Origin of the sequence: Streptosporangium carneum (assembly GCF_027922005.1) — a bacterium.
GTDB lineage: Bacteria > Actinomycetota > Actinomycetes > Streptosporangiales > Streptosporangiaceae > Streptosporangium > Streptosporangium carneum.
In genome coordinates this window covers 1-57,243 of the sequence record NZ_BSEV01000041.1, presented here as the reverse complement: position 1 = coordinate 57,243, position 57,243 = coordinate 1, and the positions used below count along the sequence as shown (strand labels likewise).

At 70.2% G+C, this 57,243-nt stretch carries 49 protein-coding genes (1 of these 49 only partly in view); 25 read left to right on the top strand and 24 right to left on the bottom strand.

The features are described 5' to 3' along the window. Positions 1-83: the 3' end of a sensor histidine kinase gene (locus PKF00_RS41645; RefSeq protein WP_271223297.1), read on the top strand. 1,261 nt of this gene lie to the left of the window's left edge; only the last 83 of its 1,344 coding nucleotides appear in the window; the start codon falls outside the window, past its left edge; the stop codon is at positions 81-83. 9 nt (positions 84-92) lie between these two features. After that, positions 93-695: a TetR/AcrR family transcriptional regulator gene (locus tag PKF00_RS41640; RefSeq protein WP_271223296.1), complete on the top strand. Its 603-nt coding sequence runs from the start codon at positions 93-95 to the stop codon at positions 693-695. Here PKF00_RS41640 and PKF00_RS41635 read toward each other — a convergent pair. Further along, the gene (locus PKF00_RS41635; RefSeq protein WP_271223295.1) at positions 652-1,536 is read right to left on the bottom strand and encodes a DMT family transporter; all 885 of its coding nucleotides are present in this window, start codon (positions 1,534-1,536) and stop codon (positions 652-654) included. The two genes, PKF00_RS41640 and PKF00_RS41635, sit on opposite strands and share 44 nt — an antisense overlap. Positions 1,537-1,789: 253 nt before the next feature. Here PKF00_RS41635 and PKF00_RS41630 point away from each other — a divergent pair, with 253 nt between their 5' ends. From PKF00_RS41630 to PKF00_RS41615, 4 genes are all read left to right on the top strand, one after another. Then, positions 1,790-2,644, top strand: a complete 855-nt coding sequence (locus PKF00_RS41630) for an SDR family NAD(P)-dependent oxidoreductase (protein ID WP_271223294.1) — start codon at positions 1,790-1,792, stop codon at positions 2,642-2,644. 598 nt (positions 2,645-3,242) lie between these two features. Beyond that, positions 3,243-5,858, top strand: a complete 2,616-nt coding sequence (locus tag PKF00_RS41625; RefSeq protein WP_271223293.1) for a chitinase C-terminal domain-containing protein — start codon at positions 3,243-3,245, stop codon at positions 5,856-5,858. Positions 5,859-6,099: 241 nt separating this feature from the next. Beyond that, entirely contained in the window at positions 6,100-6,669 is a 570-nt protein-coding gene (locus PKF00_RS41620) for a copper resistance CopC family protein (RefSeq protein WP_271223292.1), read from the top strand. After that, positions 6,666-7,709, top strand: coding sequence for a CopD family protein (locus PKF00_RS41615; protein ID WP_271223291.1), 1,044 nt, complete (start codon positions 6,666-6,668; stop codon positions 7,707-7,709). The genes PKF00_RS41620 and PKF00_RS41615 overlap by 4 nt, the downstream gene beginning before the upstream one ends. Here PKF00_RS41615 and PKF00_RS41610 read toward each other — a convergent pair. Then, on the bottom strand, positions 7,667-8,824 hold the full coding sequence (locus tag PKF00_RS41610; RefSeq protein ID WP_271223290.1) for a hypothetical protein: 1,158 nt from the start codon (positions 8,822-8,824) through the stop codon (positions 7,667-7,669). The two genes, PKF00_RS41615 and PKF00_RS41610, sit on opposite strands and share 43 nt — an antisense overlap. A 187-nt stretch (positions 8,825-9,011) precedes the next feature. On the opposite strand from PKF00_RS41610, the gene PKF00_RS41605 reads away from it, so the two are divergent. Together PKF00_RS41605 and PKF00_RS41600 are read left to right on the top strand one after the other, a co-directional pair. Continuing rightward, a complete protein-coding gene (locus tag PKF00_RS41605) occupies positions 9,012-11,717 on the top strand; it encodes an alpha/beta fold hydrolase (protein ID WP_271223289.1) in 2,706 nt (901 codons plus the stop codon). Beyond that, the gene (locus tag PKF00_RS41600) at positions 11,714-12,637 is read left to right on the top strand and encodes an ABC transporter permease (RefSeq protein WP_271223288.1); all 924 of its coding nucleotides are present in this window, start codon (positions 11,714-11,716) and stop codon (positions 12,635-12,637) included. The genes PKF00_RS41605 and PKF00_RS41600 overlap by 4 nt, the downstream gene beginning before the upstream one ends. Positions 12,638-12,684: 47 nt before the next feature. Here the strand turns inward: PKF00_RS41600 and PKF00_RS41595 are convergent, their stop codons facing one another. Further along, the gene (locus tag PKF00_RS41595; protein WP_271223300.1) at positions 12,685-12,864 is read right to left on the bottom strand and encodes a hypothetical protein; all 180 of its coding nucleotides are present in this window, start codon (positions 12,862-12,864) and stop codon (positions 12,685-12,687) included. Between the two features lie 155 nt (positions 12,865-13,019). On the opposite strand from PKF00_RS41595, the gene PKF00_RS41590 reads away from it, so the two are divergent. Then, positions 13,020-15,137: an ATP-binding protein gene (locus PKF00_RS41590; protein WP_271223287.1), complete on the top strand. Its 2,118-nt coding sequence runs from the start codon at positions 13,020-13,022 to the stop codon at positions 15,135-15,137. A 60-nt stretch (positions 15,138-15,197) separates the two neighbouring features. On the opposite strand, the gene PKF00_RS41585 is transcribed toward PKF00_RS41590, so the two are convergent. Both PKF00_RS41585 and PKF00_RS41580 read right to left on the bottom strand, forming a co-directional pair. Further along, positions 15,198-16,118: a 4-epi-cubebol synthase gene (locus tag PKF00_RS41585; RefSeq protein WP_271223286.1), complete on the bottom strand. Its 921-nt coding sequence runs from the start codon at positions 16,116-16,118 to the stop codon at positions 15,198-15,200. 143 nt (positions 16,119-16,261) lie between these two features. Next, a complete protein-coding gene (locus PKF00_RS41580) occupies positions 16,262-16,654 on the bottom strand; it encodes an ankyrin repeat domain-containing protein (RefSeq protein ID WP_271223285.1) in 393 nt (130 codons plus the stop codon). A 104-nt stretch (positions 16,655-16,758) separates the two neighbouring features. Here PKF00_RS41580 and PKF00_RS41575 point away from each other — a divergent pair, with 104 nt between their 5' ends. Beyond that, entirely contained in the window at positions 16,759-17,667 is a 909-nt protein-coding gene (locus PKF00_RS41575) for a proteasome assembly chaperone family protein (RefSeq protein ID WP_271223284.1), read from the top strand. Positions 17,668-17,719: 52 nt separating this feature from the next. Then, a complete protein-coding gene (locus PKF00_RS41570; protein ID WP_271223283.1) occupies positions 17,720-18,793 on the top strand; it encodes a Gfo/Idh/MocA family oxidoreductase in 1,074 nt (357 codons plus the stop codon). 93 nt (positions 18,794-18,886) lie between these two features. Here PKF00_RS41570 and PKF00_RS41565 read toward each other — a convergent pair whose 3' ends face one another. From PKF00_RS41565 to PKF00_RS41555, 3 genes are all read right to left on the bottom strand, one after another. Beyond that, on the bottom strand, positions 18,887-19,684 hold the full coding sequence (locus PKF00_RS41565; protein WP_271223282.1) for a tyrosine-protein phosphatase: 798 nt from the start codon (positions 19,682-19,684) through the stop codon (positions 18,887-18,889). 226 nt (positions 19,685-19,910) lie between these two features. Continuing rightward, entirely contained in the window at positions 19,911-22,493 is a 2,583-nt protein-coding gene (locus tag PKF00_RS41560) for a tetratricopeptide repeat protein (protein ID WP_271223281.1), read from the bottom strand. A 293-nt stretch (positions 22,494-22,786) separates the two neighbouring features. Continuing rightward, a complete protein-coding gene (locus PKF00_RS41555; RefSeq protein WP_271223280.1) occupies positions 22,787-24,853 on the bottom strand; it encodes a M6 family metalloprotease domain-containing protein in 2,067 nt (688 codons plus the stop codon). Positions 24,854-25,050: 197 nt separating this feature from the next. Here PKF00_RS41555 and PKF00_RS41550 point away from each other — a divergent pair, with 197 nt between their 5' ends. Next, positions 25,051-26,178 carry an amidohydrolase family protein gene (locus tag PKF00_RS41550; RefSeq protein WP_271223279.1) on the top strand — a complete coding sequence of 376 codons (1,128 nt, stop codon included), beginning with the start codon at positions 25,051-25,053 and terminating at the stop codon, positions 26,176-26,178. Between the two features lie 477 nt (positions 26,179-26,655). Here PKF00_RS41550 and PKF00_RS41545 read toward each other — a convergent pair whose 3' ends face one another. Further along, the gene (locus tag PKF00_RS41545; RefSeq protein ID WP_271223278.1) at positions 26,656-27,615 is read right to left on the bottom strand and encodes a helix-turn-helix transcriptional regulator; all 960 of its coding nucleotides are present in this window, start codon (positions 27,613-27,615) and stop codon (positions 26,656-26,658) included. A 62-nt stretch (positions 27,616-27,677) separates the two neighbouring features. Between PKF00_RS41545 and PKF00_RS41540 the strand changes: the two genes are divergently transcribed. Continuing rightward, complete coding sequence (locus tag PKF00_RS41540; RefSeq protein ID WP_271223277.1) at positions 27,678-28,916, top strand: epoxide hydrolase family protein; 1,239 nt, start codon at positions 27,678-27,680, stop codon at positions 28,914-28,916. 13 nt (positions 28,917-28,929) lie between these two features. On the opposite strand, the gene PKF00_RS41535 is transcribed toward PKF00_RS41540, so the two are convergent. Continuing rightward, positions 28,930-29,346 (bottom strand): MarR family winged helix-turn-helix transcriptional regulator, encoded by a 417-nt coding sequence (locus tag PKF00_RS41535; protein WP_271223276.1) that lies wholly within the window; start codon positions 29,344-29,346, stop codon positions 28,930-28,932. Between the two features lie 77 nt (positions 29,347-29,423). Here PKF00_RS41535 and PKF00_RS41530 point away from each other — a divergent pair, with 77 nt between their 5' ends. The 3 genes from PKF00_RS41530 to PKF00_RS41520 all read left to right on the top strand — a co-directional run bounded on the left by PKF00_RS41530 (position 29,424) and on the right by PKF00_RS41520 (position 32,394). Beyond that, positions 29,424-31,283 carry an ABC transporter ATP-binding protein gene (locus PKF00_RS41530; protein WP_271223275.1) on the top strand — a complete coding sequence of 620 codons (1,860 nt, stop codon included), beginning with the start codon at positions 29,424-29,426 and terminating at the stop codon, positions 31,281-31,283. Positions 31,284-31,494: 211 nt separating this feature from the next. Further along, a complete protein-coding gene (locus tag PKF00_RS41525; protein ID WP_271223274.1) occupies positions 31,495-31,848 on the top strand; it encodes a PRC-barrel domain containing protein in 354 nt (117 codons plus the stop codon). A 192-nt stretch (positions 31,849-32,040) separates the two neighbouring features. Next, a complete protein-coding gene (locus PKF00_RS41520) occupies positions 32,041-32,394 on the top strand; it encodes a PRC-barrel domain-containing protein (protein WP_271223273.1) in 354 nt (117 codons plus the stop codon). An 87-nt stretch (positions 32,395-32,481) separates the two neighbouring features. Here PKF00_RS41520 and PKF00_RS41515 read toward each other — a convergent pair whose 3' ends face one another. Together PKF00_RS41515 and PKF00_RS41510 are read right to left on the bottom strand one after the other, a co-directional pair. Continuing rightward, positions 32,482-32,712 (bottom strand): DUF397 domain-containing protein, encoded by a 231-nt coding sequence (locus PKF00_RS41515; protein ID WP_271223299.1) that lies wholly within the window; start codon positions 32,710-32,712, stop codon positions 32,482-32,484. Between the two features lie 5 nt (positions 32,713-32,717). Further along, a complete protein-coding gene (locus tag PKF00_RS41510; protein WP_271223272.1) occupies positions 32,718-33,572 on the bottom strand; it encodes a helix-turn-helix domain-containing protein in 855 nt (284 codons plus the stop codon). A gap of 259 nt (positions 33,573-33,831) precedes the next feature. On the opposite strand from PKF00_RS41510, the gene PKF00_RS41505 reads away from it, so the two are divergent. Continuing rightward, the gene (locus tag PKF00_RS41505; RefSeq protein WP_271223271.1) at positions 33,832-34,140 is read left to right on the top strand and encodes a hypothetical protein; all 309 of its coding nucleotides are present in this window, start codon (positions 33,832-33,834) and stop codon (positions 34,138-34,140) included. A gap of 876 nt (positions 34,141-35,016) precedes the next feature. After that, positions 35,017-35,499: an NUDIX domain-containing protein gene (locus tag PKF00_RS41500; RefSeq protein ID WP_271223270.1), complete on the top strand. Its 483-nt coding sequence runs from the start codon at positions 35,017-35,019 to the stop codon at positions 35,497-35,499. Between the two features lie 156 nt (positions 35,500-35,655). Here the strand turns inward: PKF00_RS41500 and PKF00_RS41495 are convergent, their stop codons facing one another. From PKF00_RS41495 to PKF00_RS41475, 5 genes are all read right to left on the bottom strand, one after another. Then, a complete protein-coding gene (locus tag PKF00_RS41495; RefSeq protein WP_271223269.1) occupies positions 35,656-36,396 on the bottom strand; it encodes an SMI1/KNR4 family protein in 741 nt (246 codons plus the stop codon). 105 nt (positions 36,397-36,501) lie between these two features. Then, positions 36,502-37,167: an SRPBCC family protein gene (locus tag PKF00_RS41490; RefSeq protein ID WP_271223268.1), complete on the bottom strand. Its 666-nt coding sequence runs from the start codon at positions 37,165-37,167 to the stop codon at positions 36,502-36,504. Further along, on the bottom strand, positions 37,164-37,595 hold the full coding sequence (locus tag PKF00_RS41485) for an ArsR/SmtB family transcription factor (RefSeq protein WP_271223267.1): 432 nt from the start codon (positions 37,593-37,595) through the stop codon (positions 37,164-37,166). Before PKF00_RS41485 ends, PKF00_RS41490 begins: the two co-directional genes overlap by 4 nt. A 105-nt stretch (positions 37,596-37,700) precedes the next feature. Next, positions 37,701-39,488, bottom strand: coding sequence for a PP2C family protein-serine/threonine phosphatase (locus PKF00_RS41480; protein ID WP_271223266.1), 1,788 nt, complete (start codon positions 39,486-39,488; stop codon positions 37,701-37,703). A gap of 77 nt (positions 39,489-39,565) precedes the next feature. Further along, positions 39,566-40,063, bottom strand: coding sequence for a DUF5360 family protein (locus tag PKF00_RS41475; RefSeq protein ID WP_271223265.1), 498 nt, complete (start codon positions 40,061-40,063; stop codon positions 39,566-39,568). A gap of 30 nt (positions 40,064-40,093) precedes the next feature. Here PKF00_RS41475 and PKF00_RS41470 point away from each other — a divergent pair, with 30 nt between their 5' ends. The 3 genes from PKF00_RS41470 (at position 40,094) to PKF00_RS41460 (ending at position 41,996) form a co-directional block, all read left to right on the top strand. Then, positions 40,094-40,939 carry a metalloregulator ArsR/SmtB family transcription factor gene (locus tag PKF00_RS41470; RefSeq protein ID WP_271223264.1) on the top strand — a complete coding sequence of 282 codons (846 nt, stop codon included), beginning with the start codon at positions 40,094-40,096 and terminating at the stop codon, positions 40,937-40,939. Further along, complete coding sequence (locus PKF00_RS41465; RefSeq protein ID WP_271223263.1) at positions 40,936-41,535, top strand: dihydrofolate reductase family protein; 600 nt, start codon at positions 40,936-40,938, stop codon at positions 41,533-41,535. The genes PKF00_RS41470 and PKF00_RS41465 overlap by 4 nt, the downstream gene beginning before the upstream one ends. 146 nt (positions 41,536-41,681) lie before the next feature. Then, positions 41,682-41,996, top strand: coding sequence for a DUF5709 domain-containing protein (locus tag PKF00_RS41460; protein WP_271223262.1), 315 nt, complete (start codon positions 41,682-41,684; stop codon positions 41,994-41,996). A 117-nt stretch (positions 41,997-42,113) separates the two neighbouring features. On the opposite strand, the gene PKF00_RS41455 is transcribed toward PKF00_RS41460, so the two are convergent. The 6 genes from PKF00_RS41455 to ppgK all read right to left on the bottom strand — a co-directional run bounded on the left by PKF00_RS41455 (position 42,114) and on the right by ppgK (position 51,423). Further along, positions 42,114-42,758, bottom strand: a complete 645-nt coding sequence (locus PKF00_RS41455) for an HAD family hydrolase (RefSeq protein ID WP_271223261.1) — start codon at positions 42,756-42,758, stop codon at positions 42,114-42,116. Positions 42,759-42,927: 169 nt separating this feature from the next. Continuing rightward, a complete protein-coding gene (locus PKF00_RS41450; RefSeq protein WP_271223260.1) occupies positions 42,928-44,229 on the bottom strand; it encodes an RICIN domain-containing protein in 1,302 nt (433 codons plus the stop codon). Positions 44,230-44,532: 303 nt separating this feature from the next. Next, positions 44,533-45,792 carry an RICIN domain-containing protein gene (locus tag PKF00_RS41445; RefSeq protein WP_271223259.1) on the bottom strand — a complete coding sequence of 420 codons (1,260 nt, stop codon included), beginning with the start codon at positions 45,790-45,792 and terminating at the stop codon, positions 44,533-44,535. A 177-nt stretch (positions 45,793-45,969) separates the two neighbouring features. Then, complete coding sequence (gene hrpA / locus PKF00_RS41440; RefSeq protein ID WP_271223258.1) at positions 45,970-49,863, bottom strand: ATP-dependent RNA helicase HrpA; 3,894 nt, start codon at positions 49,861-49,863, stop codon at positions 45,970-45,972. A gap of 146 nt (positions 49,864-50,009) precedes the next feature. Further along, positions 50,010-50,561, bottom strand: coding sequence for a hypothetical protein (locus PKF00_RS41435; protein ID WP_271223257.1), 552 nt, complete (start codon positions 50,559-50,561; stop codon positions 50,010-50,012). A gap of 127 nt (positions 50,562-50,688) precedes the next feature. Then, positions 50,689-51,423, bottom strand: coding sequence for a polyphosphate--glucose phosphotransferase (ppgK, locus tag PKF00_RS41430; RefSeq protein WP_271223256.1), 735 nt, complete (start codon positions 51,421-51,423; stop codon positions 50,689-50,691). Between the two features lie 127 nt (positions 51,424-51,550). Here ppgK and PKF00_RS41425 point away from each other — a divergent pair, with 127 nt between their 5' ends. Continuing rightward, on the top strand, positions 51,551-52,042 hold the full coding sequence (locus PKF00_RS41425) for a hypothetical protein (protein ID WP_271223255.1): 492 nt from the start codon (positions 51,551-51,553) through the stop codon (positions 52,040-52,042). A 48-nt stretch (positions 52,043-52,090) separates the two neighbouring features. Here PKF00_RS41425 and PKF00_RS41420 read toward each other — a convergent pair whose 3' ends face one another. Then, positions 52,091-53,728 carry an ABC-F family ATP-binding cassette domain-containing protein gene (locus tag PKF00_RS41420; protein ID WP_271223254.1) on the bottom strand — a complete coding sequence of 546 codons (1,638 nt, stop codon included), beginning with the start codon at positions 53,726-53,728 and terminating at the stop codon, positions 52,091-52,093. Between the two features lie 321 nt (positions 53,729-54,049). Here PKF00_RS41420 and PKF00_RS41415 point away from each other — a divergent pair, with 321 nt between their 5' ends. The 3 genes from PKF00_RS41415 to PKF00_RS41405 all read left to right on the top strand — a co-directional run bounded on the left by PKF00_RS41415 (position 54,050) and on the right by PKF00_RS41405 (position 57,006). Then, positions 54,050-54,793 carry a hypothetical protein gene (locus PKF00_RS41415; protein WP_271223253.1) on the top strand — a complete coding sequence of 248 codons (744 nt, stop codon included), beginning with the start codon at positions 54,050-54,052 and terminating at the stop codon, positions 54,791-54,793. 492 nt (positions 54,794-55,285) lie between these two features. Beyond that, complete coding sequence (locus PKF00_RS41410) at positions 55,286-56,092, top strand: SAM-dependent methyltransferase (RefSeq protein WP_271223252.1); 807 nt, start codon at positions 55,286-55,288, stop codon at positions 56,090-56,092. Continuing rightward, positions 56,092-57,006: a TIGR03619 family F420-dependent LLM class oxidoreductase gene (locus PKF00_RS41405; RefSeq protein WP_271223251.1), complete on the top strand. Its 915-nt coding sequence runs from the start codon at positions 56,092-56,094 to the stop codon at positions 57,004-57,006. Before PKF00_RS41410 ends, PKF00_RS41405 begins: the two co-directional genes overlap by 1 nt. The last annotated feature ends 237 nt before the right edge of the window (positions 57,007-57,243 follow it).

Here is a 57,243-nt window from a genome sequence, read left to right as displayed (position 1 = left end):
CCGAGGCGCACGACGGAACCCTGAGACTGGAGGAGAGCGCCCAAGGCGCGCGTTTCGTATTGCGCCTTCCCCTTACCCGCTAGGGTTCCCCTGTGGCACGGGGATTTGGACGACTACGTCGCGAAGATCTGCTCCGGACCGCCTGCGACGTCATAGCGGCCCAGGGCTTCGGTCACACGCGGACGGCCGACATCGCGCAGGCCGCCGGGGTCAGCCAGGCGCTGCTGTTCTACCACTTCGAGACCAAGGAGAAGCTGTTCGCCCAGGCCTTCGCCTACGCGGCCGAGCGCGACCTGGAGGCGCTCACCAAGGTGGAGAGCGCGGCGGGCTCACCGCTCGAACGGCTGCGCGCCCTGCTCAGGCTCTACTCCCCCGCCGGCAGATCCAAGTCGTGGGCACTGTGGATCGACGCGTGGGCCGAGTCGATCCGCAACGCCGAGCTGGAGGAGATGTCCAGGAGGATCGACCTGCGGTGGAAACAGGCACTGCGCGCGATCATCGACGACGGCACCGGGACAGGGGCGTTCACCTGTGCCGATCCCGACGGCTCCACCTGGCGGATCGTCTCGCTCATCGACGGGCTGTCCACCCAGGCGACCGTGCACAGACGCGTGCTGAGCCAGGCGCGCCTGGCCGAGTTCGTCCGCACGGCTACCGCGGGAGAGCTGGGCCTGTCTCCCGAGGCGCTGCGCTGAGGGTCTCCTCCGGCAGCACGACCAGGAACATGGCCAGGGCGATCAGCCCCCCGCCCAGGAGGACGGTCCAGGTGAGCTGCTCGCCGTACAGCGCGACGGCGAGGGCGGCCACCCAGAGCGGCTGGGCGGACAGGATCACCGCGGCGGCCGCGGCGGGCACGTGGAGCTGGCCGAAGGACCGCGCCAGGAACCCGAGGGCGCAGGCCACGATCGACAGGTGGGCGAGGATCGCCCAGTCGGCCGGGGCACGGGGCAGGGTGAGGCCGCCGGGCGCGGCGAGAGCGCCCGTCAGCAGCGCGATGGTGCCGAGCTGGATCACCGCGACCGCGTAGGCGTCACGCCGCGCCCCGGCGAAGTTGCCGAGCACGAGGGTGTGCCCCGCGTACAGCACCGCGGACAGCAGGGTGACGGCCAGCGCGGGCAGCGGGACCGCTCTGCCCTCCGTGCCCCTGAGGAGCGTGAAGATCGTCATGGCGGCCGTGGCCAGCGCGACCGCCAGCCACGTGCGCCCGGAGACGCCCGCGCCGAGCAGGACCAGCCCGAGGACCGGGGTGATCACCACGTAGGAGCCGACGGTGAATCCGGAGACCGAGGAGGGCAGGTCGTGCAGCGCGACCGCCTGGGCCGTCTGCCCCACGCCGAACAGCAGGCCGAGCAGGAGTCCGGTCAGCCAGGTGTCCTCCGGCAGTTCCCGCAGACAGCGCGGACGCAGGGCGAGCAGGACGAGCGTCGCCACGGCGTAGCGCTCGGTGAGCAGGTCCGCGACGGGAACGCGGACCATGAGGTCTTTCATCAGCGGGAAGGCCGACCCCCAGGCGGCGCTGACGAACAACAGAAGCACGGCTCCCAAGAGGGGGCGGGGAGCGGATACCGCTGCCATATCAGCAGGATTCCACTACGCCCAGCTACCGTGGGAGCACGAAGCGCGGGAGGAGTGGCCCGGTTACCACGCTGAGTGAAGGACGCCACACCGGCGTGAGAGAGCTCATACCCCCGTGGGGCGTTGTGCCACTGTTGGGGGCGCACATGATCACCGAACGGGCGTCCGGGGGCGCACGACCCGGCCCCGCGCGTCGAGAGGACGAGGGACGAGGATGAGGACAGCGATCGTCACAGGAGGCGCGTCCGGCATAGGGCGGGCCCTGTGCCTGAGGCTCGGCGCGCGCGGCGCGCGCGTCGTGGTCGCCGACCTGGACGGCGCGGGGGCCGAGCGGGTGGCCGGGGAGTGCGGCGGTACGGCCGTGACGCTGGACGTCACCGACGCGCGGGCCGTCCAGAACCTGGTGACGACCGTTAGGGACGACCTGGGCAGGCTGGACTTCATGTTCAACAACGCCGGGATCGCGGTCGGCGGCACAGCCGACGAGCTCACCCTCGACCACTGGAACCGCGCGATCGACGTGAACCTGCGCGGCGTGGTCCACGGGGTCCACGCCGCCTACCCCGTCATGGTCCGGCAGGGGTTCGGCCACATCGTGAACACCGCGTCCCTGGCCGGGCTGCTTCCCGCGCCGATGATGGCGCCCTACGCCGCGGCCAAACACGCGGTGGTGGGGCTGTCCCTCGCCCTGCGGGCCGAGGCGGCGGCGCACGGCGTGAAGGTGAGCGCGCTCTGCCCCGGCTTCACCGACACCCCGCTGCTCGACCACGCCAACCCCGGCCTGCCGCAGACCGCGACCGGCGCCACCGCCCGGCGCTCCGCCACCAGGATCCAGGGCGGCCTCTACCCCGTCGACGCGCTGGCCGACGACGTCATGAGGGGGCTCGCCCGAGACCGGGCGCTCATCGTGGCCCCCGCGTCCGGGCGGATCGCCTGGCGCGTGGCGCGGCTGTCGCCCGCGCTCGCCGTCCGGCTCGCCTCCCTGACCGCCCGCCGCCCCGGCAGGAGCCTGCTCGGCCTGGGTCGCGGGCGAGGCCCGGACAGGGGCCGACCTGTTACACGTTCATGACCTTCCGCTCATACTCCGCGGACATCGAGCCGCCAGAGTCGCTCCCGGGGCGCACCGGAACCGACACGGGGAGACCATCGATGATCGCCGTGCCCGCCTCGTTCGAGAGGTGACCGGTCCCGGCCGACAGGAGGGCCGGGCGAAGGCGTCTCTCCTGTGAATCCCCTCTCCCGTGTACCCCCGCGGTGCAGAGGGCGGGGTGGCCGCCCGGGGGGCGGCCACCCCCTTCCGCGTCCCTTTCCGGGGGAAGGCGAGGGGAAGGGGGAAGAAGGTGAGGCCCGCCCGGCGGCGGGGTGCCGCGCCGGGGGGCCCGCAAGGTTTTCGGGGGTGTCCCGAGAGGTGTGAAAGCGCTGCGTGCGGGCACGGGCCACCCGCCGCGGGTCACGGGATCCGGGGTCGGGGGAAGCCGTGGCAACGCGGGCCTGGGCCGCGCCCGCCGAGGTTCAGCGAGATCACCCCTAACTAACTATCAGGAAACTTTCTTAAAAGAAAGGATTGACGGACCTGGTGGGAGCGCATAGTTTCCAAAATCACAACCCGTGGGGGGCCTCGGGGTTGGGGTAACTGCTGTGTTTCCTCATTCGGAGGTAGCTCTCCCATGTCCTCACGTTTACGCGCGGGCCTGGCGGCGGCCGGCGCGTCGTTCGCCCTCATCGCCTGCGCGCTCGCGGGCACGGCCACCGCGGCGGCCGACGACTCGGCCTGCCGTCCCGACGGCCTCTACACCACACCGGGCCTCGCCGTTCCCTACTGCCAGGTCTACGACGAGTCGGGCCGGGAGAAGATGGGCGCGGACCACCCGCGCCGCATCATCGGCTACTTCACCGGATGGCGGACCGGCAAGAACGGTCAGCCGTCCTACCTCGCCAAGGACGTCCCGTGGGGCAAGGTGACCCACATCAACTACGCGTTCGCGCACGTCGGCGCGGACAACAAGATCTCGGTCGGCACCGACGGGCCGAACAACGCGGCCACCGGCATGGAATGGCCGGGGATCGACACCCTCGACCCGGCGCTGTCCTACAAGGGCCACTTCAACCTGCTGAACAAGTACAAGAAGGCCAACCCCAACGTCAAGACGCTGATCAGCGTCGGCGGCTGGGCCGAGACCGGCGGCTACTTCGACGCCTCGGGCGAGCGCAAGCCCTCCGGCGGCTTCTACACGATGACGACGAACGCCGACGGCTCGGCCAACACGGCCGGGATCAACGCCTTCGCCGACTCCTCGGTCGAGTTCGTCAGGAAGTACGGCTTCAACGGCCTGGACGTCGACTACGAGTACCCGACGTCGATGAAGGACGCGGGCCACCCGCTGGACTGGCAGATCGCCAACGCCCGCCGCTCCTCGCTGATGAAGAACTACGCGGTGCTGATGAAGACGCTGCGTGACAAGCTCAACGCCGCCGCGGCCGCCGACGGCAAGTACTACATGCTGACCGTGGCCGCGCCCTCCTCCGGCTATCTGCTGCGCGGCATGGACACCTTCCAGGTGACGCAGTACCTGGACTACATCAACATCATGTCCTACGACCTGCACGGCGCGTGGAACGAGTTCGTCGGCCCGAACGCGGCGCTCTACGACGACGGCAAGGACGCCGAGCTGGCCAAGTGGAACGTCTACAACACCGAGGCGTACGGCGGCCTCGGCTACCTCAACACCGACTGGGCTTACCACTACTTCCGCGGCGCGGTCCAGCCCGGCCGGATCAACATCGGCGTGCCGTACTACACCCGGGGCTGGCGCAACGTCACCGGCGGCACCAACGGCCTGTGGGGCACCTCCAAGAGCACCAGCGGCTGTCCGACCGGCCTGACCAGCTGCGGTGACGGCGCCCGCGGCATCGACAACCTCTGGCACGACGAGGAGAACAACACCGAGGTCAGCGGAGGCGGCAACCCACTCTGGCACGCCAAGAACCTGCAGGAGGGGCGTGTCGGCTCCTACGGTCCCGCCTACGGCCTCGACCCGGCCGACCCCGAGGACAAGCTGACCGGCACCTACACCCGCAACTACGACTCGACCCTGGTCGCCCCCTGGCTGTGGAACTCCACCAAGAAGGTCTTCCTGTCGACCGAGGACGACCAGTCCATCGGCGTCAAGGCCAACTACGTCAAGGACAAGGGCATCGGCGGCCTGATGATCTGGGAGCTCGCCGGCGACTACGCCTGGGACTCGGCCAAGAGCGAGTGGTTCATGGGCAACACGCTCACCACGCAGGTGTACGACACGTTCAAGGCCGCCGCGCCGTACAACGCGACCCGCGCCAAGGTGAGCATCCCCAACGAGAAGCTCGACGTGAGCGTGGACATCAGCGGGTTCCCCGTCGGTGACAGCAACTACCCGATCACCGGCAAGCTGAAGGTCACCAACAACTCCAAGACGACGATCCCCGGCGGCGCGGAGTTCCAGTGGGACTACGCCAGCTCGGCCCCGAAGACCGCCAAGGACCAGTCCGGCTACGGCCTCACCGTGATCAGCAGCGAGCACGGCACGGGCAACAACGTCGGCGGCCTGAAGGGCGACTTCAACCGGGTCTCCTTCAAGCTGAAGGCCAACGAGCCGCTGGCCCCCGGCGCCTCGCTGAACATGGACTACGTCTACTACCTGCCCGCTCCGGCTCCGGCGAACTTCACCGTGAGCTTCGGCGGCAAGACCTACGGCCTGACCGGCGACTACGCCCGCGGCGGCGTGGTCGTCAACCCGACGCCGACGCCGACCGGCAGCGGCGGCCCCGGCGGCGACTGCGGCGCCCCCGCCTGGTCGGCGACCGAGGTCTACAACGGCGGCGCGAAGGTCACGCACAAGGGCCACCTGTGGCAGGCCAAGTGGTGGACCCAGAACAACGAGCCGGGCACCAACGCCGTCTGGAACGACCTGGGCGTCTGCGCGACCTCCAGCCCCTCCCCGACCGTCATCCCCACCGGAAGCCCGACCCCCACGGTGAGCCCGACCGTCACCCCGACCAACACGCCGACGGCGACCCCGACGGTGAGCCCGACCGTCACCCCCACCCCGACCGTCACCCCCACGGTCACCCCGACGCCCACCGTCACCCCGACCGGGACCTACCCGGCGTGGAAGGCGGGCACGGCCTACACCACCGGCACCAGGGTCTCCTACTCGGGCGCCAACTATGAGTGCCGCCAGCCGCACACCTCGGCCACGGGCTGGGAGCCCGCGAACGTGCCCGCGCTCTGGCAGCGCCTGAACTAGCCACCTGTCCCACCGGCGCCCGGCGATCCTCCTCCTGCCATCGGATCGCCGGGCGCCCTCGTCTCCGCGGGCGTCCGTACGGGCGTCCGCGCGTCTGTCTCCCGCCGCGGGGCCCCTCCGCCGCCGCCCTCGTCGTCCTCCCCGGCGTATCCCTGACCGATTCCACGGCCGATTCCCACGCCGGAAGGCTGTGGTGGGAGCATGGCAAGGTCATGACATACCCAACGGAAGGCCACGATCGGTGAGGCGGCTACTGACTGTCCTGCTGTTCGCGTGCGCCGCGCTCATGGGCGTGGTCACTCCGGCGCAGGCCCACAACGTGCTGATCGGCAGCGACCCCGCGGAGGGCGCCAGTCTCGCCGAGGGACCACGGACGATCACCCTCACCTTCGACCAGACGGTACGGCAGGGCTTCGCGCAGATCAGCGTGACCGGCCCCGACGGGACTCGCTGGGAGGACGGGAAGACGACCGTCGACGGCGCGAAGGTGAGCGTCGCGGTCAGGCCCCTCGGCCCCGCGGGGCAGTACGTCGCGGGATACCGCATCATGTCCTCGGACGGCCACCCGGTGGCGGGCAAGGTGACCTTCACCCTGACCGCCGCGGGCACGGGCGCGGCGGCGCAGCCCGCCCCCGCCGCCACCGCCCCTGCCACGCCCCAGACGCCCGGCCTGAGCGCCCAGGCCGCCGAGGCCGCGCAGAACGGCGGGGCCGGCATGGCCGTGCTGTGGATCGTGGGCGCCCTCGTCGTGCTCGGCGGCGCCACCGTCGTCGCGCTGCGCCGCGGCGGGGACCGGGAGGCCTCGCGGTGACCGCGACCCTGGAGCGCGCGCCCGGGACGGGCCCCGCCGCGGGCGCCGTCAGAAGACTGCTCACGGGCGGGTTCGTCTCGAGCGCCCTGCTCGCCGTGCTGGCAGTGACGGCGCTGACCGCCCAGGAGGCGGTGCCGGGGATCGCGGTTCCCGGACCGCTGGTGGAGTACGGCCTGCCGGTGCTGCGGGTGCTGCTCGACCTGGCTGCGGTGGCCGTCGTCGGCCTGAGCCTGCTGCCGAAGATGCTCGGCTTCGACGACCCCGACCGCACCGAGCCGGTGATGCGCCGGGCCAGGCCGCTGGCGGTGACGTTCGCGTGGGCGTGGGCGGTGCTGGCCCTGGTCATCATCGTCTTCCAGACCGCCCAGCTCAACCCGGGAGTGATCCCCACCCCGGGGATGATCGCCAGGTACGTCGACGACTTCGGCGCCGGTCAGGGAATGCTCTTCAGCGCCGCCTGCGCGCTCGCCTACGCCGGAATCGGGCTGCTGGCCGTGCGGTTCGGCGAGAAGGTCCCGGCGGAGCTGCGGATCGTGATCGCCTTCTTCGGCCTGCTGCCGATCCCCGTCACGGGGCACGCGGTGAACTCGCTGTGGCACGACCCCATCATGATCTCGATGGAGCTGCACGTGATGGGCTCCGCCGCCTGGACGGGCGGACTGTTGACGATCATGCTGTTGGTCGCGGGGAACCGCGACCTGCTGGCCCAGGTCCTGCCGAAGTTCTCCAGGCTGGCGACGCTGGCGCTGGTGCTGGTGAGCGTCTCGGGGCTGGTGAACGGCCTGGCCTCGCTGGCCCTGACCCAGGGGATCGAACTGCCGGGGGCGCTGTTCGGCAGCCACTACGGGCTGCTGGTGATCGCCAAGACCGCGTGCGTCGCGCTGCTGATCCCGTTCGCCGCCCACATCAGGTTCCGCCTGCTGCCGCGCATCGCCGCGCGGCAGGCGACGGCCGTCGTCGCGTGGGCGGCGGCGGAGATCACCGTGATGGGCCTGGCCTACGGGCTCGCGGTCGCGCTGACCACGGCCTCCATGACCTGAGCCCGGAGCCGGTAACGGGTCAGGGCCCACTCGGCGGTCAGCCACAGCACGACGAGGATCACCCCGCCGATCGCCACCGTCAGGGGCGGCACCAGCGGCGGGGTGAGGTAGGCCTTGCTCTGCAGGACGAGCGTCTCCTCGACGACGACGGTGGCCGCGAGTGAGCCGACCAGCGCCCGCACCACCGGGATCCGGATCAGGAACGCCAGGTCGATCGCGAGGGCTCCGGCGATCAGGAAGGCCGGAACCGCCGAGCGCGGGAAGTCGGCGAGCGCGAGCAGCGGCCAGATGAGGGTGCGGTAGGCGACGTAGGAGGCGGCGACGGCCGTCGCGGTGAACGTCCGTCCCGTCATCGCGCGGGCGACCACCAGAACGATCATGGCGGCGGCCACGGCGTAGAGCGGGTACACCTGGTCCGGCACCGGCAGCGAGAACTTGACCACCATGGGCCGGTCGATCGCGCGGCCCATCTGGTCGGCGGCGAACTGCAGCAGGATGGGCTCGGCCTCCGGGCGTCCCTTGTCCCAGGCGGCGATGCCGAACACGCCGTACTCCTGGTGCTGCGCGGGGAACCAGACGTTCTCCAGCAGGAAGACGAAGAGCCCGCCGAGGACCAGCGTCCGCATCCGCCCGGGGGGCGCGCCCATGAACCAGCCCCTGATCACGCCGCAGACCATGAGGAGCGTGCCGATGTAGAGCATCATGTGCGACGGGCTCCACGAGGTGATGTCGAGCCCGTTGACGCGGTGGTTGATCAGGTCGAGCGGCACGGCGATCAGGAAGACCGCGGTGCCCCAGCCGACGAGGCGCTGCGCCGTCCTGTCGACGCCGTAACCGGTGTAGAGGTGAATGATCGTGAGCGTGAGCGCGATGGCGGTGCCGACGCTGTTGAGCAGGTGCGGCGGCGCCAGGTCGTCGCGGAGCCACTTGAAGTGCCAGGAGACGTCCCACGAGGCGCCGAGGACCTTGAAGCAGAAGGCCACCAGCCAGCCGAGGTAGAGAACCCTGAACAGGTCCTCCGGGGTCTCACGGCCCGCCTTTCCCCTGGTCCAGTAGGGCAGGGCCCACTGGACGACCGGAGCGGCTCTTCGTTTCAAGCTCACGACTACCTTCACGCGCGAAATGATGCCCGTCCTTTACCTTGGTCCGCAATCAGGAACATCCCTGAGACGCGGACAGGGGTTGGGGCCGTTCCTGGCCGGTCATGCCCTGTGAGGCCTTCGCCGGGAGTGCGGTGTCTCGCGAGGCTACCCGCCGCGACCGTCTCAGGCCCCTCTCAGCTGCCCTCAGTAAGCTCGCCGCATGAAATTCGCTGGGAAGCCTGTCACCTGGATAGCGGTGGTCACCGTGCTGGTCGTCGCTGTCGCGGCCTGGGCGTTGTGGCCGTCCGCGCCCGAGGTGAGGGCACAGGAGCAGCGGATCGCGGTGGTCGACGGCCCCCGCGACGACCAGCGGGTCACGCTCGACGCGAGTTTCTTCCCCCCCGCGGGAGGCGGCAAGGCCCCCGCGGTGCTGCTGGCACACGGTTTCGGCGGCAGCAAGCAGAGCGTGCGGGCGGCGGCGACGCGGCTGGCGCAGGAGGGCTACGCCGTGCTGACCTGGTCGGCTCGGGGCTTCGGGCGTTCGACCGGGCAGATCGCGCTCAACTCCCCCGACTACGAGGTCAAGGACGTCCGCCAACTGGTCGACTGGCTGGCCGCGCGGCCCGAGGTGCGGCTCGACGCGGCCGGCGACCCCAGGGTGGGCGTCGCGGGCGGCTCGTACGGCGGGGCCATCGCGCTGATGGCCGCCGCCTACGACGGCCGGATCGACGCGATCGTCCCCCAGATCACCTGGTACGACCTGGCCGACGCGCTGTTCCCCGACGCGGGCGGCAAGGGCCCGCAGAACGGCGTGTTCAAGCGGATGTGGGCCGGGCTGTTCTTCAGCAGGGGCGGCCCGACCCCGGGCGTCGGCCAGGTCCCGGCGGCCGGAGGCGGCGAGCTCGGCGCCGACCAGGCCGACCGGCCCGGCCTGCCCCTGACCGCCCAGGAGGTCAGGTGCGGCCGGTTCCTGCCGGAGGTCTGCGACATCTACCAGCGGGTGGCCGAGACGGGCCGGGCGACGCAGGACGCGATCGACACCCTGCGCAGGTCCAGCCCGGTCTCCGTGCCCGGCAGGATCAAGATCCCGACGCTGCTGCTCCAGGGACAGCGCGACTCGCTGTTCACCCTGGCCCAGGCCGACGCCAACGCCAGAGCGGTCGCCGCGACCGGCGCCCCGGTCGGCGTCGCCTGGTTCGACGGCGGCCACGACGGCGGCAACGGCGAGGTCGACTGGATCCACGAGCGGACCGCGGGCTGGTTCGACCGCTACCTGCGGAAGAGCGCGGACGCCGAAGGGGCGGGCAGCCCGTTCACCGTCACCCGCGACGGCGGTCGCGACCCCGGCACCCGCCGTCCCGTCCAGCTGCACGCGACCGCGACCGGCTATCCGGGCCTGTCCGGCGCCTCCACGGTCCCTGTCCCGCTGAGCGGCCCCGACCAGCGGGTGGCCAACCCGCCGGGCGGGTCCCCCTCCTCGATCTCCGCCGTCCCCGGTTTCGGCGGCCTCGGCGGCACGGGCAACCTGAGCCTGTCGGTCGACATGGCGGGCCAGAGCGCCCACTTCGACTCCGCTCCGCTCACCGCGCCGCTCCAGGTCACCGGCAGCTCGACCGTGAGGGTGCGGGTGCGCACCGAGGCCGGGGCGGACGGGGCGGGCACGGACGCGAAGCCCGCGGGAGAGCCGGACGCGGAGAACGGCGGCCCTGAAGGAGACGGGACAGCCGGCGACGGGGAGGCCACGCGCGACGGAACGGCACAAGGGAAGCCGGGCGGCGGGGAGGTGACGCTGTTCGCCAAGCTCTACGACGTCGGGGGCGGCGGTCAGGCGCCGGTCCTGCCCGAGGGACTCGTCGCCCCGGTCAGGATCACCGTCCCCGAGGGCGGCGTCGGCGAGGCCACGGTCACCCTGCCCGCCGTCGACCACCGCTTCGACGTCGGGCACCGGCTGCGCGTCGCCTTCACCACCACCGACCTGGGCTACAGCACTCCGGCGGCCCCCGCCGTCCACGAGGTCGGGCTGGCCTCGCAGACCCTGACCGTCCCGACGAACCCCTCGCTGCGGACCCCCGCCACCGGCCTGACCTGGTGGACCTGGGCGCTGCCCGCCGCGTCGGTCGTCGTCGCGGCGGTCCTGCTGCTCATCGGGCGGCGGCGCCGCGCGGACCGGCACGACCCCGCCCTCGAGACGGTCCCGCTGCGGATCGACGGCCTGACCAAGGCCTACGGCAACGGCGAGCTGGCCGTGGACGGCCTGTCCTTCACCGTCGAGCACGGCCAGGTGCTCGGCCTGCTCGGCCCGAACGGCGCGGGCAAGACGACCACGATGCGGATGATGATGGGCCTGATCCACCCGGACGCCGGCGAGATCAGGATCTTCGGCCACCGGGTCTCCCCCGGCGCGCCCGTGCTGTCACGGCTCGGCTCGTTCGTCGAGGGCCCCGGCTTCCTGCCGCACCTGACCGGGCGGGCCAACCTGGAGCTGTACTGGAAGGCGACAGGACGCCCACGGCAGGACGCCCACTTCACCGAGGCCCTGGAGATCGCCGGGCTCGGCGGCGCGCTCGACCGCGCCGTGCGGACCTACTCCCAGGGCATGCGCCAGCGTCTGGCCATCGCCCAGGCCATGCTCGGCCTGCCCGACCTGCTGGTGCTCGACGAGCCCGCCAACGGCCTCGACCCGCCGCAGATCCGCGAGATGCGCGAGGTCCTGATCGAGTACGCGTCGCGGGGCCGTACGGTCATCGTCTCCAGCCACCTGCTCGCGGAGGTGGAGCAGACCTGCGACCACGTGGTGGTCATGCACCGGGGCCGCCTCGTCACGGCGGGACCGGTGAGCGACCTGCTGAGCCGCCGCGCCTCGGGCAACGGCTCCGGCAGCCGTCTCGAGGACGTGTTCCTGGACCTGATCGGGGAGAACGCATGAACGACGTCAACGGTTCGCGCACGGCTCTCACCGGTGTCCCGGTGGGCGGCGACCACGGGAGCGGCTCCCAGGGCGACGGCTCGGCCGCCGGTTACCTGGCCCGTCGCACGCTGCCGCTGGCGGTCGAGTTCGCGCGCCAGTTCAGGCGGCGGCGCACGCTGGTGATGTTCGGCCTGCTGCTCGCGCTGCCGTGGATCCTGGTGATCGCCTTCAAGGTCGGCTCGAACTCGGGCCAGCCGGGGGCCACGCTGCGCATCTCCGACCTGGCGACCGAGGGCGGCCTGAACTTCGCGGCCTTCGCGCTGTCGGTCTCCGCGAGCTTCCTGCTGGTCGTCGCGGTCGCCCTGTTCTGCGGCGACACCGTGGCGAGCGAGGCCAGCTGGTCCTCGCTGCGCTATCTGCTGGCCGCCCCGATCCCCCGCGACCGGCTGCTGCGGCAGAAACTGATCGTCGCGATGGCCTACTCCGCGGCGGCGGTGGTCTGCCTGCCGCTGATGGCCCTGCTGGCCGGGACCCTGGCGTTCGGCTGGCACGACGTGCGGGTGCCGGGCACCGGCGAGACCATCGCCGCGCTCGAGGTGCTGCCCCGCTTCGGCGTGGTGATCGGCTACGCCCTGGTCAGCCAGTTCGTGGTCGCCGCGCTGGCCTTCCTGTTGTCGGTCGGCACCGACTCGCCGCTCGGCGCGGTCGGCGGGGCGGTCGGCCTGGTGATCGTCAGCAACATCCTGCAGGCGGTCGAGGCGCTCGGTTCCCTGCGGGAGTTCCTGCCGACGTTCTGGAACACGGCGTGGCTGGACGCCCTCGCGCCGCAACCGGAGTACAGCGGGATGGTCAAGGGCGTGGCCGTTTCGGTCGCCTACTCGGCGATCCTGGTCGCCCTCGCCTTCCGCCGGTTCCGGCGCAAGGACGTGGTGTCCTGATCCTGTGCGCGCCCTGACCCGGCGCGCCCGGGCTACCAGGGGGCCGGCTACCAGTGGGGCGGCCGGTCCTCGAGCAGCCGGGCGTCGTTGTCGGGCTCGCGCCATCCTCCCCATCCGAGATCGGTGTCGTCGCTGGTCTGGTCCGGCAGGATCGGCGGACCGTCGTCGGAGAGGTCGACGGGGCGCAGATCGTCGGGATGCAGGTCGTCGGGCTCAAGCGAAGTCACGCGTCCATGCTAGCCAGCGTCACGCCGAGTCCCCCGCACCACGAGGGGACATGCCGGGAAATGTCACGGGCCGGTCTCCGCCGCAGGGACAGCCGAGGGCGCAGGCGGGTACGATGCGAGAGGTCAGGTGTCAGCTACCCCCCCGTGAGGCGGCCATGGCAACGCCATCAGGATGGCGGCGAGACGGCAATCTCCCCAACGAGCTCACCAGCTTCGTGGGGCGCACCAGGCTCCTGACCACTCTCCGGCAGCGGCTTCGCGAGCACCGGCTGGTCACCGTGACCGGCATCGGCGGCGTGGGCAAGTCCCGTACGGCGCTGCGCATCGCGCACCTGGTGAGCGGTCAGTTCAAGGACGGCGTCTGGTTCGCCGACCTGGCCAGGCTGCAGGACTCGGGCATGGTCCGGCACACCATCACCTCGGCTCTCGGCATCGCCGACCAGTCGTCCCGCTCGGCGGACGAGACGCTGGTCGAGTGGCTGGGCGACCGCGAGATCCTGCTGATCATCGACACGTGCGAGCACCTCGTCGACGCCTGCGCCGCGCTCTTCGAGAACCTGCTGACCAACGCCAGGGGCCTGACCATCCTGGCCACGAGCCGCCAGTCGCTGAACGCCAGGGGCGAGCACACGGTCACCATCCCGCCGCTGGCCGTCCCCGGCGACCTCCCCGACGAGAACCCCTTCACCAACGAGGCCGTGCAGCTCTTCGTCGCGCGGGCGAGCGCGGTCGTGCCCAACTTCGTGCTCGACGAGCGCAACGTCGGCCCCGTCTCCGAGCTGTGCCGCCGGCTCGACGGCATCCCGCTCGCGATCGAGCTGGCCGCGGTCCGGATGCGGGCGCTGTCGGTCGAGCAGATCCTCGAGCTGCTGGCCGACCGCTTCAGCCTGCTCGCGGGGGCCAGCCGTACGGCGTTGCCCCGCCACCAGACGCTGCGCGCCGCGATCGGCTGGAGCCACGAGCTGTGCGAGCCCGCCGAGCGGCTGCTGTGGGCCCGCCTGTCGGTCTTCGCGGGCGACTTCGAGCTGGACGCCGCCCGTTACGTCTGCGCCGGGGACAACCTTCCCGGCGAGGACATCATGGACCTGATCGCCAGCCTGGTCGAGAAGTCGATCCTGCTGAGCGACGGCACGCCGTCGGGGCACCGCTACCGGCTGATCGACACCCTGCGCCAGTACGGCGAGGAGTGGCTGGGGAAGCTGGGCGAGACGGGACGCGTCAGGGAGCGGCACCGCGACTACTACCTGCAGCTGGCCAAGAGGAGCGAGGACGCCTGGTCAGGCGCCCGCCAGGTCTACTGGTACGTCCGGATGCGCCACGAGCACGACAACATCCGGGTCGCCCTGGACTACTGCCTGAGCACCCCGGGCGAGATACAGGCGGGGCTGAAGCTCCTGTCGTCGCTGTGGTTCATGTGGGTGGCCTGCGGGCTGGCGCGCGAGGGCAGGCTCTACCTCGAGAAGACCTTGGAGCTGACGCCCCAGCCGAGCTCGGAGCGCTGCAAGGCGCTGTGGGTGCTCTCCTACATTCACAGCGCCCAGGGCAACATCGCCGGCGCCGTCGAGGCCGCGGACCGGTGCAGCTCGGACGCGGTGCGCGTCGGCGACTCCGGCGCGGTCATCCTGGCCACCAAGATGCTCGGCACGGCCGCGTTCCTCCAGAACGACCTGCACAAGGCCAGCGCGCTGCTCGGCGTCGCCATCGAGTTCCACAAGAGCGGAAGGGAGCTCAACCCCGGGCTGCTCCCCTCGATCGTGGAGCTGTCGATGGTGCTGCTCATGCAGAACGACCCCGGCGAGGCCGAGGTGCTGCTGCGCGACTGCATCGCCGTCTGCACCCAGCGCGGCGAGCTGTGGCTGCGCTCGTACGCCATCTACGCCCTGGCCAGCGTCTACCAGGCGATGGGCCGCACCTCCGAGGCCCTGGCGAACGCGCGCGAGGCGCTGCGCCTCAAACGCTACTTCCACGACGTGCTCGGCATCGGCCTGGCGATCGAGGTGGTCGCGAGGCAGGCTCTCGAGGACGGCCAGCCGCTCCTCGCCTCGCGGCTGATGGGCGGAGGGCAGGCGAACTGGCGCACCTTCGGGATGCCCCAGCTCGGCTCGCCCTTCTTCAACGCCGAGCACGACCGCTGCGTCAAGGAGTGCAAGCGCCTCCTGGGCGAGAAGGCGCACGAGGAGGCCTTCGACAGCGGCAAGAGGCTGAACCTCGAGGAGCTGATCGAGCTCGCGCTCGGAGACCAGGAGGCGGAGGAGCTGTTTCCCCGGATCTGACCACGGCCGCCCGCGGCAGGGCGGGAGCGGACACCGCGCTCCCGCCTGCCGCGGGCGCGGTCACCTCTCGGGGAACAGCCGCTCCTCCGGCTGCCAGGCGAGCGTGTAGCGGGAGCTGGTCAGCGAGTAGTCGACGCTTCCGCTGATCCAGAACTCCAGGCCCCTGACGTAGGCGCGCACCGCCTCGGAGTCGAGGGCCTCCAGCGCGGGGCGCAGCGCGATCATCTCGGCGATGGCCCGGTTCCGCATTCCGCCGATCATCTCCATGGCCGCCTGCCTGGAGTATCCCCCGTGCGTGGCCAGCACGTTCACCAGGTTGTTGCGGGAGTTGCCGCTGTCGCTCTCCTTGGCGTACGAGATGAGGTCGTTGTCCCAGACGACGACGTCGTTGGCGTTCTCGGTGATCGCCCGTATGACGGGGTGACGCCACTCCTCGGGGGTGAGGCAGTGCCCGGTGGCGATGTCGATCAGGGCGAAGACCGTGAGCATGGCGCCGGTCCTGCGCCGCATGAAGAGGTAGTCCTCCAGCGGCGGGACCACCTCGTCCTCGCGGTTGGCCGCCTCCCACACCTGGGCGAACAGGTAGTCCTTCGTGACGCCTCGCCAGCGGTCGAGCTGGTCGCCGTCGCCGTACGCGGCGATCCTGCCCTTGATCTCCAGCAACGTCCTGGCGAACACGTCGTCCACCTGGGAGCCGGTGTCCAGGTCCTCGAGGACGGCGTAGAACTGCGGCAGCGCGCGAGCGATCTCGGCGGCCCTGCGGTCGGACTCGCAGAAGGCGTCGTCGAAGGCGAACAGCCACACGCACCAGTCGGTCACCAGGCGGAGCACGTGGTGTTCCGCGTAGGGGTAGGTCCGCGCGCTCAGCCAGCCGTACTTCGCCCGCCGGTAGCGGTCGATCGTCTCCGCGTCCCCCACCATCCCCGAGCCGACGAGCCATTTCAGGGTCTCCTCGTTGACCCTTTCGACGTGGGGATTCACCTCACTCGGGAAGGGGCAGGGAAGCGGAGGGATGCGGAGGTACCGATCGGGCCGGTGCGTAGTAGTAGTTCCCACCTGTCAAGAATGGCCGAACGTCAGATGATTTCAATATGTCGCGAAATATGAGACATCATGAATCGGGATTAACGTTCGAACCACTTCAGATACTCCTCGTGACCGAACATCCGGGCGGCCTCTCTGGCTGAGGGGACGCCCGCGTCCGGATCGGCGCCCGCGTCCAGGAGCGCCCTGATCACCTCTGGCTCCTTCTTGAAGACCGCGCCCGACAGCGGCGTCTGCCCCCGGTCGTTCGCGCGTCCCGGATCCGCGCCGAGGGCGGTCAGCGCCCTGACCGTCTCCGCGTGACCGTGGTAGGCGGCGAGCATCACCAGGGTGTCGCCTCTGTCGTTGCTCAGGTTGGCCGGGACCCCGGCCTCGACATACGCGCGAAGCGTGTCCGTCTCCCCTGTTCTGGCCAGGTCGAACAGGCGGGTCGCGAACTCCTCGAGCTCAGGGTCGGGCTGCATGGGGTTCATTCTGCCCCGATAGGGTGCCCAGTGATCGGCGCGGCCGGCGGAATTCACCGGGCGGCCCGCGGGTTCATGTTGTGGAGAGACGACCGACGAAAGGCTGGGAGACGGTGTTCGACCCGACGGATCTATACCGGCTCAGCGGAGAGGTCCCTGAGCTGACCGATCCGGTGCTGCTCTACCACTTCGAGGGGTTCGTGGACGCGGGCGGCGCCGGACGACTCGCCATGGGCCACCTGCTGGAGGAGCTGGAGCACCGCGTCGTGGCGACATTCGACGTGGACCGCCTGCTCGACTACCGGTCCCGGCGGCCGGTCATGACCTTCGACACCGACCGGTGGGTGAGCGTGGAGAGCCACGAGCTGACCCTGCGCCTGGCCCATGACACGACGGGGACGCCGTTCCTGCTTCTCACGGGCCCCGAGCCGGACCGTGAGTGGGAGCTGTTCACCGCCGCCCTCGACGCTCTGGCCACCCGCCTCGGCGTCGGCAGGCTGGTGACCGTCCACGGCATCCCGATGGCCGTCCCGCACACCCGCCCGCTCGGGATCACGGGTCACGCCAGCCGCCCTGAGCTCGTCTCCGGCCAGACCAGCGCCTTCGGCAGGGTTCAGGTGCCGGGGAGCGTGGCCGCGCTGGTCGAGTTCCGGCTGGGGGCCAAGGGCCACGACGCCCTGGGGTACGCCGTGCACGTCCCGCACTACCTCGCCCAGGCTGAGTACCCCGCCGCGGCGCTGACGGCGCTTGAGGCGGTCACCAGGAGCACGGGGCTGGTGTTCCCGCTGGAGGGCCTGCGCGAGGCCGCGGACAGGACCGACACCGAGATCGCCGAGCAGATCGGGGCGTCCGAGGAGTTGTCGACCGCCATCACGGGGCTCGAGCAGCAGTACGACGCCTTCGCGGCGGGCGCGGAGCGTGAGAACCTCATGGCGGAGCCCGCGGAGATGCCGACCGGCGACGAGCTCGCCGCCCAGTTCGAGGCCTTCCTCGCCGAGCGCGACGAGCGCCGTGGTGACTGACCCCGCGACGGGCACAAGGGCCGACACAGTGACCGGCACAGGGGCCGACACAGTGGCCGGCACAGTGGCCGCCGGGAAGGCCGGCGGGGAGGCCGACCTGCGCGTCGGTCTCGTCGGGTACGGCGTCGCGGGAGCGTTCTTCCACGCCCCGCTGATCGCCGCGACGCCGGGACTGCGTCTGTCGTCCGTGGTGACCCGCTCCCCCGAGCGGGCCGCGGAGGTCGGGGAGAAGTACGGCGCGCGGGCGGTCGGCGACGCGGAGGAGCTGTGGGAGTCCAGCGACCTGGTCGTGGTCGCCTCCCCCAACCGCACCCACGTCCCGCTGACGGAGGCGGCCCTGCGGGCGGGACTGCCGGTCGTGGTCGACAAGCCGCTGGCGGCGACGGCGCGGGAGGCCAGGGGCCTGATCGAGCTGGCAGGCGAGCGCGGCCTGATGCTGACCGTGTTCCAGAACCGGCGCTGGGACGGCGACTTCCTCACGATCCGGCGGCTGCTCTCCTCGGGGGAGCTGGGCGCCGTCAACCGCCTGGAGTCCCGGTTCGAGCGGTGGCGGCCGACCCCGAAGGGCGGCTGGCGGGAGGCGGGCGGCGCCGACGAGGTCGGCGGCCTCCTGTACGACCTCGGCAGCCACCTGGTCGACCAGGCCCTGCTCCTGCTGGGCCCCGTCACCCACGTCTACGCGGAGGCCGACGTCCGCCGCCCCGGGGTGGCCTCGGACGACGACGTCTTCGTCGCGCTCACGCACGTGTCCGGCGCGCGTTCCCACCTGTGGGCCAGCGCGCTCGCCCCCAGGCTCGGCCCCCGGTTCAGGGTGCTGGGCTCACGGGCCGGTTACCTGAAGAACGGCCTGGACGTCCAGGAGGAGCGCCTGCGCGCCGGCCTCACCCCCGACTCCCCCGGTTTCGGCGAGGAGCCGCAGGAGCGGTGGGGCACCCTGGGCGTCGACGAGGCCGACCACCCCGTCCGCACCGAACCCGGCGCCTATCTCGACTTCTACCGCGGTGTCGTGGCGAGCCTGCGTGAGGGGGCTCCGCCTCCGGTCGACCCGGAGGAGACGGTCGAGGCCCTCACCGTCCTTGAGGCCGCCCGCCGGTCGGCGGCGGAGGGCCGGGTCGTCGCGCTCTGAGTCTGGGGTGTCCCTCGCCGCCCGGCGAGGGACACCCGGCACGGCGGCGAAGGACACCGGGCACGGCCTGGACAGGGCGAAACGCCCAGGAGGTCAGTCGCGCAGGCGGGAACGGAGCGCCTGGGCGTCGGACTCGGTCCACCCCTGGGAGGCGAGCCACGGCAGCGGCCCGCCGAAGCGGTCGTCGAGGACCCCCAGGAACTGCTCGATGTACTCCGCGCGTGGCCGGTGGTCGTCCGCCGGACGGGAGTCGAGGTCGTCACGGTAGGTGGCGCTGGCGCGCAGACGCGCCAGGATGCCCTCGAGGCGGTCGCCGGTGGCGACGTAGTCGGCGACGATCGCCTCCCGGGTGGCTCCCGCGACCTCCAGGGCCAGGGCGCTGACGACTCCGGTGCGGTCCTTGCCCGCGGCGCAGTGGACGATGGCGGCGCCGTCGTCGTGAGCCATGGCGCGCAGGGCGGCCAGGATCGAGTCGGGGCGGTCGCGGAGGTAGCCGTAGTAGAAGCCGGTCACCCGCAGCTCGGCGAGGACCTCCTCGTCCAGCTCCTGCCAGGGCAGCACCTTGTCGGCGTCGATCTTGTCGGCCTCGACGTCGGTGTTCCTGCCGCCCTCGGCGAACAGGGTGAGATGGTGGATGTTCACCTCGGGGACGACAGTGAGCGGCCCGGGGCCCTCGAGGGCCACCTCCGCGTCCGAACGCAGGTCGACGACGTGGCGGAGCTTGAGCTCTCCGACGAGCAGCTCGATGTCGCGCTCCGTCAGTCCCTGTAGGTTGTCCGACCGGTACACCCGGCCGAATCGTGTGGTTCCGCCGTCCACCGTCGCGAGCCCGCCGAGGTCACGCACGTTGACGGCACCTTCAAGATCAATCCATCGTGTCAGATCGTTCATCAATGACGAGCTTATACGTCGCGGTATGATCGCGCCGTAAACATCTGGGGCCCGTTGTCGCAAATGACAGCGCCTCTCATATGGCGTCCCGCTTCCCTGGTCGTCGGGTCGCGTTTCCCTCCTCGGCGCCGCGCCGTCCGTCTCCCCGCGCACCGGCCCGCCCTCTCCGGTTCGCCGGCTCCCGGTGATCCCTCAGCGCCCCCCTCAGCGATCCCTCAGAGGTCCCTCAGAGGTCCTCGGAAAGACGGCTCTCCGGCCGCTCCTCCGCCCTGCGCAGGAGTTCGAGCGTGCGGCCCATGCCGGCCTGGTTGCCGAGGCTGCGGTAGATGTCCAGGGCCTGCCTGAGCAGGTCCAGCGCCGTCTCCCGGTCACCCGCCTCCAGACACGTCTCCCCCAGGGAACGCAGGCTCCTGGCCATCCACCAGCGATCGCCCAGCTCCTCGAAACTACGCACCGCCCGTCGCAGCGACTGCTGCGCCTCCCGGACACGGCCCAGCCTGCTGTGCGCGCGCCCGGCCGACAGCTCGGCCCTGGCCACTCCCCACGAGTCGCCGAGCGCGGTCAGCATCTCGGTGGCCCGCCGCACGTAGGTCAGCTCACGCAGCCCGTCGGCCGGATTGCCGACCTCCCCCGCCGCCCGCAGAGACCGGGCCTCCTCCCACAACTCCCCGCGCAGCCGGAACATCTCCGCCGCCCGCTCCAGGCTGAGCCCCGCCCTGACGAAGTTCTCCCCCGCGGCCTTGACCTCCCCCTGGCGATGCAGCGCCCGCGCGGTCGCGCCGAGCACCTCACCGTAGACGCGCAGCGTCTGCGCCTCCGAATAACGGTTGCGGTCGTGCTGGAACACCTCAAGGGCCGCCTCCAGCAGCTGCCCGGCCTCCTCCGGCCTGCGCTGGGCCAGCCTGAGCTCGGCCAGGTTGCGCTGCCCCCTGGCCGCCCACCAACGGTCCTCCTCCGCCTTGAACGCCGTGATCGCGCCGGTCAGGTAGCCCTGCGCCCGATCCAGGCTGCCGTCGTTGAACAGGCTCATGCCGATCGCGCGCATCGCCCGCGCCGCCCACCACGACTCCCCCAGCTCGGTGAAGATCTCCAGCGCCCGCTCGGCGTCCTTCCTGGCGCTGTCGCGGCCGCCCTGCCCCCCGGACACCGCCGACCGGTCCAGCAGCGCGATGCCCAGCGCCCGCCGGTCCTCCATCCGGGCCGCGGCCTCGCACACGATCTCGGCGACCGTCCGCCAGTCCGACCAGTAGGCCCGCAGCGAGTGACACAGCGAGCAGAACGCCCGGCCCAGGCTCCAGGCCAGCTCCCACATCTCCAGGCCTTTGGCCTGCTGAACCAGCGCCACCAGGGTCAGCCGCTCGGCGTTGAGCCAGTCGGCGGCCGACGCCTGGACCCGCGCCGCGAACAGCTCCGAGTCCGTCCGGCGGCCGCTGCGTCCCCAGTCCTGCGGCCACCGGGCCATCGCCGCGGCCTCGGCCCGGCGGCGATAGCCCGACAGCACCCGCTCGATCGCCGCCCGGCGATGGGCGTCGTCGTCCAGGGAGAAGGCCACCTCCCGGGCGAAGATCCGCACCAGATCGTGCAGCCGGTAACGCATCGCGCCGGAGAAGTCGAGCCCGGAGGACTCGGCGAGCTGGGCGTCGATCAGCGCCTCCAGCTGGTCGGCCCCCTCCAGCTCCGAGACGTCCAGCAGCTCGCCCGGCACCCAGCCCGGCACATCCGGCGCGGTCAGCAGACTGAGCAGCCGCAGCAGCCGGCGCTCCACCCCGGTGCAGTCGTCATAGCTCAGCTGCACCGAGGCCCGCACGCTCTTGTCCAGGCGGCGGGCCAGCTCCAGCTGGTCCAGGCGGCGGCGCTCGTCGGTGAGCCGGTCGGCCAGCTCGCGCAGCGTCCAGTTCTCCCGGGTGGCCAGCCGCCCGCCGCAGATGCTGATGGCCAGTGGCAGATGGTCGCACATCCGGACGATCTCCTCGGCCGCCTCGACATCGGCGGCGACCCGCTCGCCCCCGGCCAGCCGGGCCAGCAGCTCCACCCCCTGCGCCGAGCTGAACACCGACAGCCTCTTGTCGTAGGTGTTGAGCAGGAACAGCGGCTGCCGGGAGGTGATCATGACCACGCAGCCGGGATCGGCCGGGATCAGATCCTTGACCTGATCCCCGTCATGGGCGTTGTCCAGGCCGATCAGGATGCGCTTGCCCTTGGTCCAGGTCAGCCAGAGTGTGCGCAGCTCGGCCAGGCCGCCGGGATCGGTGGTCAGCCGCACCCCCAGCGCCCGCAGGAACCCGATCAGCACCTCCTGCGGGCCGACCGGCGCCTCGACGGTGCCGCGCAGGTCGGCGTGCAGCCGCCCGTCCGGGAAACGGTCGGCGACCTCGCGGCCGAACCGGGCCAGGAGCGCGGACTTGCCTACCCCGGCCCTGCCGTACACCGACACCACCAGCGGTGAGGCGTGCTCGGCCCGGCTCCGGGCCCGAGGGCGTTCGGCGAACACCTGGCGCAGCTCGGCCAGCGACTCCACCCGCCCGGTGAAGTGCGCCGGAACCGGCGGCCACTGGTCCGGCGGACGCCAGGACGCCCCCTCGACCGCGACGGACTGCTCCTCCCGCCGCTGGCCGGCGGTCCGCCAGGTGATCAGGCCAGCCAGCAGGGCGGCGACGACGACGATCGTGACCTTGACGGCGTCGGGCAGAGGCCAGACGTCCAGCGAGGTCGTCAGGATGGTGATCGTGGCGGTGCCGATGCCCACGGCGGCCGGGGCCGCCAGCTGTATGCGCCGTCCCGGCGTTCTGGAGTCACGACGAACAGGCACGCGCGACGGCCTGGGCATCCACACCCTCCGGAGAGAACCGCGGCACGTCCGCGGCCCCCCGACTCAGCCGACGTGTTGTCTCACAATCGATTCAACCAGATGTCAGACGGGCGGCGGTGTCCCACCGTGCCACTGATCATCTAGTAGCACGACATTTCACGAACTGTATGCCTCCTGGACCCGATGCCGACATGTTCCGCCAACGCCAGGTCCGGGCACGGCCCGCCGTACGGCCGAGGGCCGTCGCGGAGACCCCGGCGGGCGCCCGGTCTCCGCGACGGCCCCGAGGGGTCCTACAGACCGACCACGTGGCAGGTCGCCTTGGCGGTCCTGGACGGGTCGCTCTCCGAGGTCGCGGTCAGCGTGACCTTGGCCAGGCGTGCGCCTCCCGAGGCCCGCCGCGCGTTGACGGCGACGAGCGTCCGCTCACCGAAGCCCGCGGTCGCGAGCTGGTTGGGCAGCGAGGCGGTCCACCCCCTGCCGTCGACGGTCGCCGAGAGGCGATAGACGTCCTCGTTGAGGTAGGCGCTCACGTCCTCGGGGTGCTGCCCCTGGGCGGGAGCGGTCCTGCCGGTGTTGAACAGCGGGAAGCGGCAGGTGGACAGGCCCTTCTCCGCCGGGATCCCGGCGGCGGGGAGCAGCTTCAGCCCGCGCTTCTGCGGCCCCGCGCCGTCCAGGGAGCGGATGGCCACCGTGTAGGACAGGACGCCCTTGCGGTCCCGCTTCACGTCGAGGACGTAGAAGTGGAGCCGGTTGGCCTGGTCCACGTACTCGAACTCGGAGCCCGAGTCGCTGCCCGCGTGGAACAGCGCGTCCGACAGCTGACGGTAGTCGCCGATCGTGATGGGCACGGCGGTGCCGTCCGGCAGGACGTAGTCGGTCATCCCGATGTCCTGCGGGTTGGCGTCGACGACCCACTCGAAGGGAGCGTTGTCCGCGTTCTTGGTCTTTGCCAGCAGCACGCCGGAGTCGGGGGTGAAGGAGTCGGCGCCCATCCGGTCGACGACCTCGACGGTGTAGTTGTTGTAGCCGCCGCCGTCGCAGAACGGGTCCTTGGCGACGTCGCAGGCGGGGCTGCGGTCGCCGTCGCCGAAGGCGATGTTGACGCCGGCCAGGTCGCCGGCCCCCGGCTGGACGGACCGGGCGGTCACCCTGGCCACGACGAGGCCGGACTGGGCCAGCGCCTCGCGGGACAGGCGCAGCACGTTCTTCTCGTCGACCATCTCAAGCTTGATCTTGTTGCGGAGCATGTGCTGGGCGCCCATGGAGCCGCCGGAGGTCGGCGGGATCAGCCAGCGGCTGTGCGGGCCGCCGGGGCCGTTGAAGCTGCCCCGGCTGAGCATCTCCCAGATGCCGGTGTACGCGCGGCGCGGCGGCACCCCGAACGGGTTGTTGTAGTTGTCGCCGATGCCGAGGATGTGGCTGAGCTCGTGGGCGTAGACGCCCTGCCCTGAGCTCTCCGCCTGGGTGGAGGAGCCGCCTCCCGCGTTGGGCCAGATGGAGGAGGCCGAGGCCCAGGAGGTCCACTCGACGTAACGGGTCCTGGCCCAGTTGGGCAGAGCGGCGTCCGGCGGCCCGAAGTCGTCGGTCACCGCCTCCTTCGTCGGGAACTTGATCGACCCGAACTCCTGCCAGGTGGCCGACTCGTCCTGGCCCGCGCTCAGGTAGAAGACGAAGTCGAAGCCCGCGGGGACCTCCTGACCGACGGCGGCGGTCCACGCGGCCCGCCCGTCGGTCCTGATGTTCTTGTTGCAGCTGTCCCCCGCCGGACAGCCGGTGCCCGCCTGGAACTCCATGGCGTACTCGTGGGACTTGCCCGGCATCAGGTAGGGGCCGAAGGCGGTCAGGTTGACGCCGTAGCGGCCGCCGGAGTCCTCCATCCAGTACTCGTGGATGGTGTGCCCCCGGTTGATCTGGCCGGGGGTGTTGAGGAAGTCCTTGTAGAACTGGGCCACCTTGTCGCGGGGGATGTCGTGCGCCTCGGCGCTCGGGTTCCTGAAGACCGTCGAGCCCTTGGGCTGGGTGACCGCGAACGGCTGGTTGGGGTAGTCGAGCAGGACGAGCGCGCCGCGGAAGGTCCGCTTCGAGCCCTTGACCGCGGGGTCGGCCCAGTTGGTTCCCGGCGGCTTCTTGTAGTCGGCCCACGTCATGTGGTCCGGGTTCTTCCAGTTCTGCGGGTCGATGGGAGCGGGTCCGCCGGTTCTGCCGCGCAGCGCGGCGTCGGCGGGTTCGTCCTGCTGCCATGGCTGGGTCTGGGGCCACTGGTCGAGACGCCAGGGGTGCTCGGGGTCGGGGGCCGGGTCCGCGGAGGCGGGGGCCGAGGCGAGGCCGATCGGGATCAACACGACGGCTGCGATCAACGCTTTCAGTAACCTGGGGGGACGAGTCACGACAAATGACGCTATAGATCGTTTTCGCGTCGATCAATCGTCTTCTGTAGGAAGGTCATCTGTCAGATGTAGGAAAACGACGCCGGCCCATCCCGTCGGCGCGGCATTTGAGATCACCGGGCAGATACACTTAATCTCTCTAAAGGGACAAACAGACAGGAGTGTCTATGCCCACGCGCGCGGGCCAGGCCATCGGCACGCGTGCGCTTCCCACGGTCACCGTGCACAGCGCGCCGCTCGTCCTTCCGATCTCCGGCCCTCCCGTCGAGAACGGCGCCGTCGCGGTCAGAGGTGACCGTGTGCTCCGGGTCGGGCCTGTCCACGAGATCGAGGCCGCCTATCCCGGGGCCGTCCCCGTGCGCTGGCCCGGCATGATCACCCCCGGCCTGGTCGACGCCCACCTCCAGCTCGACCGCGCCTTCGTCCCGCCCTTCGCCCACGGCGTCACCGCGGTCGCGGGCGTGGCGAGCGACCTGGACACCGCCTCCGCGTTCGGCCGCACCGGCCTCGGCGGCGTCACCTACCTGGAGACGGGGTGCGAGGACGAGGCCGTCTGGGAGAGTCGCGGACGAGACCAGCTGATCACCGCCATCCGCGAGGTCGACCATCCGGGAGCCGTCGGCATCGCCGCGCACTCCCCCGACCCGATGGTGATGGAGGACCTGGCCATCCTGTCGCGGACGTTCGGGCTACGGCTCCACATCGAGCTCGGCCGCCATCCGGTCGCGTTCCTCGACGAGGTGGGAGCGCTTGGCCGCGGCTGCCATGTGGCGATCTCCGGACCGCTCGACGAGGCCGACCGCAAGCTCCTGCGAATCCGGGGCACGGCGGTGGCGATCTCCTCCCCCTTCGCCTCCGAGGGACTGTTGGACGGCAGGGACCTGATCGCGTTCGGCACCAGGACGGGCGGTGACCCGCTGGCCGCCGCCAGGCTGCTCTCCCACGACGGCGCCCCCGGCGGGCGGGACGGCCTCGACCGGCTCCTGGTCGAGGCGGTGACGACGGGCGGCGCCCGCGCCATGGGCATGGCCGAGGGGCCACAGCGCCTCGGCTGCCTCGCCCCGGGCGGCAGGGCGGACTTCGCCGTCTTCGCCGTCGAGGCGGACGGGCGGACCGCGTACACCGCCCTGCTCCACGAGGGGCCGGGCCGCTGCCTGGCCGCCTTCACCGGCGGCCGTCTCCGCTGGCGTCTCGGCGACGGCACGGACAGGGTCGGCGACACGGACAGCGTCGGCATCACGGACGCCCCGGCTGCGAGCGGTGCGGGAGAGCACGAGATGAGACGCCTGGCCTGAGCCGGGCCCCCACGCCTCCTTCGCGCCCGTGGAACCCTCGCGCCTCCTCCCGCGCCCGTGAAAAGGGGAGGCGGAAAGGGAACCCCGGAAAGCGGTGACACGGCCGCGCTCCGGAGCCTGCGGGAAAACTCGGAGACCGGTTCTTCGTCACCCAATTTGCGAATTATAGGCGTTTTATATCGCCCTGACCTGTCGCTCGGCGCCTTCAGGAAAGTCACCGCCACAACATCACGTGACATCGCTTTCCGGGCTTTCCCCGTCACCGTTTCCCGGCATTCCGGAGCGGCGTCCACAGCTTCCCCCGCACCGCCCCCAGGAACCCCGGCCCCGCCCTCGCACCGCCGCCCCCCTCGCCCGCGACACCGGCAAGGGCGACGCCGGGTTCCTCACCGGGTTTCTCATCCACGGCGATCCAGGCCACGCGGTCGACGGAGACGGCGACCAGGCCCCTACCGCCGCCGGGCCATGAGAAGGCGGCTACGTCCCCCGTACGGCCCGCAGGCAGCGGGCGGCCTGAGCCCGGAGGGCGTCGGCGAGTGCGGGCGGGCCGCCGACGAGGGTGAAGTCGACGTCCACGGAAGTGATCATCCAGACCAACGACGACGGGCTGTCAGCGCCGACATGCAGCAGACAGCTGTGGTCGTCGACGGCCTCGACGACGCCCATTCCCGGCCATACCCGCTCCGCGACGGCTTCGGCGGACTCGTGCAGGATGACGGTTGCCCGAAACGACCATGTTCGTGATGACAGCCGATGGGACAGGTAGGTCACGACGTCGCCGCCGGGCGGTTGTCTGGGTGTGAACCGCGGGCCGGTCGGCGTGCACGGCGTCAGCCGGTCCACCCGGAAGACACGCCAGTCGTCACGGTCGGTGTCCCAGGCGACGAGGTACCAGTGCCTGCCGAAGTTGACCAGGCTGTGCGGCTCGACGGACCGGACCGTGTCGCCACCGCGAGGGCCGGCGTAGTCGAAGCGCAGCCGTTCACGGCGGCGGCAGGCGTCGGCGATCGCCATCAGCGTGTCGGGGCTCACCTCGGGACCCGCGGCGCCGACCCGGACGGTCACCGTGTGCAGCGTGTTCACCCGGTGCCGCAGCCGGGACGGCAGCACCTGCTCGAGCTTGGTGAGGGCCCGCAGTGAGGTCTCCTCGATCCCGGCGACCGAGCCGCCCGCGGCCGTACGGAGCCCGACCGCCACGGCGACCGCCTCGTCGTCGTCCAGCAGCAGCGGCGGCAACGACGCGCCGGCCCCGAGCCGGTAACCGGCGGCGCCCTGGGTGGCGTGCACCGGGTAGCCGAGCTCGCGCAGTCGCTCCACGTCGCGGCGGACCGTGCGCGTGGTGACCTCCAGACGTTCGGCGAGCTCGCCGCCCGACCAGTCGCGACGGGTCTGCAGGAGCGACAACAGTTTGAGCAGGCGCGCGGAGGTCTCTGCCATGTCGCCAAGGTTGCCACATCTTAGGACCGATCCTGTCCTATGAGCGTCCTACCGTTGCCCGCATGACGAACACACCACAGGGCGTCCGCCCTTTCCGCATCGATGTTCCGCAGGCTCAGCTCGACGACCTGACCGCACGGCTGGCCAACACCCGCTGGCCGGAGGAGTTGCCCGGCGTCGGCTGGAGCCGGGGTGTGCCGCTGGACTACCTGAAGGGTCTCGCCGAATACTGGCGCACCGGCTACGACTGGCGGGCGCACGAGGCGGCGCTCAACGAGCACCCGCAGTTCGTCACCGCCGTCGACGGGCAGAACATCCACTTCCTGCACGTGCGCTCGCCCGAGCCTGACGCCGTGCCGCTGCTGCTGTTGCACGGCTGGCCGGGTGGGGTCGTGGACTTCCTCGACGTCATCGGCCCGCTTTCCGATCCTCGCGCGCACGGCGAGGACCCGGCCGTCGCCTTCCATCTGGTGATCCCGTCGCTGCCCGGCTTCGGATTCTCCACGCCGCTGGCCGGGCCAGGCATGGGCCCGGCCCGGATGGCGGGGGTGCTCGCGCGGCTGATGTCCCGGCTCGGGTACGAACGGTACGGCGTCCAGGGCTACGACACCGGCTCGTGGGTCGCCTCCGAGATGGGCAGACAGGAGCCGGGCCATGTCGTCGGCGTCCACGTCAACGCCCTGCTCACCTTCCCGATCGGGGCGGAAGGCGAGATGGACGGCCTCACCGAGGTCGAGCAACGGCGCTGGCAGGCGATGCAGAACTTCAACGACGGCTATCTGCAGTGCAACTCCAAGCGACCGCAGACGGTGGCCTACGGTCTGCACGACTCCCCCGTCGGCCAACTCGCCTGGATCGTGGAGAAGTTCAAGGAGCTCACCGACCCGGAGGACGGGCTGCCCGAGGACAGCGTCGACCGCGACCGCATCCTGACCGACGTCTCGCTGTACTGGCTGACCGGCACGGCCGGATCGGCGGCGCAGGTCTACTACGAGGAGATCACCGCGAACGCCTGGAAGGAGACCGGCGACGAATGGAGCACCGACATCGGCGACGGTGACGGCACCGCGGGCGGCGACGGCCGGGACGAGGGCGCGGAGGACTGGGCGGCGGCTCAGCGCGGCACGACGCCGACCGGCGTGCTGGTCTCCGCCCATGACGTGACCGTCCGCCGCTGGGCCGAGCGCGACCACAACGTCGTGCACTGGACCGAACTCGACAGGGGCGGCCACTTCCTCGCCATGGAGGCGCCGGACCTGTTGGTCGGCGACGTTCGTGACTTCTTCCTGAAGGTGCGCTGAGACGGGCGCCGCGTCAGGCGGACCTGCCCTCCACCAGACTCAGCAGGCTCCTGAGCTGTTCCCGCTGTTCCGGAGTGAGCACGGAGAACAGCTCCTCCGCCGCCTGCCTGCGCGCCTCGCGCACCTGCTCGTACCTCGTCCGCCCCTCGGGGGTGAGCACCAGGAGAGTGGACCTGCGGTTGGCCGGATCGACCTCGCGGCGCACCAGACCGGCCTCCTCGAGGGCGTCCACGACCGGGGTCACCGAGCGCGGCACGATCCTGAGCAGGTCGGCGAGCTGGACCATCCTGAGCGGTGGCTCGGCGTCGGCGATCGCCCGCAGGGCCCGCGCCTGGCCCGGGGTGAGCCCCAGCGGGCCGAACCGCTCGCCGTACCCCCGGCGCAGTCGATGGCTGACGCCGCGCACCAGCTCGGCCAGTTCCGTCTCCACCCCCCGAACTTATCTCACTGTTCATGGGAATGAATATGAGCTAACCTCCGTTTGAGAGAACATCAGAAAGGAGCTGCATGGCCGAGCGAACCCAGAAGACCCTTTCGCCCGAAACAACAGCTGTGACCGACGAACCCCGCGCGCCGTTGCGGCGCATCGTCTCCCTCTTCCACCCCTACCGGAACCGCCTGGCACTGGTCGGCGGCCTCATCGCCCTGTCGTCCCTCGTCTCCCTGGCGTCGCCGTTCATGCTGCGCGAGGTGCTCGACGACGCCATCCCCAACGGCAGGACCGGCCTGCTGACGCTGCTGGCGCTCGGCATGGTCGCGGTCGCCGTCACCACCAGCGCCCTCGACGTCGTCCAGACGCTGATCTCCAACACCGTGGGCCAGCGCGTCATGCACGACCTGCGCACCGCCGTCTACGGCCACCTGCAACGCATGTCACTGGCCTTCTTCACCCGCACCCGCACGGGTGAGGTGCAGTCGCGCATCGCCAACGACATCGGCGGCATGCAGTCGGTGGTCACCTCGACCGCCGCCTCGATCGTCTCCAACCTGACCACGGTGGTCGCGACGATCGTCGCGATGGTCGTGCTCGACTGGCGGCTGACCGCCGTGTCCCTTCTGCTGCTGCCCGTCTTCGTCGCGATCAGCCGAAGGGTCGGCCGTGAACGCAGGAAGATCACCTCGGAGCGGCAGCGGAAACTGGCCGCCCTCTCCTCGACGGTCCAGGAGTCGCTGTCCATCAGCGGGATCCTGCTGGGCCGTACGATGGGCCAGGCCCCCGAGCTCACCCGGCGCTTCTCCGCCGCCTCCGACGAGCTCGCCGACCTGGAGGTCCGCTCCAGCATGGCCGGGCGCTGGCGGCAGTCGACCATCCAGATCGTCATGGCGGCCATGCCCGCGGTGATCTACTGGGTCACGGGGCTGACCTCCGTGATCTCGATCGGCACGGTCGTCGCCTTCACCACCCTGCAGATGAGCCTGTTCCGGCCTGCGGTGTCACTGCTGCGGCTCGGCGTCGACGTGCAGAGCTCGCTCGCGCTGTTCGCCCGGATCTTCGAGTATCTCGACCTGCCCGTGGACATCCACCCCGGCCGCAGGACGCTGACGGACGTGCGCGGCGAGGTCCGCTTCGAGCACGTGGACTTCTCCTACGTCACCCCGGAGTCCTCCGCCCCCGCCACCCGGGAGTCTCCCGACGCCTCCGACGGGGACACTCTCCCCTCCGAGGACGGCGAGTCCCTGACGCTGTCGGACGTCGACCTCGTCGTGCCCGCGGGCACGACCCTGGCGGTGGTCGGCGAGACCGGTTCGGGCAAGACCACGCTGAGCTATCTGCTCCCCCGCCTCTACGACGTGACCGGCGGCCGGGTCACCGTCGACGGCGTGGACGTGCGCGAGCTGACCTTCGAGACGCTGGCCGAGACGGTCGGCGTGGTCTCCCAGGAGACCTACCTGTTCCACTCCTCGATCGCCGACAACCTCCGCTTCGCCAAGCCGTCCGCCACCGACGACGAGCTCGTCGAGGCGGCGCGCGCCGCGCGGATCCACGACCACGTCATGTCGTTGCCCGACGGCTACGACACCATGGTCGGCGAGCGCGGCTACCGGTTCTCCGGGGGCGAGAAGCAGCGCCTGGCCATCGCCCGCACGCTGCTGCGCAACCCTCCCGTGCTGATCCTCGACGAGGCCACCAGCGCCCTGGACACCCAGACCGAGCGCGCCGTCCAGGAGGCCCTGGACGCGCTGTCGCGGGGCCGTACCACCATCACGATCGCCCACCGCCTGTCCACGGTCCGCGACGCCGACCAGATCGTGGTCCTCGACCACGGGCGGGTCGTCGAACGCGGCACCCACGACGAGCTGCTGGCCGCGCAGGGCCGCTACGCCGCCCTCGTCCGGCGCGACGCCCCCCTGCTCGCCGCCGCCTGACCCGGGGCGGCCCACGGACCTTCGCCCCACCGCCCGCCGGTCCCACCGGTCCCACCGGCCACCGTCCCCGCACCGTCCCTGCCGCCCCCCGAGGCGCAGGGGCCTCCGGGGCGGTCGCCTCTCCCGAGAAAACGCTCTCCGGATTCGTTTATCCCGGTCAGGACGGGTAGTCCACCTGCCCGAGCCCATGATCAGCGAGGAGATCTGGAACATGACGACCGAGAGCCTGTGGACCTACCGCCCCGGCGTGTTCGACGACGAGAGCGTGAGCGTGATCGGCTTCGACGTGGAGGCCACCGACGGCAAGATCGGTTTCGTCGACGAGGAGAGCAACGTGGACGGCGACAGCTACGTCGTCGTCGACACCGGCTTCTGGATCTTCGGCAAGAAGGTCGTGCTGCCCGGCAGCACCGTCACCAGGATCGACCCTCACGAGCGCAAGGTCTACGTCGACCGCACCAAGGACGAGATCAAGCAGGCGCCGGAGTTCGACGAGACGACCTACCGGGAGCGCGGCTACCGCGACGAGCTCGGCGTCTACTACACGACTTTCCCGATGGTCTGAGCTCGGGGGCGGGGAAGGGGAGGGGGCCGTTCCGAGGAGGGGGCGGCCCCCTTCCGCATGCCCTCCGACCTGCCCTCGCGGCAGCGGTCAGGCGAATTTTCCCTGATCATGACGTGCGCGATCGCGTTTATCCGGATCTCGCCGGGTAGCTCAACTCCTACCCGAATCATGATCAGCGAGGAGATCTGAAACATGACGACTGAGAACCTGTGGACCTACCGCCCCGGCGTCGTCGGTCACGAGGGCCTGAGCCTGATCGGCTACGACGTGGAGGCCACCGACGGCAAGATCGGCTCGGTCGACGAGGAGAGCAACGCCGTCGGCGACAGCTACATCGTCGTCGACACCGGCTTCTGGATCTTCGGCAAGAAGGTCGTGCTGCCCGCCAGCACCATCACCGAGATCGACCCCCAGGACCAGAAGATCTATGTCGCCCGCACCAAGGATGAGATCAAGGACGCCCCGGAGTTCGAGGAGACGACCTACAGGGACTCCGCCTACCGGCAGGGGCTCGGCGAGTACTACGGCCGTTTCCCCGTCATCTGAGACCGAGGACGAAAGGGAGGGGCCGCCCGGCGCGAAGGCGGCCCCTCCCTCCGCGTTCACAGGTCCGCCCCCCACCGGGGCGACCCCTCAGCCGGAGAAGTCGAACTCGCCGTCCTTGACGCCGCCGACGAAGGCCTCCCACTCGGCGCGGGTGTAGACGATCACCTCACCGTCGGGACGGTGACTGTGCCGCACGGCCACCCGCCCACTCCCATCGGCGAACGGCCCCGCCTCCACACAACTCCCGCCGCCGTTCTCGCTTCTCGTGCTGATGCGCCAGGCGATGTCGGTCAGTTCTTCCGGACCGTGCTCTTCCATCGTGTTCACCGCACCTCTTCTGCTATTGCGGAGATGAACTCGGCCGATTCTTCGGGCCCGAGGGTGAGCTTCCGCAAATTATCGTACGTCAGAAGGAAGCGCTCCGTATCAGGTGATTCAACGTAGATAGCCCCTTTCAGAGTCTCTGCGTACGCAACCTCGGGAAAACGATCCTCCATCAGAAGGATGCGGAAAGCACCGGTCGGACTGGCATGCGCCCCGGCACTGAATGGCAAAACGCGGATCTCGATGTTCGGCCGGGCTGCACATTCGGCCAGGTGAAGCAGCTGTGCCGCCAGACATCGCGAGCCACCGACCTCACGTCGCAACACCGCTTCGTCGAGGAGCACCGACAATCGAGGCCCGCTGTCGTTTTTGAGAATCTTCTGACGAGTCATGCGCAGCTCAACCCATCGATTGATCTGCTCCTCCTCTGCGTTGAGCTCCGCTGCCCTGATCGCCGCCCGCGCGTAATCCTCTGTCTGGAACAGCCCGAGAAGCAGAGTGTTGTCAAACGCGCGGATCTCGCACGCCCGGGACTCCAGCCACACGTAGTCGACGAACGCCCCGGCGACCTCTCCGGCGTAGCCGTCCCACCAGCCCTTCTGCCAGACCTCCTGACTGAGCCTCATCAGATCTTCTCTCCGTCTGACGTCGGCGACGCCGTACAGGTCGAGGAGGGCCAGAAGGTCAGGACGTCGGATGGGATAGCCACCGGTTTCAAAGCGGCTGACGGTGGCCGGATCGCGCTGGAGGTACTCGGCGACGTCTTTGAGGATCAGATCGTTGGCCTCGCGCAACTCTCGCAGTTGCTGCCCAAGCCACTGGGAACGCAACGTAACCCACTTTGGCGCAGCCATAAGCCCATCTCCCCCAAATCTAACGATGCAAATCGGTGAGCTGATCAAGCAACGAGGTCAGACAACTTGTGTGACGCTCATCGTGCATGTCACTATACCCAAAGTAGTGAGATGGTCACAGGGAGTGCTGGAAATGTCGGTGCCTCACGGCAGGATGGCCATGTGACCGCATGAACGCCAGGAACTGGACAGGCCGGGACGGGCTTCGCTTGGAGGGCAGGCCCGTCCCGGCCTCAGACGCCGGAAGGAAGCACCCGCCATGGAGCACCTCACTGGTTCCGACCGTCCGATTGTCCCCCAAGACCCGGTCCAGGACGGCGGTTTCCGGACAGCGGAGGAGGTGAGGGCGCTCGTCGGCGGGCTTCCACGCGTGTTCGCACTGGTCCAGGGGTTCGAGGAGAGCAACGGGGAGGGCGCGGCGAAGGTGGTGGCCTACGGGCTTGAGCTTCCGTGCGGCACGGCGGCGACCGTGGGCGTCGACCAGGGGTTCGGCCGGTGGCGCAGTGCTCGCAGCGCCGCAGCGCGGCTGGACTCCGACCTCGTCTGGCTGGAAGAAGGCGGCGCCTGACCATGCCCGTTGGGGCCGTCGCCGCCCCGCCCCGGTCACCCGCCGCTCACAAGCGCCGATCAGGCGCGTGTCACCACTCGCCGCACCGGCGCTTTGAGAGACCCCGAGTCCAAGCAGGGAAGTACGGCCACCCCATCAAGGAGACGCGGTCACCCCTCAAACCGAGAGGGTACGGCCACCTCCCCAAAGCAGGAGGACGCAGTCACCCCAAAACAAGAAGATGCGACCGCTCTCCAAACCAGAAAATGCGACGCCTCCAGAGCAAGGAGATAGGGCCGTCTCAGACCAAGAAGGCGCGACCACCACCTAGAGCGAGAGACGCGAACACCCCAAACCGAGAAGATATGGACAGGCCAAATCAAAAAGGCACGACCGCGCAGATCAGGAAGAGGCGAACACCTCCAGAGCAAGGAGGTGTGGCCGCCTTCCAGAGCGGGGAAACGCGGGTGCTTCCAGGTCAAGGAGATCGCGGGTGCTTCCAGGGCAGGGAGATGTGGTCGTCATCCAGGTGCCGTACGGGAATGGGACTGCGGGGCGGGCGTCACGGGCTGGACTTCGACACGATCGTCCTGCTCTCCGTCCTCGTTGGGGCTTCCTGTGAACCCGGTCAGGTGGTGGTTGGGTGGGCATCAGCCGCCTGGCCGAAGTGCGTGCTCCACGGGTGGGCAGGAAGTGGCCTGCCCGGCGCGACTCCCCCTCGACAGCACCACCCAGGAACCGCTCGTCCAGACGGCGGAACGCGCACAGAGCACCGGGACCAGCCCCTGTCGGCCGGCCATGAGTCGTCGCCGACCGGTGACCGGGCCGCCGTCTGTCACAGGCGATCACCGGACTCTTCGAAGCGATCAGCGGTGACGTCAGGCACGAGGAGGTAGCGTGATCGAGGTGAACCAGTCCTTTCTTGAGCCCGCCGAGTGGTACGCCACGTTGCCCAGCGTCTTCGCCTCGGCTTGTGTGCTGCTCACCGACGCCGAGGACCGCGTCCTGCTGGTCAAGCCCAACTACCGGCCACACTGGTCCATCCCCGGCGGAGTGATCGAGACCGGGGAGACGCCGCACGACTGCGCCGTGCGGGAGATCTCCGAGGAGCTGGGACTTTCGGTCGAGGTGGGCGAGCTGCTCGTGGTGCACTGGTCGCCCCCGTTCGAGGATCGCCCCCGCGCCATGGTGAACTTCCTGTTCGACGGCGGCACCGTGGACGACCCCGGTCTCATCCGGCTGCAGGCCGACGAGCTGGACGACCTGGCCTTCCTCCCCTGGGACGAGGCGATCACGCTCCTGCCCGCCAACGCGGCGCCGCGACTTTCCTCGGCTCGGGGCGCTCGCGCGGAAGGACACACCGTCTATCTGCCGAATTAGCGCGAGGACCACCTACCTGACTGGCGCGGGACAGGACGTGGCCGGGCGGAGCGGGACACGGCCGCCGTACCGGCTCGCCGCCGACGACCGATCACCATGTCGCGATGCTCTTCGAGCGCACCTCGTACGTGTCGCGCCGTCCCTTGAACGTGCTTGCTACGAGTAGAAACCCCGCCCGTACTCCTGTCTCGACTTCGTGAAATCGCCGGGGCGCGTCTCACGGAGACGCTCGTGACGTTCGGCGAGCCTGTCGATGGCTTCGTGGATCGTGTCGCCGAACCGCTCACGCATGACCGCTATGGCCGAGATGAGCCGCTCGGCGATGATGTCGTCGTCGATGGGCTTCCAGACGTCCCGCATCCTGGCGTCCAGCCAGCTCGTGTACCACTCCCGGAAGTCTCCCTCCCGGAGCAGCCCGCCGTCGCTCGCCCTGTCGTCGAGCCACACCTCCCCCCGCGCCTCGCCCGTGACCACGAGGCGATGGAACGCACCGCATCCGAACTCGGCGACGATCAGTGATCCCGCCACCTGACGTGGAGCGAAGTACTCGTCCTCGTCCATCCGGTCGTACGGATTCCAGTTCCTCGTGTGGGGGAAGGGAGCGGCCATGAAGCCCGGCGTCTCCCGCTCCTGTCTCTCGAGGTCCCGCATCTCGAAGCCGTCCAGGCGGAACAGGCCGTAGTGAGGGCCCGCCCCGCCGTCGCCGACGTCGGTCAGGAAGGCGCGGTAGGCCTCGGGGAGGGACACCCCGTGCAGTGCTTCGAAACCGGCGACCTCCGCCTCATCGAGCACCGGTCCCAGGCGGTGACGGTGCCGGCTCGCGCCGAAGATCTCATGCCCGGGGTCGGCCTGGGCCACGGCTGTCAGGCAGGACTGGATGTGACCGACGTCCCACATGGCATCCCTTTCCGTGACCGTGCCGGGCGGGAACACCCTGGCCCGCTTCGACCATTGTGTCCCCGGACGGACGACTGGGCGGGTGACCGGACGGGGCGGCCTCTCTCAGGACGCGGCGGGCTCGGCCGGGGGCTCGGGCGGGGTGGTGTAGAAGGCCGTGGTGCGGGCCTCGCCCGCCCGTGCGGCGGCCTCGTCCGTGCCCGCCGCGATGCTCGCCTCGCACCACTCCCGGCTGCTGAGCGACACGAACAGCCTGCCCTCCTCGGAGGTCGTCCACGCGGCCACCTCCTGCGGGTCCACCACCGTGTCCGGCGAACCGGACGACAGGTGGAGGGTCAGGCCCAGCAGCCCCAGGTCCCAGCCGACACCGACCGCGCCGGGACCGAACTGCTCCCATATCTCCTCGTCGACGTGGGAGACGTGTTCGAGGGTGAAGCGCGTCCCGTCGGGCTCGGCTGCGAGGCGGACCTCGATCCAGCTGACGGATCCGCCGAACTCCCAGGTGGCGGTGAAGCCCTTGGGCGGGTCGCAGGACTCGATCACGCCGCCCGCGTTGCCTTCGAGCTGGTAGCGGCCGTGCAGCCGCAGGTCGCCCGAGACGGGCAGGAACCACCGGGGGATGCGCTCGGGGTTGGTGCAGGCGTCCCAGACGTCCTCGACCGTGGCGTCGTAGGTCCGGCTGATGGTCGCGACGCGGGCCTCGCCCGCGTCGAGCACGCGCGCGCCGACCGTGCGCCGCACGGCGCTGATCTGCTGGGTCGCTTCGATCATGAACTGCTCCTGGTGTCGGGGTGTTCTTCTTCGGACCGGCGCGGACTGTCGGGTTCCGCCCCGTCGGCTCCGTGGGACTCGCCCGCCTCCGCGGCCTGGCGCATACGGCGTTCGCGCTTGCCTCTGGCCAGCTCGGTGGCCAGCGCGTCGAGGCGCGGAGTCCAGAAACTCCGGAAACGATCGAGCCACGCGTCCAGGTCCCGCAGCGGGTCGTGTCTCACGGCGTAGAAGCGGCGGGTCCCCTCGGGGCGGACCGTCGCGAACCCGTTGTCGCGCAGCACCTTGAGGTGCTGGGACACGGCGGGCTGTGAGATCTCGAACTCCCGCTGGATGACCTTGCACACCGCGCCCGAGGTCATCTCGCTGTCGGCGAGCAACTCCAGGATCCTGCGGCGTACTGGATCGCCCAGCACATCGAACGCGTGCACGAATCGAAAGTATCGCTTGCCACTTATATAAGTCAAACTCAATATAAAGCGGTGAAAGCGACCCCCAGGGCGGCTTCGCGAGGTCGGGGAGCCGGGCGGTGCCCGTCAGGACACCCGCAACGCCAGCACGCAGATGTCGTCCTGGGCGGGCTCGTCGCCGAGCCGCTCGAGCAGGCACGTGATGTCGTCGTCCAGATCGCCGCCGACACAGTGGCTCGCCGCGTCGAGCAGCGCGTTCAGGCCGTCGCCGAGGTCCCTCCCCCGACGCTCGACGATGCCGTCGGTGTACAGCAGCAGCACGTCGCCCTCCCTGAGCCCCGTCCTGGTGAGCGTGTACTGCATGGCCTCGAAGGCTCCCAGCATGGTGCCGGGGTCGCCTTCGAGGAATGAGGCCTTGCCGTCGCGGACCAGGACGGGGGCGGGATGGCCCGCCGAGACCCAGGTCAGGGCACGGGCGGCGGGGTCGTAGTGGCCGATGATCGCGGTCCCGGTGGCGGTGATGCCCTGGTTGGCGTGGTAGGTGAGCTCGTTGAGCCAGGTCGCGAGCTGGTCGGCCTCGGCCCCCGTGTAGGCGAGGCCGGCCAGGCCGCTGCGCATCTGGACCATCAGGCTCGCCGCCGTGAGCCCGTGCCCCATCGCGTCGCCGATGGCGACCAGCACCCGGCCGTCGGGCAGCGGGCGGGCCTTGAACCAGTCGCCGCCGAGGCTGTCGACCTCCTCCCCCGGGCGGTACCTGAACCCGACACGCAGCCCGTGCAGGTCGATCGCCCTGCTGTGCATGGGGGCGAGGGTGTCCTGGAGCGTGACGGCGACCCGATGCTCCTCTTCCGCGCGCCGCCTGGCACGCGAGGCCTGCTCGTGGGCCATGGCGAGCGCGCGTTCCCTGCGGCGGTCCGCCGTGATGTCCTGGGCCATGACCCGGATCGCCACCGGCAGGCCGTCGTGGTCGAGCACGGGTTCGGCGAGCAGGCGGAGGTGGCGGATGCCGTGTCTGTGCTGGATCCGCAGTTCTTCCTCGACCGCCTCCCGGTACTCCAGGAGCGTGCGCGTCATCTCCTTGACCCGGGAGACGTCGTCCGCCGCCACCATTCCCGGCAGCCGGTCGAGCGGGATCGGCCCCTCCGAGGGCTCCCTGCCGAACATCTCGTACATCCCCCGGGTCCAGGAGACCCGTCCGGTCGCCAGGTCCCACTCCGCCCAGGCCAGCCCGGCGAGCCGCTGGGCGCGTTCCCACCCCTTGGTGAGACGCTCCTCCTCGTCGTGGATCCACCAGGTGGCGAGCACCCCGTCGCCGGCCCTCGCGGCCTTGACGCTGACCGAGACGGGCCAGGACCGGTCGTCCCTGATCTCGACGTATTCGAAGGGTCCCCGTGAGAACGGCGTACCCGTCTCGTAGACCCGCAGATACGCCTCGAGGAGCCCCGAACGGACGACTCCCGGGCTGAGCTCCATCATCCTGCGTCCTTGGAGGAGGCCGGGGTCGCGTCCGGTCACGTCATGGGCGTACTCGGTGGTGGCGGCGACCAGGAAGTCCACGATCCGCCCCGCCTCGTCCCTGACCGGGGTGAGGTAGGCGGCGGCCACCTGCAGCGCGCCCATGACGTCGTTCACCCACGAGGGGACCTCGACCGGCACCTCCTCGGGCGCGCCGGGGTTACGCTCGTCCACCGAACGCGCGACGTCGAGCAGGTCGACCCCGCTGTCGTGCGACAGGCGCGCCAGGTAGGCCGCCGCCTCGCTCGGCCGCACGTTCATCCGTACGGCCAGGCGGCACGTGATCTGGTCCAGGGCCGCCTCCCGCCGCATGCGCCGCCTGAACAGGACCAGCCGGTCGCGGATCAGCGCCTCGGCCTCCTCTGCCGGCTCGCCGCCCGCCGGCTGCGGCGTGATCATGTCGCCCTCCCCGTTTCGATGCTGAGCCTGTTCCCAGCACGACTCCAGAGAAGCCAACAAAACGGACAAATAACCCTTTACTGGCCTCCGTTGCCGGTTCGGCCGTCCACGAGCCCTCGCCCACCCGCCCCCGCGAGACGGACGATCGCGGGCAGCGGGAACAGCAGCAGGTAGAGGTTCGGGATCCACCAGACGAGGGAGAAGTCACCGCGCAGCGTCCAGAAGGCGACGGCCATCAGGCCTGAGGCCGAGGTGAGGACCGGCGAGACGAGCATCAGCTGCGGGCCGCTGCTCGCGCGCCGGCGCAGCAGGAGGAGGCCGGCGAGACCGGTGGCGCCGGCCGGCAGGTCGATCCAGAGGAACGACCAGTTCCAGGAGACCATGAGCGGGTCGGCGTAGTCGGCGAAGGCCCACTCCGGCGGGACGAGACCCAGCCCCGTGATCGAGAAGTAGACCAGGAAGCCCACGTCGGTGACCAGCATGAGCGCCTTGGTGACCGCGAGGGAGCCGTCGGCACGCCCCCGGCCGCCCGTGCCGGCACCGGCCGACCGGTCCGCAGAGATATTCCTTGACACGAATATTCTCTATGAAGAATACTTCTCTCCATGGACGCACTCCTCACCGCACTGGCCGACCCGGCCCGCTGGCGGCTCGTGAGCCTGTTGGCCGAGCGGCCCCGGCCGGTCGGCGTCCTGGCCCAGCTCGCCGAGGCGCGCCAGCCGCAGACCACCAAGCACCTGCAGACCCTTGAACGCGCCGGCATCGTCGTATCCCAGCGCACCGGCCAGCGCCGCGTCTACGCGCTCCGGTCCGAACCTTTGCGAGAGCTGGCGGCCGCGCTCAGCCTGCTCGCCGACACCGCTGACCAGGCCGGCGGCGCACGCGAGACCTACGACCGCCACGGGATCAGCCTCCACGCGGAGCGGCTCGCCGCAAAGGAGCCGGGCTGGGCCGACGGCCGCTCGTTCAGGTTCCTCCGGTCGCTGACGGGGCGTCCCGAGCTGGTCTGGCGCCACCTGACCGACGCCTCCCTGCTCGCCCGATGGTGGACGCCCGACGACCTACGCGTCTCCGAGCTCGTCTTCGAGGCGCGGCCGGGTGGACGGATCGTCCATGAGTACCGCGACGCCGAGGACGCCGACGGCTCCGACCTGGTCGCCGGGCGCGCGGAGGGAGTCGTCGACGAGGTGCGCCTCCATGAGCACCTCGCCTACCGGCTCTCTCCGCTGCTTCCCGACGGCGGCCTCGCCTTCACCGCCCATCTCGACCTCGACCTCCGGCCCACCGACACCGGCACAGACCTCGACGTCCACTTCCGCGTCACCGACAGCACCGTCGAATCCGCGGACTTCATCGCAGGCGTCGAAATCGGCTTCGGCCAGAGCCTCGACAAACTCGCGGCGACCCTCGCCGCGAATTCACACGACACCGATACGAGGAGCATGAAATGACCGACTCGACCGGCCGCAGGGTGACCGCGAACCTGGGTCTCACTCTCGACGGGCGTTACAACGGTCCTGGCGGGCCCGGCGATTTCGCGGCGTTCGCTCCCTATGTGACCACCGAGGTCGCGCGAGACCACATGAACCGCATCTGGGAGGACGCGACGACGGCGCTGCTCGGCCGGATCAACGCCGAGGGATTCATGGGGTACTGGCCGTCGGTCGCCGAAGACGAGAACGCCGATCCGCGTGACCGCGGATACGCCAGGTGGCTGGTCGACACGGAAAAGGTGGTCTTGTCGACCACCTTGACCGAAGCGCCGTGGGAACGCACCCGCGTGGTGAACGCCCCCGCCGCCGACGTCGTCACCGACCTCAAGGCCACCGGCGAGGGCGACATCCTCGTCAACAGCAGCGCCGGCGTCATCAAGGCGCTCCTGTCGGCGGACCTGCTCGACAGGCTGTACCTCATGATCTTCCCCGAGATCGCCGGAGGCGGGCAGCGGCTGTTCGACGACGGCCTGCCGGCTACGAAGTGGACGCTCGTCCACCAGGAGACCGGCGAACTGGGCGAGATCGCCACTGTCTACGACCGACTCCGCTGAGCAGGCCGATCAGCGCGCTCAGCCGGCGGCCGGCCGCGGTTCGCCGAGGCCGCCCGATCGGCGACACCGACCGCCCCGCAGCCCACTACGTCCGGGTCCGGCCGTTCTCCTGAGGTTTCCGGACACAAAACGGGTAGGGCGGCAGTATGAGCGAAATGCCCCCGGACCGCGAAGGTCTGAGCGACGAGCAGGCGGTCGAGGTCGAGGAGTGGACCGACGACCTCGGCTTCGACCACGAGATCACCGAGGACGACCCCGGACATCAGGACACCCTCGACGAGCGTCTCTGGCGGGAGGCCCCGGAGCGGCAGCGGACACCGCGCGAGGAGGACCGGCTGGTGGCCCCGGACGAGGGCCTCGGGCCCGACGAGACCTCCGAGGCGTACGCCACCGACGTCGGCCCCGACGACGGCGACCTGTCAGCCGAGGAACGCGCGATCCACATCGAGCCGGACACCTGACGGGTCAGGGGACCCGGCCTGCCGGGAGCGACCCGAGCCTCCGCCTCGCCCGCCCGGCGTCCGCCGACGCGCCTCGGACGGCGTGCAGCGGGGAGAGGATCCGGAACGTGGAGCGGGTCAGGACAGGGCGGTGACGAGAGCCGGAAAGCCGTCGACGACGAGGTCGGCGTCGGCCGCCTCAGGGCGGAGCGCGTGCAGGTGGCCCCAGGGGCCCCGGCGGATCAGGGCCGTGCGCATCCCCGCCGTGCGGGCGGGCAGGACGTCGTTGTCGAGCCGGTCCCCCACGTAGAGGATCTCGCCCGGCTCCCTGCCGGAGACCGCGACGACCCGTGCGAAGAACTCCGGAGCGGGCTTGGCCACCCCCCAGCCGTCCGAGGTGTGGATGGAGTCGACGGGGAGGTCCATCGCCACCAGCGCGTCGTAGGCCTGCGGCGGCTGGTTGCCCGCGATGATCAGCTCATATCCGAGCGCGCGCAGCGCGACCAGGCCTGGCCGCACGTCGGGGTAGAGGTCGTCGGCGTCGAAGTCGACCCGCATCCCCTCCGGGTCGTCCCGCTTCCACGCCTCCTGCTCCGCCTCGACGTCGAAGCCGGGCCGCAGGACCTGGAACGCCTCCTCGAAGGACCTGCCGAGCGCCGCCATGCCGCCCAGGACGCCGAGCATCGTGAACCGGGTGACGCCCAGCCGGTCGGCCCAGCGCGACCAGATCCGGGTCTCGTCGATCAGAGTCTCCCCGACGTCGAACACCAGCGCCCTGACCACGATGCTCCCCCTTCGACCGGCCAGCCGATCCTACTTTCCACGCGGCGGGCCGCCCCCGGCGCCCCCGTCCGCCGCGGGGCCGGGGCGGGCGCACGGGATCTGACCGCGCTCCCGCCCCGGCGCGGGTTCACCGGGTCGGCGGCTGACCGGGGGTCAGCGGCTCACCGGGTCACGGGCAGTTCTGCTGCACCACCCGTCCGCCGTCCTGCAGCAGGCTGCCCCAGTCGAGGGCGATGCACTTGCCGCTCTTCTTGTTGCTGAAGAAGTAGCCGGGCTGGGAGTCGTCATAGGGCGGGAGCTTCAGGGTGACGGGCACGATGTTCCAGTTCTGCACGGCCTCCTTGGGGAGGCAGGAGTACTGCTCCAGGGGCTGCCCGGACGCCGTCTCGGATCCGCTCACGTCGAGACACTTCTGGTTCTTGGCGTTCTGGTAGATGAAGTAGCCGTTCGACTGACGCGTGGGGCTCCAGCGCTGCTCCTTGAGTCCCTTGGGGTTGCAGTCCTCCTGGACGATCGCGGCGCCGTTCGCGGAGCTGCCGCCCTTCACGGTCATGCAGTTGTTGCTGTAGCTGTTGAGCAGGCCGCCCTGGGTGACGGCCCAGAAGCGGAAGTCGGGGCCGTACACCGCCTGCGCCGACACCCCGGAGGCGGCGGAGGCAGGGGCCGCGGCGGAGACCGCGGCCTCCGTGGCGGGTGCCGCGGGGGCGCCGTCCGAGGCGGGAGCGGTGGAAGCGCCGTCCGAGGCGGGGGTCGCGGTGTCCGCGGGGGCCGGGAGGGACTTGGCCTTGGCCTCATCGGCGGAGGAGGAGGCAAGGCTGCGGCAGTAGTGGGCGATCTCCCAGTCGGTCAGCAGACGGCTCTTCCCCACCGGCTTGTCCTTGCTGTCCGGGTCCGGGCCGTAGACGACCTGGTCCCTGGCCTTCTCGGAGTAGCCGCGGCCGTCGTCGTAGTCGGCCACGACGTCCACGACCACCTTGCGCAGGGCTTTCTGGAGCCCGACCCAGCCGACGCCCCACCCCGGGATGGTCACGGTGGTGGCCCAGCCCCGGCTCTGGGACCAGCTCCAGCTCCAGCCGAGCTTGGCGCCGATCTGTCCCTCAAGGTCGCCGAACTTCTTCTTGGCGCCGAGGTCGAGGCCGAAGGAGAAGGAGGTCGAGGTGGTGCTGGAGCCGTTGATGGTCGTGCTGCCGCCCTTGCCGTTGCACATGACGGACGGGCTTCCCTCGATCTCGGGGGAGCCGTACACCCGCTCACCGCTCTTCACAGTGATCCTGCACTCGGGGACCGCGTAGACGAGGTCTCCCGCCTGTCGCCACTTCGGGTTGTAGCAGTCCCTGACGATCTGTTCCGGCGAGCGGGCCGCCGAGGCGGGCGCGGCCGGCGTCGCCACCAGGGCGCTCACGACCGCCAGCGCGGTGAGCGTGACCGCCAAGAGCGCGCGAACGGTTCGGCGTAGATGTGGTTTCACCATGCTCCTTAGGGAGTACGGCCGGACAACCCGGCCGGACAGGGAGCAATGTAGGGTCAAAGATGATCACAACTCATGAAGCGATCATGAACGCCCCGTGAAACGAAGAAGATCACTCGGTCACCGCGCCCGCGAGGTTCCGGGACGGAGGAAGCCTCTCCTGCCGCTCACGGCACCCGTCCTCGACGTCGTGACCCGTGGGCGTCCGCCCCGGTCACGGAACGGGTCCTCCGGCGGCGCCTGTGCGCCGTGCGGCCCGGGGCTGGTGCGCGGCCGCGCACCCGCCCCGGATCGGGGTTCGTCGGATCAACGGTGACAGGGGTACTGCTTCAGGGGGCTGCTCTCTTTCTCCAGTCCGTTGTAGAAGTCCAGGGCCCCGCACTTGCCGGTCTTCTTGTTCCTGATGAAGACGGCGTCCTGAGCGTCGTAGAAGGGCGGCATCCCCGCCTTGACGGACTCCCTCAGCCAACTCTGCACAGGCGCCGAGGGCACGCAGGTGTACAGCTCCAGGTTCAGCCCGTCGTCCTGCTCGTTCCCGCTGATGTCGAGACACTTCTTGGTCTTGGAGTTCTTGTACATGACGTACTTGACCGGGCCGTCCGGCCGGTTCTCGGTCTCCCAGAGCTGCTCCTTGGGCCGGTCGGGCTTGCAGTCGTTCTGCACGATCCTGGTCCCGTCGGCGGAGGCGCCGTTGTGCACGGTCATGCACTTGTGGCTGTAGGTGCTGAGCAGGCGGCCCCGGCTCGTGACCCAGAAGCGGAAGTCGGGGCCGTACACCGCCTGCGCCGACACCCCGGAGGCGGAGGCGCCGTCCGGGGACACGGAGGACGGGGACACGGAGGATGTGACAGGCGTGGCGGGGACGGGGACGACCGTGAGCCCGGCCTCACCGGAGGCGGCGGCGGCACTCTGGCCGCAGCGATTCTTGATCTCCCAGTCGGACAGCGGGCGGCTGCGCAGCAGCCAGAGGTTGTCGCGGCTCCTGTCCGGGGTGTGGACGACCTGCCTCTTCGCCACCTCGGCGTAGCCGCGGCCGTCGTCGTAGTCGGCCCTGACGTTCACGGTCAGCCTGTGCACGGCGTCCCGGCTCTCGATCCAGCCGACGGACCAGCCCGGGATGTTCACGGTGGCGGCCTTGCCCCGGGTCTCGGACCAGCTCCAGCTCCAGCCGAGTTTGAGGCCGGCCTGCTCCTCGAAGTTGCCGAACTTGTGCTTGCCGCCGATGTCGAGGCCGAAGGAGAAGGAGGTCGAGGTGGTGCTGGAGACGTTGACGCTCGTACTGCCGCCACTGGCGGTGCAGGCGAGGACCGCCTGCCCCGCGATCTTGGGGTCGGCGTACACCTTCTCGGTGGACAACACGTCGACTCTGCACTCGGGTACCGCGTAGATGTAGTCCCCCTGCTGCCGCCACTGCGGGTCGTAGCAGTCCTGGGCGATCTGCTCCGCCGAGCGGGCCGCAGAGGCGGGCGTGGCCAATGTCACGACCCCGGCGCTCACGGCCGCCAGCGCGGCGAGCGTGATCGCTAAGATCGCACGGACGGTTCGACGCACAATCGGTTTCACCATGCTCCTTGAGAGACATGGCCGGACTTTCCGGCCTAACAGGGAGCAAATGTGGACGCAAGGCGAGTACGCCCCATGAATCGATCATGAATGCGCCACGAACCGAAGAAGATCAATTGATCGACCAGCCAGCGAATCCGGAAGCCCGGGCCACCACGGGAAAACCCGGGCAGCCCGGGCTCACAGCTGGTCCATCGCCTTGCGGATGCGCTTGTCGGAGATGGAGTACGGCGTGCCCAGGGTCTGCGCGAAGTAGCTGACCCGCAGCTCCTGGATCATCCAGCGGATCTGCCGGACGTCGTCGTCCGAACGGCGGGCGGGGGGAAGCTTCTCCACCAGCTCGTGGTAGTCGTCCTCGATGTCGTGGACCTTGTGCATCCGCTCCTCGTCGCGGAACCGGTCGTCGGGCAGCTTCTCAAGACGCCGCTGGGCTCCCCTGAGATAGCGGAGCAGGTCGGGAAGGCGCTTGTATCCGGTCTCGGTGACGAAGCCGGGATAGACGAGGTCGGCCACCTGGTCGCGGATGTCCTCGACCGCGGGGGTCGAACGCGCCTCGGGCAGCAGGGTGACGACCGTGTGCCACACCTTGAGGATGTCCTGGACCCGGTTCACCACCTCGGCGGTGGTGTCGAACAGCTCGGCGCGGACCTTGTCGTGCAGGGCGGTGAAAGCCGGGCCGTCCCAGACCGGCCCGCCGTACCTTCCCATGAGCTCGTCGGCGGCGCAGGCGACGCAGTCGTCGAACAGGGCGACGGCGCCCGCGTGCGGACTGCGGCTGAGGGCGAGCTTGGACTGGTTGTCCAGACGGCCGAGCACCCACTTGACCGGGGAGGGGGTGTTGAGCAGCAGCAGCCTGCGGGTGCCCTCCCACATGGCCCTGCGCTGCTCGGTCTCGGTCTCGAACATGCGCACGGCCACGGTCGCGCCCTCGTCGGCCAGCGCGGGGTAGGCCTTCATCCTGCGCTGCTCGAACGTCTTGGGCAGCTCCCCCACGGCCCACGTGGTCAGCCCCGACCTCTCCAGGCCGTCCGCCGCCCTGGAGAGGGTCTGGCGCAGCTTGGGCGCGAGCCGCCGTTTCAGCTCGGCAAGGTCCTTACTCTCCGCGAGCTTGTGCTTGCGGCCGTCGATCACCCGGAAAGTGATCTTCAGGTGGTCGGGGACCAGGTCGGTCTGCCAGGCGTCCCTCGGCACCTGGATCCCGGTCAGGTCGAGCAGCTCCCGCTCCAGGACCGCCAGGAGCGGCTCCTGGGTGGGTCTGGCGCGCTGGAGCACCTGCTTGGCGTAGTTGGGGGCGGGCACGAAGTTGCGCCGGATGTTCTTGGGCAGGGCCCGGATCAGCGCGGTGAGCAGCTCCTCGCGCAGGCCGGGGATCTGCCAGTCGAAGCCCTCCACGTTCACCTGGTTGAGCAGGGACAGCGGGATGTGGGCGGTGACGCCGTCGGCGTCCGTGCCGGGCTCGAACTGGTAGGTCAGCGGGAAGCGCAAACCCCCCTGACGCCACACGTCGGGATAGTCGCGCTGGCTGACGTCTCCCGCCGACTCGCTGATCAGCATCGACTTCTCGAAGCTCAGCAGGTCCGGCTGGCCCGCCCTGGCCTTCTTCCACCAGGAGTCGAAATGGCGTCCGGAGACGACGTCCTGGGGGACGCGCTGGTCGTAGAAGTCGAACAGCGTCTCGTCGTCGACCAGGATGTCGCGGCGGCGGGCGCGCTCCTCCAGCTCCTCGACCTCCTCCAGGAGCTTGCGGTTCTCCCTGAAGAAGGCGTGGTGGGTCTCCCAGTCGCCCTCGACCAGGGCGTGCCGGATGAAGAGCTCACGGCTCAGCTCGGGGTCGATGCGGCCGTAGTTGACCTTGCGCTGCACCACGATCGGCACGCCGTACAGGGTGACCTTCTCGTAGGCCATCACCGAGCCCTGGTTCTTCTCCCAGTGCGGCTCCGAGTAGGTGCGTTTGATCAGGTGCTGGGCGAGCGGCTCGACCCACTCCGGCTCGATCTTGGCGTTGACCCTGGCCCAGAGCCTGGAGGTCTCGACCAGCTCGGCGGACATCACCCACAGCGGCTGCTTCTTGGCGAGCGCGGAGCCGGGGAAGACGGCGAAGCGGGCGTTGCGGGCGCCGACGTACTCGGTGATCGGCCTGCGCGGTTCGGCGCCCGGCTTGCGGGGGCCGTCGCCTGCGGTCTTCTTGTCGATGTCCTTGACGCCGATGTGGGACAGCAGGCCGGACAGCAGCGCCATGTGGATCTTCTGCTCGTCGCCCGGGGTGCTGTTCAGCGTGACGCCGAGGGGCTTCGACATCTGACGGAGCTGACTGTAGACGTCCTGCCACTCGCGCACGCGCAGGTAGTTGAGGAACTCGGCCTTGCACAGGCGGCGGAACGCGCTGGAGGACAGCTCCCTCTGCTGCTCCTGGAGGTAGTCCCACAGGTTCAGGTAGGAGACGAAGTCCGACTCCTTGTCGGCGAAGCGGCGGTGCTTGTCGTCGGCCGCCTGCTGCTTGTCGGCGGGACGCTCGCGAGGGTCCTGGATGGACAGCGCGGCGGCGATGACCATGACCTCGCGGACGCAGCCGTTGTGGTCGGCCTCCAGCACCATGCGCGCCAGGCGGGGGTCGACCGGCAGGCCCGCGAGCTTGCGGCCGAGCGGGGTCATCTGCCTGGCCTGGTCGAAGGCGCCCAGCTCCTGCAGCAGGTCGTAGCCGTCCTTGACCTGGCGCTGGTCCGGCGGCTCGACGAACGGGAAGGCCCCGATGTCGCCCAGGCCGATGGAGGTCATCTGCAGGATGACCGAGGCGAGGTTGGTGCGCAGGATCTCCGGATCGGTGAACTCCGGCCTGGTGAGGAAGTCGTCCTCCTCGTAGAGCCGGATGCAGACGCCCTCGGAGACGCGACCGCAGCGGCCCTTGCGCTGGTTGGCCGAGGCCTGGGAGATCGCCTCGATCGGCAGGCGCTGGACCTTGGTGCGGTGGCTGTAGCGGGAGATCCGGGCGAAGCCGGGATCGACCACGTATTTGATGCCGGGCACGGTCAGCGAGGTCTCGGCCACGTTGGTCGCCAGCACGATCCGGCGCCCCGAGTGACGCTGGAAGACCTTGTGCTGCTCGGCCGCGGACAGCCGGGCGTACAGCGGGAGGACCTCGGCGTCCTTGCGTTTGGACAGCGCGTCCGCGGTGTCGCGGATCTCACGCTCGCCGCTCAGGAAGACCAGGATGTCGCCGGGCCCCTCCGCGCACAGCTCGTCCACGGCGTTGCCGATCGCCTGGATCTGGTCGTCGTCCTCGGCGACGGGGCGGTAGCGGACCTCGACGGGGTAGGTCCGTCCCGAGACCTCCACGATCGGCGCGTCGCCGAAGTGCTTGGAGAAGCGCTCGGGGTCGATGGTGGCCGAGGTGATGACGACCTTGAGGTCGGGTCGTCTCGGCAGGAGCTGTTTGAGGTAGCCGAGGATGAAGTCGATGTTGAGGCTTCGCTCGTGCGCCTCGTCGATGATGAGCGTGTCGTACTGGGCGAGGTCACGGTCGCTCTGCAGCTCGGCCAGGAGGATGCCGTCGGTCATCACCTTGACGAGCGTGCCGTCGCCGACCTGGTCGGTGAAACGCACCTTGTAGCCGACGGCGTCGCCGAGCGGCGTGTCCAGCTCCTCCGCGACGCGCTCGGCCACGGTCCTGGCCGCGATCCGGCGAGGCTGGGTGTGTCCGATCAGGCCCCTGACGCCCCGGCCGAGCTCCAGGCAGATCTTCGGCAACTGGGTCGTCTTGCCGGATCCGGTCTCACCGGCGACGATCACGACCTGGTGGTCTCGGATCGCCTCCAGGATGTCGTCCTTGCGCTGGCTGACGGGCAGCGCCTGCGGATAGGTGACCGCGGGCACGCCGGCCCTGCGCTCGGCCACCCGGCGTTCCGCCCGCTCGATGTCGGAGACGATCTCCGCAGCGATCTTCTGTTGCGCGGCGCGGTTTCTGACCCTGCGCGCGCCGTCGAGCCTGCGCCGCAGCCGACGCTGGTCACGCAGCGTGAGCTCGGGCAGGCGTGCCTGGAGTTCGGCGAGTGGAGATGTCAAAGGAGGCGTTCCCATACTGCAACCAGAATACGTTCGGCCCACAGATCACGAGCCAACCGCCCATGGTGCCCGAGGTCCCGGCTCGCCGCACTCCAATATTCGCCCCGCGCGCACCCGCGGCGGCCGTACCGTGGCCGCCCGGGCTCAGGCGCAACCCGGACTCAGGCGCGCCCCGCGCCGCGGCGCCTCATCACCGCCATCGCGCCCGCGCCCGCGAGCACGGCGACCACGCCGGCCTCCCAGCCGAGGGTGAAACCGTGCGTCTCGCGCCGGGGAGCCGCCTTCCAGCCCTCCGCCGCCCTGGCCGCGCCCCTGGCCAGGGCCAGGCCGCCGCCGCCGGCGTTGGGACCGTACCCGTCGACGACGTGGAACTCGCCGTAGAGCGTGTCTCCGTCACCCCGGCAGTCCACCTCGACGGCGTAGGAACCGCTGCGCGCGCCGTAGTCCACCTGCGCCCAGCCGACCGCGACGCCCGAGTCGTCCTCCTCGAGTTCCGGCTCGTCCTGGAACGCCTCCGACTGGGCGAAGGCGGGGCCCTGGCAGTCATACGCCGTGATCCTGAGATCGGCCCCCGGCCCCGCCCGGTACGGCGAGAGCCTGACCTCCTCGACGCCGTCCACCTCCGCCACGGCCGTCCCCGTCGCTCCGGCAGCCGTGAAAGCCACCATCCCGGTGACCAGGACCCAGCGGGCCAGCACGCCAGTCGACTGCATCACGTCTCTCCGCCTCCAGCAGATGCGATCTTGTTAACTCTCGCTACCTACCCAGGTCAGAGGGCGTGTCCGTCAAAGGAAGATCAAAATTTGAACGGCCTTTCCGGCATATGTCATGCCAGGCCCTCTACAACTCGGCGGCGGCCATGGCCGCTCCCACGATGCCCGCCTCGTTCTGGAGGGTGGCGGGGACGACCTTGGTGCGCACCTTCACCAGGGGCAGGAACTTGTCGGCCTTCTTGCTGACCCCGCCGCCGATGACGATCAGGGACGGGGAGAACAGCGCCTCGACGTGCTGGAGGTACTCCTCGACCCGTCCCGCCCACTTGCCCCAGCTCAGCTCACCCTCCTCGCGCGCGTGGTCGGAGGCCCGCCTCTCCGCGTCCTTGCCCCTGATCTCCAGGTGGCCCAGCTCGGTGTTGGGCACCAGGCGTCCGTCGACGAACAGGGCGCTGCCGATGCCGGTGCCGAAGGTCAGCATCAGCACCACCCCGCCCTGCTCCCTGGCCGAGCCGACCGCCACCTCGGCCACCCCGGCCGCGTCCGCGTCGTTGAGCACCACCGTGGGCAGGCCCGTCGTCTTGGTGAACAGCGCCCGCGCGTCCGTGCCGATCCACTCCCGATCCACGTTGGCGGCCGTTCGTGTGACGCCGTCGATCACGACCCCCGGGAAGGTGACGCCCACCTGCCCGGTCCAGCCGAAGTTCTCGGTGATCTTCGCGACCACCTCGGCGACCGCCTTGGGCTTGGACGGGACGGGAGTCGGGATCCGCAGCCGTTCTCCGGTCAGCTCGCCCTTGGCGACGTCCACCGGGGCGCCCTTGATGCCTGATCCGCCGATGTCGATTCCCAGCGTCTCCATGACGTCCACCTCCTGTCCGGGCTCCTTCCCTGGCAGGCCGTTGATACTCGTTTGCAGTGAGCGGTCAACCGGCGTGAAAGCGGTCCGGCGCAGACTGCGGGCACCACAGCGGGAAAGGACCCCTCCGATGACGCTCACCCGGACTCTGACCGGCCTCGCCATGACCGCCGCCGTTCTCACCGCGGTCGCCCCCTCCGCCGCCCACGCCACGACCGGCTCGCAGGAGACCGCCACGACCGCCGTCCAGTGGGGTCCCTACGACTCCCCGGGACACGGGGCCAGGGCGGCGGGTTCCCTGAAGGCCCTGGGCGAGGACCACGCCGTGATCCCCGCCGCCGCGACCGCCCGGATCTCCGGCAGGCTCCAGGACCTGACCCGCAAGAGCTCGACCTGCGGCTGGGCGGTCTTCCGCATCACCTACCGGACCAAGGACGGGAACCTGCCGTTCAAGCACCACAGCGTCCGCAACTGCTCCTACGGCACGCCCAAGCCCTTCACGTTCACCTACCGCGACGTCTACCAGGTCGAGCTGAAGGTCTGTTCCGAGGGCAAGGCCGCCAAGCCGTCGCTCAACTGCCTCTACGCCGAGTCCTGGAAGGTCGTCTACCTGTCGAAGTAAGGGGCGAGGACGCGGCTGTTCGCGGGAACCCGCGAGGAGACCGCGCCCTCAGCTCTCCGTCACCTTGCCCTCGGTGAGGTGGAGGTGTCTCGTGGTGCGCACCGCGTCGAGCATCCGCCGGTCGTGGGTGACCAGCAGCAGCGTGCCGGGATACGAGGCCAGCGCGGACTCGAGCTGCTCGATCGCCGCCAGGTCGAGGTGGTTGGTCGGCTCGTCGAGGACGAGCAGGTTCACCCCCCTGGCCTGGAGCAGCGCCAGCGCGGCCCTGGTCCGCTCCCCCGGCGACAGGGTCGCCGCGGGGCGCAGCACGTGCGCCGCGCGCAACCCGAACTTGGCCAGCAGCGTGCGCGCGTCGGCCGGGGTCATGTCGCCCGCCGCCGCGCCGAAGGCGTCCACCAGCGGCTCCTCGCCGAGGAACAGCCCGCGCGCCTGGTCGACCTCTCCGACGACCACTCCGGGGCCGAGCGAGGCGTCGCCCTCGTCCAGCGGGATCCGGCCGAGGAGGGCGGCCAGCAGCGTCGACTTGCCCGAGCCGTTCGCCCCGGTGATCGCCACCCGTTCGGCCCAGCCGACCTGCATGTCGACGGGGCCGAGGGTGAAGGCCCCGCGCCTGACCGCCGCGCCGCGCAGGGTCGCCACGACCGCGCCCGCCCTCGGCGCGACCGCGATCTCCATGCGGAGCTCCCACTCCTTGCGCGGCTCCTCGACCTCTTCGAGTCGTTCGATCATCCGCTCGGTCTGCCTGGCCTTGGCTGCCTGCTTCTCGGTCGCCTCGGTGCGGAAGTTCCGGCCGATCTTGTCGCCGTCCGTCGCCTTGCGCCGGGCGTTCTTGACGCCCTTCTCCATCCAGGCGCGTTGCGTCCCGGCCCGCTGCCTGAGCGAGGCGAGCGTCTCGGCGTACTCGTCGTACTCGTCACGGGCGTGCTGCCTGGCGACCTCGCGTTCGGCGAGGTAGGCCTCGTAGCCGCCGCCGTACGAGCGGATCCGCTGCTGGGGTAGGTCGATCTCGACGACCCTGTTCACGGTCCTGGCCAGGAACTCGCGGTCGTGGCTGACCAGGACCGTGCCCGCGCGCAGCCCGGTCACGAAGCGCTCGAGTCGCTCGAGGCCGTCCAGGTCGAGATCGTTGGTCGGCTCGTCCAGCAGGAAGACGTCGTAACGGCTCAGGAGCAGGGAGGCCATTCCCGCCCTGGCGGCCTGGCCGCCGGAGAGCGCGGTCATCGGCCGGTCAAGGCCGACCGCCAGGCCGAGCTCGGCGACGACCTCCTCCGCCCGCTCCTCCAGGTCCGCTCCGCCCAGGGTGAGCCACCTCTCCAGACTCGTGGCGTAGTCGTCGTCGGCTCCGGGACGGCCCTCGACCAGCCCCTCGGTCGCCGCGTCCAGCGCGCGCTGCGCCTCGGCCACCCCGGTCCGCCTCGCCAGGAAGGCCGTGACCGTCTCGTCGGCCCTGCGCTCACGCTCCTGTGGCAGGTAGCCGACCACCGCGGCGGGCGGGCTGAGCCGTACGGTGCCGTGCTCGGGGGACAGGGATCCGGCCAGGATCCTCATCAGCGTGGACTTCCCCGCCCCGTTCACGCCGACCAGGCCGATCACGTCGCCCGGGGCGACGACCAGGTCCAGGCCGGAGAACAGTGCGCGGTCGCCGTGTCCCGCGGCGAGGTCCTTGGCGACGATGGTGGCGCTCATGGGGAAACGCTATCCGTGATCCGCCGTCCTGGACGCGTTCCGATCTTGTGTCCGACAAGCGGACCCCACCGTCCGGAAAGCGGACGATGATCGAAAACTTATTCCCGACAAATCGGACAGATTTATGTTCAAATTTGAAGAAAGCAATGACTTACCGGCAATGCCTTGACCTGGGGGTTTACGGCGAAACATTACTTCGAGGCAACTTTGTTCAGACTTTTTTCGGAAACGAAGCAACTTTTACTGTGAGCTACCTGTCTTATATATGTGGAAGCGATCACCCCTGACCGCTTCTGACAACGGGGAGAAGGAAACGTCTTGATGAAACGAATCACCGTCGGCCTCCTGTCCGCAGCTCTGGGTGGCTCGCTGCTCCTGTCCGCGGGCACCGCCTCTGCGGCGCGCACCGCCCTCAGCGTGCGCATCGACAGCGTGAACCCCAACCCCGTCGTGGTCACCGACGGCCACGACACGAACGTCACCATCGAGGTCCGCACCACGGAGGCGACCCGCGTCGAACTCCGCCTCAGGCCGGCCTCCAACCAGCTCCGCACCCAGGACGCGAACGAGCCCAAGGTCATCCACGACGGCGACCTGTGGCGCTTCAGCACGAGCTTCGACGGCGACGACCTCGAGGGCCGCTGGCTCGCGATCGCCGACGCCTATGACAAGGACGGCAAGAAGGTGACCGACGAGGTCAACTTCTCCGTCAAGCAGGAGCGGCACGAGAAGGCGGAGACCCGCCTGGCCAGCTTCCGGGTCAACCCCGACGCCGTCCGCAAGGGACGCTGGGTCTACTTCACCGGTCGCCTGCAGGTCCGCGACGGCCGCCACTGGGAGGGCGTGAAGAACGAGGAAGTGGGGATCTACTTCCGCGCCCGCGGCTCCAGCGCCTGGAAGTGGGTCACCTCGGCCGACAGCGAGTGGCGGGGCCAGTTCCGCGCCAAGGCCCGCGCCTTCAAGACCGGCGAGTACCGCGCCGTCTACGAGGGCAACGACGAGCTCGACGAGAGCAGCAGCCGCTCGGTCCGCGTCTGGGTCCGGGGCGGCGGCTGGCACCGCTAGTCCCCCGAGATCCCTCACCGGAAACCGCGCCCGCCGTCCTCCGGCGGGCCCATCGTGACACGCAAGCCCAGGATGTCCTGGGCTTGCGTGTTTTCCGGCGTCCACGGGACACGGGAAGGCCGTGACGTCCTGGACTCACGTGTTTCCCGGTGTTCACGGGACACGGGAAGGCCGTCCGGCGTCCCGTGCACGGCCCGGACCTCACAGCAGGACGCCCGGGCCTCGGCACGCCTCCGGTGAACACCGCCTCCACGCCTCTCGGGCGCGGCGTGCGCCGTCCGACACCTGTCCGCAGAGTCGCGCGGCGCCTGTGCGGAGATCCGCGCAGCGCCTGTCCGGAGAGCCGCGCAGCGACGGCTGCGGGCAGGCTCGGACACGACCCATCAGGCAGAAGAGCGGTAATACTTTCTACCGAAAATATTGCCTATGGCTACACATTGGGCATTACGCTCGGGCTAGAGATCTTCACGACTGTTCAGGCGGAGGGTGAGCGTGGCCGACGAAGAGTGGACGCAACGCGGGATCGACGTCAACACTCCGAGTGTCGCCAGGTTGTACGACTACTACCTCGGGGGGAAGGACAACTTCCCCTCCGACCGTCTCGCCGCGGAGGAGATCCTCTCAGTCGTCCCCGAAGTGCGAATCGCCGCCAGAGAGAACCGCGCCTTCCTCGGCAGGGCCGTCAGGTTCCTCGCAGAAGAGGGCATAGAGCAGTTCCTGGACATCGGCACGGGCCTGCCCACGCAGGGCAACGTCCACGAGGTGGCGCAGGAGATCAGACCGGACGCCCGCGTCGCCTACATCGACAACGACCCGATCGTCCTCGCGCACGCCAGGGCGCTCCTGCGCGGGATCAAGGGCGAGGTCACGGTGGCCTCCGGCGACCTGCGGCAGCCCGAGGAGATCCTGCAGACCCCCGAGGTCCGCAAGCATCTCGACTTCTCCAAGCCGGTCGCCGTGCTGCTGGTGGCCATCATGCACTTCATCACCGAGGCGGACGACCCCCGGCGCATCGTGACCACGCTGCGGGACGCCCTGCCGTCCGGCAGCTACCTGGTCCTGTCCCACGGGACCCACGACAACCGCACCGAGGCCGCCAAGAAGGGCACCAAGGTCTACGAGCGGGCCAACTCCCCGCTCGTCCTGCGATCCCGGACGGAGATCCGGGAGCTGTTCGACGGCTTCGAGCTGGTGAACCCCGGCCTCGTCTGGCTGCCGGAGTGGCGGCCTGACGACTTCCCCCTCTACGACGACCCCTCTCAGGCGCTGATCGTGTGCGGAGTGGGCAGGAAACCCTGATGCCTGTCCGCCTCGGGCTCGCGGTGCCGCAGTACGGGCGGTTCGCCGACGCGCGAGCCCTCGTCACCGTCGCCGGACAGGCGGAGTCCCGAGGCTTCGACAGCCTGTGGGTCGGTGACCGGCTGCTGACACCCCTCGCCCCGAAGGAACGCTACCCGGGGGGAGACGGCACCATCCCGCCAGCCCACCGCACCTTCCTGGACCCGTTCGCCGTCCTGTCGACCGCCGCCGCCGTCACCTCGCGGATCCGGCTGGGGACCAGCACGCTGAACGCCAACTGGTATCCCCCCGTGCTGCTGGCGCGCTCGCTCGCCACGATCGACCAGCTGAGTTCGGGACGCCTCGAGGTGGGCCTGGGTCTTGGCTGGTCCAGCGACGAGTACGCGGCGGCGGGTGTGCCCTGGGAAGGCCGGGGCGCCCGGTTCGAGGCCACCCTCGACACGCTGGAGGCGATCTGGCGTGACGACCCGGTGAGCGTCGCCGACCCTCGATGGAACATCGCGCCGAGCCACATCCTGCCGAAGCCCGCCCAACTCCCCCGCCCCCCGCTCCACCTGGGAGGCTTCTCCCCCGCCGCGCTGTCGCGAATCGGCCGCCGCGCCGACGGCTGGCTCGCCGCCGCCATGCCGGTCGGCATCCTGACCGACATGTGGGACACCGTCAAACAGACCGCCGAACGCCATGGACGCGACCCTCGGCAGGTGCGCGTCATCGTACGGTTCAACCCGCTCGTCGCCGACTCCCCCTCCGAGGCCGTGCCGGGAAGCGGAACCGTCGAGCAGATCGCCGAGCACATGAGAGCCGTCGCGGACACCGGCGTGCACGAGATCTTCCTCGACCTGCAGCACACCGCACGTGACCCTGAACACCTGCTCGACCTCGCGGAGCGCCTCCGCGAGGCATCCGCCCTCTGAGACGGCCCACATACGCGCTCCGGGGAGCGGGCGGTCCGGCCGGTTTCCTGCGGGGCGTTGGGTGGTGCTGGCTCGCACTGCGAGGTTTGTTGGGCGGTGCTGGTTTGCGCTGCGGGGGTGGGTTCGCGTGGAGGGGGGCGGGTGGTCCGGCCGGCCGTCTCAGCTGAGCTCTGGTGAGATCAGGCCTCCGGCCTGGCGGGCGCGGGTGGTTGCGGTCCTTTTATACGCCGGCCGGAC

What these genes read in the sequence shown, in the direction of transcription:
- PKF00_RS41630 (WP_271223294.1), top strand. Translation starts at nt 1,790, where the DNA reads ATGAGGACAGCGATCGTCACAGGAGGCGCGTCCGGCATAGGGCGGGCC.
- PKF00_RS41625 (WP_271223293.1), top strand. Translation starts at nt 3,243, where the DNA reads ATGTCCTCACGTTTACGCGCGGGCCTGGCGGCGGCCGGCGCGTCGTTC.
- PKF00_RS41605 (WP_271223289.1), top strand. Translation starts at nt 9,012, where the DNA reads ATGAAATTCGCTGGGAAGCCTGTCACCTGGATAGCGGTGGTCACCGTG.
- PKF00_RS41600 (WP_271223288.1), top strand. Translation starts at nt 11,714, where the DNA reads ATGAACGACGTCAACGGTTCGCGCACGGCTCTCACCGGTGTCCCGGTG.
- PKF00_RS41590 (WP_271223287.1), top strand. Translation starts at nt 13,020, where the DNA reads ATGGCAACGCCATCAGGATGGCGGCGAGACGGCAATCTCCCCAACGAG.
- PKF00_RS41580 (WP_271223285.1), bottom strand. Translation starts at nt 16,654, where the DNA reads ATGAACCCCATGCAGCCCGACCCTGAGCTCGAGGAGTTCGCGACCCGC.
- PKF00_RS41565 (WP_271223282.1), bottom strand. Translation starts at nt 19,684, where the DNA reads ATGAACGATCTGACACGATGGATTGATCTTGAAGGTGCCGTCAACGTG.
- PKF00_RS41550 (WP_271223279.1), top strand. Translation starts at nt 25,051, where the DNA reads ATGCCCACGCGCGCGGGCCAGGCCATCGGCACGCGTGCGCTTCCCACG.
- PKF00_RS41545 (WP_271223278.1), bottom strand. Translation starts at nt 27,615, where the DNA reads ATGGCAGAGACCTCCGCGCGCCTGCTCAAACTGTTGTCGCTCCTGCAG.
- PKF00_RS41540 (WP_271223277.1), top strand. Translation starts at nt 27,678, where the DNA reads ATGACGAACACACCACAGGGCGTCCGCCCTTTCCGCATCGATGTTCCG.
- PKF00_RS41530 (WP_271223275.1), top strand. Translation starts at nt 29,424, where the DNA reads ATGGCCGAGCGAACCCAGAAGACCCTTTCGCCCGAAACAACAGCTGTG.
- PKF00_RS41525 (WP_271223274.1), top strand. Translation starts at nt 31,495, where the DNA reads ATGACGACCGAGAGCCTGTGGACCTACCGCCCCGGCGTGTTCGACGAC.
- PKF00_RS41520 (WP_271223273.1), top strand. Translation starts at nt 32,041, where the DNA reads ATGACGACTGAGAACCTGTGGACCTACCGCCCCGGCGTCGTCGGTCAC.
- PKF00_RS41515 (WP_271223299.1), bottom strand. Translation starts at nt 32,712, where the DNA reads ATGGAAGAGCACGGTCCGGAAGAACTGACCGACATCGCCTGGCGCATC.
- PKF00_RS41510 (WP_271223272.1), bottom strand. Translation starts at nt 33,572, where the DNA reads ATGGCTGCGCCAAAGTGGGTTACGTTGCGTTCCCAGTGGCTTGGGCAG.
- PKF00_RS41505 (WP_271223271.1), top strand. Translation starts at nt 33,832, where the DNA reads ATGGAGCACCTCACTGGTTCCGACCGTCCGATTGTCCCCCAAGACCCG.
- PKF00_RS41495 (WP_271223269.1), bottom strand. Translation starts at nt 36,396, where the DNA reads ATGTGGGACGTCGGTCACATCCAGTCCTGCCTGACAGCCGTGGCCCAG.
- PKF00_RS41490 (WP_271223268.1), bottom strand. Translation starts at nt 37,167, where the DNA reads ATGATCGAAGCGACCCAGCAGATCAGCGCCGTGCGGCGCACGGTCGGC.
- PKF00_RS41480 (WP_271223266.1), bottom strand. Translation starts at nt 39,488, where the DNA reads ATGATCACGCCGCAGCCGGCGGGCGGCGAGCCGGCAGAGGAGGCCGAG.
- PKF00_RS41470 (WP_271223264.1), top strand. Translation starts at nt 40,094, where the DNA reads ATGGACGCACTCCTCACCGCACTGGCCGACCCGGCCCGCTGGCGGCTC.
- PKF00_RS41465 (WP_271223263.1), top strand. Translation starts at nt 40,936, where the DNA reads ATGACCGACTCGACCGGCCGCAGGGTGACCGCGAACCTGGGTCTCACT.
- PKF00_RS41460 (WP_271223262.1), top strand. Translation starts at nt 41,682, where the DNA reads ATGAGCGAAATGCCCCCGGACCGCGAAGGTCTGAGCGACGAGCAGGCG.
- PKF00_RS41450 (WP_271223260.1), bottom strand. Translation starts at nt 44,229, where the DNA reads ATGGTGAAACCACATCTACGCCGAACCGTTCGCGCGCTCTTGGCGGTC.
- PKF00_RS41445 (WP_271223259.1), bottom strand. Translation starts at nt 45,792, where the DNA reads ATGGTGAAACCGATTGTGCGTCGAACCGTCCGTGCGATCTTAGCGATC.
- hrpA (WP_271223258.1), bottom strand. Translation starts at nt 49,863, where the DNA reads ATGGGAACGCCTCCTTTGACATCTCCACTCGCCGAACTCCAGGCACGC.
- PKF00_RS41435 (WP_271223257.1), bottom strand. Translation starts at nt 50,561, where the DNA reads ATGCAGTCGACTGGCGTGCTGGCCCGCTGGGTCCTGGTCACCGGGATG.
- ppgK (WP_271223256.1), bottom strand. Translation starts at nt 51,423, where the DNA reads ATGGAGACGCTGGGAATCGACATCGGCGGATCAGGCATCAAGGGCGCC.
- PKF00_RS41425 (WP_271223255.1), top strand. Translation starts at nt 51,551, where the DNA reads ATGACGCTCACCCGGACTCTGACCGGCCTCGCCATGACCGCCGCCGTT.
- PKF00_RS41420 (WP_271223254.1), bottom strand. Translation starts at nt 53,728, where the DNA reads ATGAGCGCCACCATCGTCGCCAAGGACCTCGCCGCGGGACACGGCGAC.
- PKF00_RS41415 (WP_271223253.1), top strand. Translation starts at nt 54,050, where the DNA reads ATGAAACGAATCACCGTCGGCCTCCTGTCCGCAGCTCTGGGTGGCTCG.
- PKF00_RS41405 (WP_271223251.1), top strand. Translation starts at nt 56,092, where the DNA reads ATGCCTGTCCGCCTCGGGCTCGCGGTGCCGCAGTACGGGCGGTTCGCC.